Origin of the sequence: Oceanobacillus chungangensis, assembly GCF_003369565.1 — a bacterium.
In the GTDB taxonomy this organism is placed as follows: Bacteria; Bacillota; Bacilli; order Bacillales; family Amphibacillaceae; genus Oceanobacillus; species Oceanobacillus chungangensis.
Genome location: NZ_PIOD01000009.1, coordinates 1 through 45785 on the forward strand (window position 1 = coordinate 1; position 45785 = coordinate 45785).

Genomic DNA, 45785 nt, shown 5'->3' on the forward strand with positions numbered 1-45785 from the left:
TCGGAAATGTTTATTTTCACGAAATCGGGGTCTGAATCGGTAATGTTTATTATGGTTGCGGGATGTTAATTATTGTTAGACATAGTAGATTTAGGAGGTTAGGAGATAAGAAAAGGCAATTGTAATCCAATTATGCACAAAAAGTCTTAGTTTCCATAGGTCGAAATTTTAGAAATTACCTTTAAACTTCTTTGCAAAATATTTTAATATATTATAATAATTATAGGTTGGTCAGCAATTGGTAAAAAGTAAGTTAAATAGGGAGCAAAAAGGAGATAAGGTAAATGAAAGATATTCTAAAACATCCAACTATTTCTTCAATAATAGGTACCGTTGTTGGAACAGCGATTGCAACCCCAATAGTCGCATATATTAATAAAGTAAATGTTCTTGAAGCGTTTATATTAATTTTTAATTGGTTAAAGAATGTTCTTATAACACTCTTAGCATATCAGGTATCAATATGGATAATTCTCTTTGTATTATTTATATATCTTTTGTTTAAAAAGGTTCTAATACACAGCGGTAGTAGTATCGAGCATTCTAATTTAACGCACTATAGAAAAGATACCATTGATAACATTCTGTGGATTTTTGAATGGTACGAAGGATTTGACAGAAAGTTATCTTTAACTAATAGTTCACCACACCCTATTTGCCCCAACTGTATGAATGATCTTGTGGTATCAAGTAAATCATCTAATGGGTATTATTCTCCGCATCCGACATATCTGATATGTGATAACTGTGGTTTTTCACAGAAATTCGGGAATGATTTTGATGATTATAGAATAAAAGTCCAGAGAGAAATCATTCGAAGAGTAAGGACTGGTGAATGGAAAAAAACATTAACTAAAGAACAATCTTCCTAACTTCTCATGTAGGGAACGTTGGTATATGAATTAATAAAAGTTTAAGTTAAGACAATACCTTCGTTCCCCTTAAAAGACTACAAACTGTATATTACTCTTACTTCTCTATTTGCGAGCTGCTCTTTTAAACTTAGTTCTAATCTTACTTATTCATTGGATTTTAAATATTCCTCATCCGTATATACCTCGATGATATTTGAGTATGGAATTCTTTTATTTGGATGAATATATGAATAACTTTCCGTTAAGGTTTTGTCAAAGAATCCATAATGAATATTAGTTAAAGATTCATTAATCATCCTTTTTCTTTTTCTTATTTCTATTTCTTCTTTATCTAGGTATTTATATTCCGACTTGTTCATAAATGTCCAATCAGTGTAATCATTTATTGGTGCAGCGAACTTAACAACATAGCATTTATTATTTTTTGCCCAATCATACTCTAAATCAGGTAAGTTTAAGAACTCACCTAAGTTGTAAAGAAATTCGGGCCTTCTATTTACGTATCCACCATAATCTAAAACATTATCATTTGAGAAAAAACCGTTGATTTGATAATCCTCAAACAATTTATATATTATAAAATCTAGTGCTCTTTCCTTTTCATCATCAGAAAATCCACTATATTCCTTACTAATATCGTATACATCCTCCTTATGTTGTACAGTTTTTTGTTCTAAGTCAATTTTAATCTTATGTTCCTCTAAAAACTGATTAAACGGTGTATCCAAGGAAATAGTTTGCTGAAGGTTTAATAATCCATGCTTTTTTATCGAATTACAATTATCGTTATTGGTAGTAACATGAAGTGATACAAGCCATAAATCTTTTTCTAGTAATTGAAAATCATTAACATCAAATTCTTCTAAAAAGTGGTTAGCAAAGTAGTCCTCCCCATTAATCATAATAAAGTTTTCAATATCATTTACGTTTTGCTCGGTTAATTTGCTTAATGAATTTAAACTAGAATTATAGGTTGTAATATCATAAAAAATCTGTTTAGACATTCTTGAATCCCCTTTCAAATATGTTTAAATAATAACTAGACAATCTCGTTAATTGACTTATGTTATAACATAATCAATTCGGCATTTATAAACAGATCAAAGTAATAAAAAGTGATGATAAGTCTCTTCAAAAAAAGAAAGGCTCATCATCATTATAATTTTTTTTAATTTGAACTTCTATCAATTCTTGCTACTATCTACAGAATTTATTTTGTCCATGGTAGTACATCATAATTCCCTTCCCAATTTGGGAATTTCAATCTATTCACGTGTAAACCTGTATATCCTATCAAATATAATAATAGCATTTCAGTATAATACACTCCCAAATTCATAATTAAGTATTTATATTTAGATGAGAATTGTTCTATCTTTTGATTTCTTTTTGGGTGAGCAATATGGTTTCTATATTTAATTAGAAGGTTAGGGCCGTTTTCATAATTATTTCTAAAAATAGTATAATCACCTGTAAATCTTGTTTCTATATTCAACAACTCCAAGGTTTTTTGTAAATTTATTTGAAAGCTATTAATCTTATATTGTCTGGCACTAATAATTTTTGGTGTTTGCTGTGTGAGTAAAATATATGAGAGTTTCTCAAGTGCTATCTGTGAATTAATAGTTTTATTTTCTATAAATGTAGAATTTAAAGCCTCTACATACCAATGAATTATTTCTTTAATCGACTGTTTTAAGAATTCATCTTCAAACTTTTTCTCTAACAACAAAAAGAGTTCATTTATTGTACTACCTCGTTGTTTAGGAAACCAGTTAGGTATTTTTTTATAGGGGCTTATTAATGGAGTTGAAAAGTTTCTATGGATAATCTCATTCTTCCTTTTACCTATTTTTATAGGGATCCCTATGTGTCTACCTGAGCTTAGACTAAGCACCCATACTATTATTTCCTCAATCTTAGCTATCTCATCTTTATTAAATAGAGAACCATCTTCCTTCTTTATTTCGATAATGTGAGTTATATCAAATCCATTGGTATCCTCTAACATTTGAAATATCCTTTTATCTTTATAATCATGTCTCATGTGTAATTTAATTTTCCAGTCTCCAAAATTAATTCCAACTCCACCAGTAAAGTGAAATTTCCCATTAAATATTGAGTCACCTAAATATTTAAGATAATTTACAATATGTAGATAATAAGTATCTACCAGTTGATGATTATCAATATCTTTCAATTCGTAGAGAACTTGGCCTTTTATGTAATAATCATTTTGTACTAAATCTAAAGAAACCCTAGTAGAATACATACCATCAATACTCAACAACATATCATTACTATCCAATAATGATAAATTGAACCCTTCACATGTCCCTTCGAATCTAATGCAAGGCTTTGGGAAGAAGTTTAATTCTATTACACCGTTTAACTCATATTCATTTTTATCAACCTTTAATTTAAAGTTACCTTTATAAATGGAAATTGTACCTCTGTTTAAAAAATATGGTGAATCAATCGCTCTTATAGATTTCATGTGAACACCTCATTAAAGTTAAATTATACTAAATGTGAGAAATAGCCATGGTTAATTCAACAGTTAAACTGCTTTATCCTTTAATTGCTGTTTGCGTAATGGAACATCAATTACACCATAACGATTAGAAAGCGGAGTCATAGACTCATCCCCATACTTCTCTATACAGTTATTCCCTTTCATAGATTCTAGTTTCCATAATTGTCTCTCCTTAATATTAGGCATTAAATATAATAAAGCCACTCTTAGATATTGCAAAGCTCTAAGAAGTGACTTTTTCTCAATAGAATATTACACTGTACACAACTAACTACTATACTTAGTTCTATAATCTTTTATTTTTAAGACAACTTTTGATTGGCTGTTATCCATGAATAGGACTGGTTCAACACCACAAATTTCAGCTAACATTTTAGGTGTAAGATATAGATTATATTGCTCAGCTATCATTAACGGAATTTCATGCCCCTGCAAAATGTTTTCATCAATTAACAATTCTAAAGACTGCTTAAATGCAACTGGTAATGTTACTTTAGTATCTAAATCAAAGGGCTCAGGTTTTCTCCATTTTCTGTAGTGCATTTGTTTATACAATTTCGCTTGTTGGTCAACAGATATAATACTCAAGTCTTTTGCCCGTTTTATCATTGCTGCCATTGAGACATTCCATTTTCTTTTTAGATTATAGTACGTGTCTATTTCATCGACTATTTTTGATTTTAACTCTTCTCCAAATGATTCCTTTGGCAATAGTAATATTGAAGCAATTTTATTGGCTTCTTCTTCAATTATCTTATATTCATCCTTATCTAATTCTTGAGGATTTATATTTTGATGAAGAACCCAATGTCCTATTTCATGAGCAATACTAAACTGTTGTCTGTAAAATGATCCCGAGTCGCCTGTTGTTATTACAAAGTAACTGTTACCATTAATAGTGTTCATGCTACTAAAAGCATCAACTTTTTCTTCTTGATAGTTCATATTAATAACAGTGAAACCCATTAATTCTGCAACTTCAATAATATCGTGTATTGGCTCCAATCCTAAATTCATAGACTCTCGAATACTTAAAGCAATTTCTTCCGGATTATCTTTTCCTTCATAAACTTCTCTGTTCTGTAAAATAGGAAAATCTATATACTGTTCCAGAAAATCCCTTACAATAACTGAATATTTAAGAGCAATTGAAGCTGGTTCCTTAGATTTCTGAGTAGCTGTTAATCTTGACCTAAAAAATGTCCCTTCATTTTCAATTAAAAATTTATCTGTCGTATAGAAAAACTCTCTTGGATATCCTAGAATATTATTTAGTTGGAGTGATTTTTCAAAACTTGGCTCACTTTTTCCCTTTTCATATTTTGAAACCATTTGCTTAGTAACATTTAATTTTTCAGCTAGTTCTGTAATCGTCAACTTATTATAAAGTCTTGCTTCCTTTAGCCTTGTTCCATTAAATATCTTTTTCATACTACTATCTCCAAACTCAAATTATTACCCCTTTAACTTTACAATGCGTTTCTTTTCTTCTTTAGTATTATTAATGTTACTACTTTCACGTATAGCTGGTTCAACATTATCATCCTTCAATACCGAGTGATAATTAACATCAATAAGCTCAGAAAAATCTTCTTCCCATACCAGCTCATGTTTAGTATTAAAAGCAAATGCTTTAACAATAGAAACAAATGAGGTATCAAATGCAAACACAATGACTTTACTTGGATCCGTTTCCATCATATGTAGCATTTCTCTTGCTTGCATTTTCCAGTCATCCTTTTTCTCAACCTCTTCATTGTATACAGGAAGTGCCAATTGTTGACTTAAAGGCTTCAACTCATCAAGGTCTTGATTGAATAAATTAAGTAGTCTTAAATAATGATTGTGTTTGCCACGTCTAATTATTCTATTTAAGTTGGTTTTACTAAAGAATACATAAATTTCATTTTCTGGCCCCTGAATCAGAATTGCTTCCCACAATTTACCACGACCCAATTTTATATATTTCAAGCCGAAGTTTTTAGCCACTTTTAAAATATTGTTATACCGGTAATCCCACTTTTGAATAGCTCTACTATTCTGAGTTCCTTCTCCAGATTCATTATTAATAGATTGTAAGTATAATAAACGTGAATCAGAATCCGATGCCACTAAAGTATTTACAATTTCTTTAACAACCTCATTACCTAAATTAATCATCCCCATACCCCCCGTATAATTACTATTTTAGATTATTCGTTAAAAAAGTCAACTATAAAGTATAATATTTATGAAAAGTAAATTTTTAAGTATAATGTTATCATTAAATTGTAGTCAACCAAACTCCGATTGGGATTTTCAATACGATTACTTTGGAGACTAAATATACTTTTCTAATACCTTCATAATTAACTCTTTAATCTCCTTATTACTTCCGCCAAACCCAGCGTGCAATTGCACCTTATAAACAGTCAGCTCTTTATCTTGCTTAATCCTTTCCTCAATTGCCCATTTAATCTTTCTAATCCTAAATTCATTTATACCTTCTTTTACTTGTTCCAAGTAATGCTGTGTTCTTACTAACTTCTCATTATGAAACCATGACCCAAAACCTAACGTTTTTCTTATGCTCGACGAGGTCACTCTCATTGGTTTACCTTTTCTATGTAAAATAATTTCAACAGCATCTTTAGCAAGCCTCAAACATTCCTCATCTCTCTTATCCCAATCAATTGTTCCAGCTCTCTCTCTTCCTGTAGCAGATTTTGGAGTTACTTTGTCATACCAATCCCTATCATATTTATAGATCCATGTATAAAGCCCTTTTCCCTTCTCTTTCAATTCACTTCTATTTGCACCAGGATTATCTGCAATTAATTGTAACCACTTTTCTCTTCTCTGATGAATATCAAAACTTGGATTATGCTGGACTGAAACAGACTTCTTTCCGATTACCTCCCGATTGTGAAAAAGATCATCCAGATTAATACCTAAGAACTGCAAGAATAATAAATGTCTCAATGGACTCCTGTTCTTGTTGTTGTTTCGAACAAAAAGTCGAAGCCAATTAGATGGACTTTCTGGATTAACACCGCTCTGCATTAACTCTAAATATTGCTTAGGATAATATAGCAAGAAGCGTTCTTGAACATCCTTCATATATAAACTTCCATTCTTGGAGGCTAATCCTTTTTTTCTGAGTCTATCAATATAGTATTTAATAAAAAACTCTAATTTTCTCCTTGGATAGTTGCCTTTTAGCAAACGTTCTACATTATTGATGTAATGAATATTTAATTGTTTTACGTTATCTGAATAATTATCCTCCAATACACTTTCATTACAAACTTGTTCATCCGCACATATAAATTCAATCCCACTTCCGGTACTTAATACAGAGCTCTCCTTTAATAAAACTTTATGTTTAGAGCAATAAAGCACCCCTGAAATTTGATGATTTACCCTCCAGTAGCTTTCACCTAATACTTCGATATCCTCTTTATAACATAATGGACAATATCTTAGAAAATTGCATTTCCTTACTTTACTCCCTCCGAGACCAATTTGTTGTTCTATATTTAACTTTGACTCATCCCCTCCACCAGCCATCGTCTCATAAATTAATTCTGTCTTTTCTGGTGATAAAAAAGACGTATAAAATGGATACAGAGTATGTTTTTTAATAATCTCCCTAGTTGTTATATTTGATGTAGGTGGGAGACATGCAACACAGGAATCAATATATTGCGGAAAATAAGAGGAAGATACAACGACGTATCTTCCAAATAAATCATTTATCAATGCTCTTTTACTAACCATTCCGCACATTCTTCTATAACGTGCAATAACAGAATAAAACAGTTCATTTTCATACAATTGTGGAAGGAAATTGATCATAGTGTACCCACCTCAATCCATTTTGCAGCATCCTCTATGTAGTCATCTTCAAGAAGCACTTGATATGGTGTCTTATCCTGTTTTTCCCCTTCCTGAAGTAAATAACGTAAGTCATCTTCCTTATATTGCTTATGCTTTACTTTTGTAGTTGGTTTTTCAACCTTTTCAACTATTTTCACTTTATCATTACTTTTCTTCTTTATCGGCTCTTGCTTTTTATATTCATTGTTTTTTGATACAACTGGCTGCTCCAACTCTATTCTTCTGATATCTTCGTACTTTGCAATCTTGTGGGGATTCCCTGAGCGTATAGCATTCAACATGGGTTGAAGCAACCTAAACTTTTGTTTTGCAACTCTCTTAATTAGCTCTACAGATAATTCTTCTTTACCATTTTCTATCGCCTGCTGCTGCGAGTATACAAACAGCTTTATCATCAAGTCTGATATACCCTGTGTTTCTTCGTAAAACAACTTTTCAAATTCTTCGTTAAAAGGAACAAACTTTCTTGTCCATTGATATTTCCAAATCGACTCTAGTAAGAAAGTAAATTCATCCCCATATTTCATATTGTTATAAATGATTTCTGCATTACCTGTTAATCGCCTAGTCATTCGCAATTCTTTCCCAAAAAGATCATATGCTCCCGGAGTCCCAATTAAGCAAAGGTTAATTCCTGAGTTTATTAGATAGACAAAGAAGTTCATAATTTGATCTGCACCACGTTTTTTTATATTCTGTGTTTCGTCAATAATCAGGAGACCCAACCCTATATTGTGTGCTACCTGACCAATTAAGGGTAGCATGTGATCCACAGACATATTCCTAGAAACATATTTCTTATAATTATTTGTACCAAGGAGCTCATCTATTTTCATGAAAAATTGAAGGCACAAAGCCTTTAAACTAGAATTACTAGGAGCTTCTAGTTTAAGCCAAACCAGTTGGATTTGATTGTAATGTATGTTCTTATACTGATTATGTACAATTACTTGAGGAATATTAGAAAGCACTCGATTAATAGTGGTAGTCTTTCCAATACCTGAATAGCCAATAAATGTCCCACAACCAGCAGTAGTCCTGAAGTTATGTCTGCTATTTATTTCATAAGAACGATTGATTATTTCCTTTCCAGATTCATTAATATATTGTTTATAGTCCTTATCGAAAGGATTCCTCGCAAGATAACCTTGCATAATCAATGAATGAATCATATTCCACACTTCTATATGTACCGGTAAAGGCGTGAACAACTGGAAAAGGCGATTTACCATATAAATTCGATAAGCACTATCTACATTTCTTTCTTCTTTCTTGTAGATAGGTTTAACCATAAGTTTCTTAATGGTTGCTGCTTTATCCAATAATGGTGGCAATGCTTGGATTAATGGATTTTGATTAAATTCTTCAAGTGGAAATTCCTTATATTCTGCTTTAATTGCTTCCATTCCATTAGGTAGAAATATAGGATTACTCAATATCATCATCCCAATCTAATTGTTGTATAGCTCTGAACATACTGAGTTCATCATCTTGATCCTGAATGTCTTGTGATTCCACTATAGATTGAGTGTCCATCACCAAATCTTTCTTTTTCTTTCTTAATAATTCCCGTTGTAATTCTTTTTCCTGTCTTTGATTATCCCTTATTCCTCTTAACCGCTCAGCTTTACTTAAAGAGTCATCCTTTTCCATTTCAGTTTTCTTCTTTCCTTTACCAACAATCGTTTGAATATCGTCGTATAACTTCATCTTTTCCTGCAATTCTTTTTCCTTAGTCTTACTATCCAATGACTCTTCATATTTGATTATCTGTTTGATTTCATCAATACCTCTATGTTGGTACTTGGTCAAATGTTCAAGCAATGTTAATTTATGAAATTCACCATCTTCATTGATGGTGTAAATGTAGGATAAGTCACGTGGATCATACCAGATTTTTATTTTTTTGCTACCATTAATCCTTGCTGACTGGTACCAATTGTTTTTAAGTGAATAATCCGAAGCATAAAGCATCTTCTTAAATCTAACTCCACGGGATGTTATAGAAGCTGAAAAATCGGTTGGTAGTAAGTGCATTTTCACCGTTTGCTCTGGTAGGAATCGGAGTTGTCCCTTCATGTTCTTCACTCCATAATCCCATATTTTAGAAGGGATTTTTTCTATTCCCTGTTCAATCATCATTTCATCCAGTACATACCCACTAAGTACATGATGATTATTATGAAAAAGCACGCATTTTATAAGAATTCTAGTAAACTCATCTATAGATAAGTTCGCTTTTAATCTATATTCTTCGTCACCTCTTTCTTTTGCATTCTTGCCATTTTTGACAATCCCATCAGCAAATGGTTTTACTTTTATATTTAATTGTGCAAATGCTTGTTCTATGACTCCTTTGTAGTCAGCTCGGTAAGGAGGAGCATTCAGAATTGAGATTCCTAAACCAGCAATAGCATCTTCTACTTGTTTACCGTTTAACTCACCTCTATCTGCAAAGATTTTTTGTGGTACACAAGCCACGTCCCATTCATTCTTTTCTAGTGAGATACCATACTGTTTGCAATACTCTTCTTTAGGTAACATTGCATTAGCAAGTGCTACCATGGTACCCGTATAAGAGTTAAATGACTCAAAAGTAACATTCAGGCCCACAATTTTTCTTGAAAAAATATCTATTATGCAAATAACTGTTGGCCTTCCAACAATTAGATTACGATCAACTGAAGAAACTAAATATATATCAAATTGAGTAGAATCTATTTGCCATAATGTTCCTGGGCCTACTCCTGCATCTTGTGTTGAATTTCCAATGATCGTACGATGATTTTGGAAATAGTTTCTTGCTCCATTTCTATTAATTAATTCCTTCTTTGGATTATTAAACTTTTTATACCAATATAGGAACTGGGAATAAGTTGGAATTTTAGAAGGATCCTTAATCACTGTAACTTCATTACCATTACCATCAACATTTGTTTCTGTGAAAAAGTCTTTTATTATTAATTCATAAGTTACTTTTAATGAGTTCTGTCTTCCATTGTAGTAATAGCGATTCAAACCGATTTTGAAGTATTTCTTGATTTTATCATCCACATTTACACCCTCTTGAGCTCCAGACTTTCTTGGCCGCCCTCTCTTTTTATCGCCAGCAATTCTTTTCTTTCCTTTTGATCCACATAAATTAAATGCAGGAAGCAACCCATTACGTATCTTTCCTCCCTTCCAATAACTCACAAGATAACTTTTTACAGTGGAATAATTTATCTTATAGGATGTTTCAGCTAGTTTAATAGCATTTTCTCGATACCTGCTTTGGAATATCAAAACCTCAGAATCTACTTGTTGAAATACGAAATTCACAATATCCCAAGCACGATTTCTTCTTTCCTTTTCTGCGTCACTAAGTTCTTCTTCTACAACATTACGTATATATGGGTCATTTTCCAAAATAACTATTTTTTCAGTTTGGTAATTAGCAACTAATTCATCTTTCTTCATCGCAAATGGCCATCTAATTTTATTCATATCTATTGCATATATAATAGAAGAAAGTCGATCACAATATACAATTCGAATTGTTTTTCCATCAAGATATTGTAATAACAAATTCTCTTTTAGTTCCAACAAAATCAACCTCCTTACAGTATTAAATCTTTGACATTTGATGATAAATCTATCTTTTTTGTCATATCAACTGCTAGTTCCTTCTTTGCTATCAAATAACGAAAGAGAAACAAACCTGTACCCTTCTGTAATTCTTCCATTTTGTCAAACAATTTTAGTACCTCCCTTATTGGAAGTTCACCATTTTCTAAGAGCAACCTAAGCATTACTAATGAAAGCTCATCTTTATCTAACTCCCCTTCACTTCCCTCCAGCATAGTCTCTCTTATCCATTCAATATTTTTAGCTAATTGTCTAGGAAGTTGTTTCTCGGTTATTACCTTCCAATCAACCCCTTGTTGCTGCCAATACCTTCTTTCAATCTCCAGCTTTTCAAATGTTATTTTTCTATTAAGTTCGGTAGTATTTTTTATGGTTCTTGCTACATCCTGTTTCTCTCCATTAGCATCTTCTACAGTTAAGAGAAAGTTCGTGGTTAACACATACGGTTCTCCAGTGTCTTTATCAGTGAACTTATCAAACCGTAAATCTTCTTTATCATCAACTACCTCTTTAACATCTAATAGTGGAAAAGATTCTCTTATATCAATAACCCTCGAGTTAAATTCGAATAATAAAAAAGCTCTGTATTGATTATCAGAATGGAGGTGATGGATGCGTCTAGTTTTTAGTCCATAGATTCTTGAAACACGACCCTTTGAGCTGTAATTGTAAGTAAAATTCCAAGGGATATATTCCTTTCCACTCCCCTGACCTCTTCCTTCATTTAGAAACCTTTTGAGTTTTTCTTTAGTCCAAGTATTATTCGCCATTCATCTTTACATCCTTTATTTAAAGGGCAACAAAAAACCACAGCCTCTTAGTCATTTCATTTCCTGAAGTCAAAAACCCTCGTTTTTTTTCAGTACAGACTAAGAAATTGTGGTAATTTCTTCATTATTAAATTTTTGTTCATTCATTTTAGGACTCCCTTCTATCTGCTTAACCTTCCGATAAAATGATGTTCGGCTTATATCTAATTTATTGTAAGTAGCGACTGCTGTTTGTTTACCTACTTTCCAATGTTTGTACTCCCGCATAAAATTCTCATCTATTTGGATTGACGGTCTCCCGAATGTCACTCCTTTTTCTTTAGCAATTGCAATTCCTTCTAACTGACGTTGCTTAATACTATCACGTTCAAGTTCATATAAAGCTCCAAATATTGTACATATAAACTTGCCCTGTGGAGTAGAAGTATCAATGTTTTCCTTTAAACTGACAACCTCAATGCCTCTATCAGTTAAGTCATTAACAATCTCCAGGAAATCCTTTGTATTACGAGCCAACCTCGAAATAGATTCAATTATTAATACGTCTCCTTCCCGTATAAAGTTCAACATCTCCTGTAACTTTGGTCGATTCGTATCCTTCCCACTTAATTTATCCAAGAATATCTTTTCAACATTCTGTTCTTCCAAGGCTTTTATTTGCCTTGCTTCATTCTGACTCTGGGAAGAAATTCTACAATAACCTATTTTTATCATAATCCCCTCCTACCGAATGTGCGTTTGCAAATTTAATTATAAACCGTTTCAAAATGTATGTGAAGGGCCTGAAACATTCCAAAAGTAACAAAGTGAGGTTTTGGAACAATATTTTGCACATTCCCATAAAGTATACATAAGGAACAGTAGATTATAAGTTATTTAGAAACTTTATGTAGGAAAGAAATTTGCTTTACTAAAATAAAAGGCCACAGTTAGTTAGCCACCAAAATACATAAACGCTACCTTGATTTATACCAGTAGGCAATAAGGCAACATTTGAGTTTTTTTATTTTCCAACCAGAGGGATACCACTTATGAAAAGTTCCATCCTCATTTTTAATATCCGTAATAGGTCGTTATTTAACTAATTCAAGTTGATTAAATAATAGTTCAATATCCTGTGTTAATGATGCCATTTTTTCACCTTTATGTCTCTTTAATCTCTTTATCTTGTTTCAATTCTCACACATAAGCAAAAACACCTACACTTTAGTGAGTAGGTGTTTCATGCTTATCCTTACAAGGCTTTACCCTCTAGCTAGCAGGTCCTATAACCCAAACTAGCTATTCCCAGATTAATCATAGATATAATCCTTTGAAACTGGCATAATTCTTGCTTCTCCAAATAATGGATCATATTCTAAATATAATAGTTTTTTAATCTTTCTTCCTAGAATACTTTGGTATCTTATTTCTATAATAGAATGTAATTCTTTCACATTGTTTTCAAATGAAAATAAAAGATTAACTTTATTTGTTTCTTCAGAAATACCCAGATCAAATTCCGTAAAAATCATCCACGGTTCATTTTTTTTATTCCCGTTTTCATTGAATGTAAAATTAGAATAACTAACCTTATCATAAAAATTATCAATATTTTCCTCTTTAATTTGTTTTAAATCAGAAAGTCCTTCTACACTATCTAATTCATACCAAAATAATTCAACATTTACTGCGGGTCCTAACCCAATATTCTTTATACTTATAGTTTTATAATTAGAAATATGCTGTTGATGTAAGGACCATCCATGATTTATTAGATAACCATTTTCATCCCTTTCAACTGTTCTATCATATGTTCTTAATCTTTCTTTTTCATCTATCTCGCCAATAAATGGATTTACCGCAATAACTGGTTTGAATTGGTGCTGAGTTAAATCTTTATTGATTTTATTCAATTTATTATTTTGTAACAAAGCTAATGTACCTAACGATAAGGTTCCAAGGAATGTCAAAAATGCAATAAAGTAACTAATTATATCCCCCGCAGACCATACTGATTCAAAAAATGAGTTCACTGCAGGAATCTTAAATAAGATATGTATTATCAAAATTGGTAATAAGAAAATTACTAATATCAATAGCAAGACTTTCCCCTTTTTTACCCTTCTAAAATAACTTAATAAATTATCCTCCAATATTATCCCCCCTAAACTGTTGCAAATGTTCTATGTTCAATTAATTTAGAATTTCTCACGCTTCCATTGATTTTATCTTATTATACCATTGATAATATATGAATATTGCAAAATAACTCATATAAAAGGAAAGAGTAATATTCACAAAGTGACCCATAATAACCATAAATAGATATGTTGATTTAACAACATTCCTTTGTTTACAAAACTGGCTTTTGTAAAGTAATCATTTATATATACTCTTTATATTTTTCTCTGTAAATTTCTTTCGCTTCTTTTATAATTTTTTTTTGCAAAGGAAACGTAATGGAATATATAGCTAATAATAAAGACACTATACTAATGCTATTAGAGAAATTTACCCAATCTTGTCCCTTGGCCCAATCAGAAAATATTCCAAGAGTTTTTACATGATCACCTTCTGGATATTTAGTAAAAAACACCAGCCAATAAAAAATAAATAAGAAGTACGCAATAATATTTATCAAGCTAATATTGTAATATATTATTTGTTTATCAAAAGCAATATATTTTGATAGTTTTTTTCGAGCTATTGGATTTATTTGCTCTCTTTGCTCTACTTCGTTTATCTTTTCATATGGAAACATCTTCTTGAGTCCCCAGAAATATATGGCATTCATCACGTAGTAAACAAAAATTGCTAGTACATTTATATACGCTAATATTGTAATTATTAAAACGGAACTAACAATTATTGAGTTATCTATTAAAGAAACCAATAAAAGTAGCGAAAACGATAGCAACATCAGATACAACAATGCAATATACCCAAAAGGATACCTACGTTTCTTCTTTTTATTTGTACTAACAACTAAATAAATAGTAGTAAACAATATTGGTAATAAGAATAACGGAGAAATTAAATTATAAGAAAATAAAAAAATAATAGTAAATAATCCAGATAAAAAAGTAAATATAAACATTAGGGCTTCTTTGTTATTCAATTTTCCTAGCTCTGTTAATCTATACGCTCTCTTCATATGTACACCTTCTTCCCTCCAGCTCGATTTTTTCTCTCTTTCAACCCTTGAAAAAAGGAATAAAGACTATTCATCATTCGATTTCTTATAACCAAAAAGAATATTACCTATATCATTCCTTTTGTCTTTTGTTCTAAATTTCCTTTTCCACCATGAGTTTATTATCTTTGGATTTTCAATGTCCTTCTTCATTTCTTCTATTAAATCAAGATAAATTTCTCTTCCTTCATCAACTTCAAAATCTATACCCTTTTTCTCGCAAATTGAGAGTTTCTCTATAACTTTACTTGAACCATATAATATAACTAAATTTTTCATATAAAAGTAATTTCTATTAATCTCTCCCTTATCGTTGGCCATTAATCTCTGATAGTGTGACTTATTAAAATCAAGTAACGAATTTACAAAATCTGCATAATACTGTCCCTTTTTATCCGCAATTTTCATCAGAACTTCTTTATTTTTTGTAAGGATAGTATTAAGGTAAGCACCAAGTACCAACGTAAAAATTGAAACAATCCAAATATTATCGCCGCTCCAAGTAATTACTTCGTTCATAATCTTACTCCCTTTCTTCCTGCTTCCTTATTTAAAGACTTCAGCTTCCCTTTAGAAAACTAATTTTTTTACTTTTTTTGTCTACCATTTAGGGAAATATTTCTTACGGAATGGATTCCTACAACATAAGTATCCTTATCCGTTCATTATAACTTAGGTTCTCAGAAAAAGGGATATGTTCAATGGTTCTATAACTCTAAGTTATGTAGAAAGTTTTGGTGGAAAATCAAAAAAATTTACAACTAAAATTTAAGATAGGGTCAGAAAATCCCTCATCATAACTTTTAAAGTTAATTTTGTCCACCAAAAATATAAAATGCTCGTTTCATATTTTTGTGAAACGAGTAAATGAATTTACATTATATGAGTATACAAGATGGGAATTTTGGCAACTTGATAAGGCTACTATTTTTTTATAATATGATTTATGATTATCAACAAAACAAAAAACCACAAAATTAACTTGTGGTTTTTACTTTACTGCAGTTTCTCATGTGAATTTACGAAGATACAAAAAAATACCATCTCAATAACTATACAGTATGGTATTTAAAAAACTTCCTTAATTCCACTCCTCGAAAGTAAATATGCAGCAGTCTTCACTCTCGAAAATTTCATCAATTCTTGGTTTCTCATCAATACCATTTTTCTTTTGGTCTTGTTCGGCTAATTCTAACGCTATTTCCATAATTTCTTTAGGTGCTTCGTTAACCCTTGAAAACTCAAGTATTTCATCAAATCCAAAAATTCTTGTAATGAATTGTCTTGGTAAACCATTAATACCTGACCAATTTGTTACAAATCCTATTCCGTCTTTGTAAATAACAACTCCAGATTCATAACCATTTAACTCTTGTAAACACTTTACTTTTAACATATTTTTCTTCCTCCTAGGATTAAGTTTTTTTATTCATTTTTTGGTCTTACCTCCCTTTATGCTATAATTCTTTTACACATCGGGAAGTAAATCCACAACTCACTAGCTTTTGTACATCCATGATTGTTCTAATATATTCATGATAAAAATTCCTTTGTTTCACAACCATAATCAGTTATCTAAATTAAGTTTTTTGTGAAAAATACTGTCTAGTTGTCAAAGAACAATATTTTGTAACTTAACTAAAGAACTCATTCTAAGATGCTAAACTTTTGCTTAAATTCCCCATCCTTTTGGCAAGAACATTCCTGATGGATTCCATCAATCGAATACTTTCTTCAAACGAATCTTTAGAAATAATCTCCTTCATTAATGCAGTTTCCAACTTGCCTTCAAGACCACTCAATGCTTCTATTGCATGATTGAAAAACCGGAATTTTACTGGAACGTAAAGCTGATGAGCTTCTGCTATATTGGCAACCGTTGAAGTTGCACACGACCGCATGCCGTATAAAAGAGTCTTCTCCTGCCAAAACCCTCGATGTCTTGTAATCTCATAAATTCTTTCGACTAGCAATAAAGCATTCTCGTATGCTCCAAACTTTTTAACGTCAGGGGTATAAGGGTTAGGCAAATTCATCCCCAGGCCTTCATTGTCCCTCAAATGACACAAGGTTTTTGTTAATATAGAAACTACTTGGTTTGCTAAATTATCCAAATCATCATATTGACTTTGTGTAATATATTTTCGACCCAAAGATATTTGCAACCATGCAGATGTTTCCTTTGCCGAGCCAATGCTTATACTATATTGGTTAAATTTTTCTCCAATGTATCTCTGTTCGCCCATTGCAATTCTTTCTTTTATTGATGTAGAACTCCTCTCGATTTGATCGACAATGTGCTTCTTCTCAAAAGACGGGAAACTTTTGCATAGCTCATAGATTCTTTCCTCCAATTTCTTCGCCTGCTGATAACCAATAAATCTCTTAACATCTTTCACTTCGAGGAAATGTTGTTGCTGCTTTTTTGTTTTATCTTCTTGTTCGGATTTTTTTGAGCGAATTGTTTGATGAGGATAAACGATAGGCTGTCCATTGGAGGGGTGATTGTTGAGGTTTTCTTCGAGGTTGTCGTATATCTGGTTTGTTCTGTACTTGTTCAAATAATATTCAATCCCAACTTTTTCAAGGCCACTAATATCATCCATGTCTTTTAGTACCCATATCAATCCTTTCTCTGCAAGGTACTTCAAGTATGTCTCGATGTCAAAAATGCTATAGGAAACCCGTTCCCTTTCTTTCCGATAATCTTGCTGTATTGGTTCTACTACTTTATTCAATTTGAATCATCTCCGATTTTTAATGATAGAAAATGTATAACCTAAGTTGTCCTTGCTTACTAAGTGAATTTGAATTGACTTATTCTTGATACATTCATTGTACTCCCTCTCGTTACTACATATTGAAGTTTTAAAGTTCAAGCATGTCCAAGCTGTGACTTAGACATTTCACCTGAATAGGTAGACGTATAATATTCCTTTAAAACAAAATGGTTAAAAATATCATACCGTCTGCCTTCAAATGAAATTTAGTGAATCTGATAGATTTCTGGAAAATAGATTGAATGTGGTTCAATGAATTCTGTCAGTGCTTATTTAGGGTGACTGCTTTATGTGTTTGCAAAATGGTGTGGAACCAAGAGGAAATTAGTGGTGTTCCATTTTTCTACGCATCTACTGTTAACTTCGTTTCTATTTCATCGAATAATTGCTCTGAATATAACGGGAATGAGAAGAAGGTTAAATCTTTAGTGACATATTCATAGGAATTCTTATCCAGATAGGTATCTTCTTTTGTTTCGACAATGATTAAATCTAGCCTTTTCAATTCGCCAATACATCTATCAAACTCTTTTCTGGGTATGCCATATTTGCTTGGGTAAAAGACGAATCTGGAATTACCAAATATGTCCTTTTTCTTAGAGTTGATATATTTTTTTCCAGTTTGAAGCATCATTTCCAAAATCACAACATCATCTTGAATATGACTATTGATATTTGGATATTTTCGGGAAAATATTCGTTCCATTATCTTATTTAAAATACCCATGTTTGTTTGATACTTTTCTAGTTCTCTTATCTCCCAATCCGATTCTTCATATGTTACATTGAGCAATTCAACTAACTCTTTTCTTGTTTTCCAAAAACTATAATCAGAGTACACGTCAAGTTCTGTTTGAAGGGCACAAAAGATATCGACAATCGTATAACCAATTGCTATATTCATCGAGGATTTTCGTGTGAAATATCTATATTTTACGCCATCACTTCCAATCCAAGCCTGATTACCATCAAACATTTCACAGTCAAAGATTTCATCTTCTTCTTTATCTGTTAAGTTATAAAGTAATTTTTGTAACAAGTTTTCCCTTGTAACCTTATGGATAAATTCTTTATTTGTACTTACCCCTTTAAATTGGGAAGAAGCATCAAAACTTAGCTTCTTCCATTTTGCCTTTTTGTTTTCATTCATAAATTCTTTTTTAAGTTTATTTATTTCTTTTCCAGAAGCACTATTGTAGTATCTTCCGTTTTCCCATATCATAATTGACATTTTCATTACCTCCATTTAGTCTAATTTTGTTTGATTAATTTAATTCCTTTAAATTCGACTGCTCTTGTCTGTGACCCTTGGAATTTGGCAACACCTTCATTTGCAAATACACTTTCCACCTGTGAATAAAATTCACGTTGAGAAACTGCTGATATTTTGGCATCCAAACACGCCTTTTTATATTCATCATAAAGTCTCTTTCCAGATTCATTTGCTGCATTATTTATTGAGCAAAATTCATCTATGAACCAAAGGGTGCTGTTATTCCCTTTCTTGTATTCCTTCATCAAGTTATTTGCATCTTCGCTTTCAGTGAACACATAATTGTTGTCAATTAACCGTCTCAAGCCAATTAGGCCCCACTGAACAATGCCTTCTCGTTCTTCAAACATTTCATCTTTTAAACTGCGATTAATATTTTCATTGGAAACAACGTTTTGGAAGGGGATTAAGGTTAATCTTCGGTAGAACCCAGATGTTTGATCAACGTAATTCGATGGTAGTTTGTTTGCGGCGAAGAGTAGACGAGCAGTATTGTTAAAATCAAATCCTTTTTCATACTTATCGTCTGCGTGCATGCTATCTCCAGAGACCAATGCCTTAAATACGGCAGTATCTCTAATATTTCCTTGTGGAAGATCAGCGTAGGTATTCAGTAATTTCCCGAACAACTTTACTGTACGGAATTTTGCTCCTAAATCCTGAAAAGGGACGTTGGATACATAATCCCTACCGATAATTCTCTCAATGATTTCAATAAATGTTGATTTGCCTGTATTTCCCGGCCCGTACAATATAAAGGCTTTCTCGGCCTTCATTTCCGTAGTTAGCAAGTAACCAATCATTTCCTGCACGGTTTTAGCATCCTCTGTCGTTAATGAAGCCGCTATATATTCTTTGAATCTCGGACACTGTGCATCAACATTGAATTCAACATTTAATTGAAAGGCGGTTTTGTAGTTGGAAACATAAGGTCCAAAAGTGTTTGACTTTATGTCAAAAACACCATTTTTGAAATTTATCTTTCCTTTCATTCGAATGGAATCTGTCAGGCCATTATCTTTGGGGATTCTTTTCAGTAGAAGTTTTTTGGTATCTTCTATATCTTTATTTGTTAGATATTTAGGTGACATGTAATCTAGGATTTCAAGATCAATATCATCCATTTCAACTTTTTGAAAAATACCTGAACCTATTTCCCTGGCATAAACAATTGATTTACACATGAGCCAATATTTTTGCATCAACAGCGTGGATACAAGAACATTAGGTAGTAGCTTTAAACCTGTATTTGTTTTTTTATAGTGTTCTGGAAGCTGCTTTGAGTTCTCGTCTACTTGACAGTTCATTTTGAAATGATATTGTTTGACCTTTTCCAAACCTTTTGATTCAATCCATGGAGAATTAGGGATCCAAGTTGCAATTCCTTTTAATGGAACAATATGATCTCTGTTGAAATAGTTCACCCCGATATTTTTAAATTGCTGATTTCCATTTAAAAACCCTTTAACAACAATTATCAGGGAGTCTTCAACAATCTCTCCATAGAATTCCCCTTCGAGTATTTCAATGGCTTTTCTGGCTACTTCACTCAATTCACCATCTAAATTTTTTGCCTTTTGAATCTCAATAGCAATCAATGAGACTTCTTGCCGTAGAACTAGACCTGTTTCTGCATTTGCATATTCTGGAGCATTTTCCTTTAAATCAAGAGCGTCTTCAAAAGACATTAAGTTGGCTGGATCACTTTCATCTACTGATTGACCAATTGCAGGATTGTAGGCAGTAGTTATTTCTTCATCCCCTACACGCTCCGTTCTAGTACAAACCCAGATTGGAGTCTCTTTTAAATCTTGTAGTTGATCATAATTCATCGTTTTTTCTTCCATCATCATAATGGTATCCTCCTTATATTTTATAGCTCATCAGTACATTGCCATTAGGCAATATATTGATGAAAATATAATGGGGTTTCCCCCATTACTAAGGTTTTATATAAGGTTTCAACGTTTCCGAAAATTTGTCTACTATTATTATTTGGTCTTTCTCCCTTTCTATCGACCAATATTCATCTAGTATCGGTAGAGGGATCGACGTATTCGTATTATACAGTGCTTTAATGTTTATGTGCTCTAATGATGATTTAATATCTTCTTTTTGGAGGTTATACTTTTCCACCATTACTTTAATGTTGAAGAATAACTTGAATCCTTGATCTTCTAGTTCAATTAAATATAGCTCTTTTTCCAAAATTTCATTTAAACTTAGAACGTATCCTTCTGCCTTCTTTTCAAAATAACTTGGTTCAAAGTTTAGTGCTATCTCATACAGATCTACAATGATTTTTCCAATTAACTGTTTTTGTGCTTCAGACAAGTTGATAGTATCATTTTCCGTTGCAACAGCCAAATTCAGTTTATTCAAATCATTGGGGAGAACTATAGGCATAGAGCCTTTCATTGCTTTATTGTATATGTATCCCATATCAAGGCTTTCAAAAACTTCCTGCATGGAAAGGTCCAATGACTCAATGAGAACCATTACTATGCTTATACTTGGCTCTGTACGTTTACCATTCTCCAACCTATTAATATAACTTTCGCTAAGGCGGTGCCCACACTTTTCGGTCTGATCAGCTAACCTAACCAGAGACCAGTTTTTTGACTTTCTTTTCTCTAGAATAAGTTGACCTATACCATTACTTTTCTTTTCTTCCAAGAATCCACCTCCTTGGAACTAAATTGGCTAACCATAATCTTATTTTACCATCTCGTTGCCATTTGTCAATAACATTTGCGTTCTACCACTATTTTAATTGCTAAACAGACACGACGCTACTTAATTCATATCAACCAATATAGTCTTAACACCATTATTGATTAAGTTCAACCATATACGAGTGAAACGAGTGGTACATTCTATTAATACTTTTAAAAAACTTCATTCAAGGGATTTGAAAATTAAGATACCCATAATCATAATGTTGATATACTAGGTAAAGCTATAATCAAAGTTTCACTTCTATTGCACGCACATCATTAATTGTAGGTACTTTCCATTAAATCATTTGTATTTGCATTTGGATGAAGCACTTCCTCCCTAATACGAGTGAAACGAGTGTATCTGTTCATCTTTAATTTATCTCTTTTTATCTAACATTAACGTGTAGTATGTTCATTTATAGTAGAGATCCATCCTATTATAATGCAAATGCTACGTACTCATTTAACTATGAATCAATAGATATATATCTTACGAGTAGAACGAGTGCAATATTCTAATTAATATTTCCACATTCTAATAATGATGAACTACTTGTATGGTATCTTTATCTATACCCTATATAAAGTTGAGCATTTAACAGCAAAATATCCATGACTGAATTAATCCAATCAAATATAGTGGAATCATTTATAATTGCATACATTTCTTTTGTTAACCTTTACTCGTTATACTCGTTTATTTGAAAAGTGCTTCATACAATCAAGGGCTTTCCATTTACTGAAGCAATAAATGGTTTTTTTTCCAAAGAAGGATATATTTAAAACTGGAAGAAGAGTTGCCTTTAAACGCTCGTTTCACTCGTACAAAGAAATATGTTTGCGACTGACTAAATTAAGTAAATGTTCTTTTGTATAAAAGACTGGCACTCAACTATTAAGCATAGTGTTTTTGACATCAAGGGAATCTTTTTTCTTTCTGAAGAAGACCTATCACTTTATTAGAAAAACTTCCTCTAAGGAATTGATAAAAGATTTAAAAACGAAACCCCAAAAGAATTCATGTAAATTGTATAAAATGGATTAAAATAATGCACTCGTTTCACTCGTTTATCCTATTCTTGGGAAAAATACGCCTCTTGGCACAAAAAAAAGAGGTTAATTGCACAGATAGTGGTTCTGCAATTACAAGATTCCATTATTACATGTGACTGTTTGGATGATGCCTTTAACGTTATTTAAACTATTAATGGATATTGATTAAGGTATACCCCAATAAAGATCAAAAGGAAATGAACCAGTGAGCCAATTCTTCTATTGAGTCGGAATTAAAAGCTGGTTGAACTTCTATCTATAGATTAAAAGAACCTCTCAGACGGGAAAACAAATCGTTTTTCATAATTGGCTTACTTTCCTTTATAATGGAAAATAACAAAATACATATACGCTGAGGTGATATTAGATGAGCAGTAACCTTGATGATTTAATGCACTCTTTGAGCTTTAATAGGGCATATGAAAAATACACTATAGAACACAAAGAATCTACCAATCAACTTCTGCAAAACTTGCAGAATCAGCTAAAAGAAAGTTACCTAACTGGATATAATGACGGGCATCAAAATGGGGTTGAGGACGGTTTAATGGATGCCAAATTTAAAATGCTTGTAAAGTTGGCAGTTCATACTGACCTAGAAGACCAAGTCATATTAAAGGTTTTGGAGAAAGAAGACAATGAGAATTATATTGATGCCTTAAAACAGTTAAGGAAAAAACAGCAGGAACAGAAGTAGCTATGATAATTTGTATCATGAAAAAAAGAATCGGAATACTCCCGATTCTTCTCTTTTACCCTGTTCGGCGTTGACGTTTTACTAACTTACACCCAACGCCTTAAAGACTGCATCTATTGGGTCTGAATAAAATACCGGCTGCACCTTAACTAATAAATCAGGAGGAACAGTCTGTAAATCCATAACTGATGCTGCAGGTATTAATACTTTTTTAGCACCTGCATCTACGCATACTTGTAATGTGTTTGCAAATTCCTCCACTTTAGAAATAGTGCCACCGACAGTCATGTTACCTATGACGACTAAACTCTCCTGTGTTGGCTTTCCTAATGCACCAGAGCAAAGGCCAATCAATTCAGCAACGGCCAGTTCATTCGCTAAACCAATACCTTGTAAATCACTTATGTGCATGAGATAGTCTTTTGTTTTGGTGCTAATAGTATTACTAATACTTTTGCAATTAGCCGTAAAGAAGCGAAATGCAGTATCAAGGCTCTCTTTTGCTTCTCGTTTAGAACCAACACCTGATTTATCAAACTTACCTGTTCCACTAACAACTTGATTTTCGAGTTTATAAATACCAATCATTCCAGAATGACCATGTCCAGCAACATAAACATGCCCCGGCTTGCCCATACCTTCAGGAATTAATTTGCCTCCACCTTGTTCTGGCACTGATACGTAATGTTCCTCTAACGTTTCCTTATCAATATAAGAGAACATCACATCATAAAATTCCATACCTCCAATTTTCTTTAACTGTTCCTTCACACGTCTGCGACCCTCAAGTGCATACTCCAGCACCTCACTGACTTCTTCTTTTGTGAATTCCCCTTGTGGATAAAGGAGCTTCAACATTCCAGAAACAGTTCTCTTTACCGCATTCGTATCACGTTGGTTTAAATTATTACCTAGCTTGAAATAGCGATTAATTGCATCACTGAATGTACGTTTACGCATTTCACGGAAAAATTCTGCAAGATAATCAACAATAAATCCATATTTTTCAGTAATAATGTCCGGTCGCATTTTTGGAATCTCCCAACCAGGAAGGTAATAGTGCATCCGATCAAAGAATGCCGAATCATTTGCCATTTCTTCAGGGAATGGAGCAAATAAATGGGATGTTTTAATTAATGTATCCACACTCTGATTGATATTCCCGACAAATACCATGGAGGCAGAAGCATTTTTTTCTTCTTTTCCCCTAGCAAAAGAACCTGATGCCATGTAGTCCTTCATGATTTGAATGCCGTCTTTATCCTTAAAACGGATACCTGCAACTTCATCAAATGTGACACAGTCCCACATTCCAACAAGACCAACCTTTCTACTGGACATATTGTAGAAAAGATTTGCAACGGTTGTTTGTCCACCCGAAACGAGAATCGAATTCGGTGATAACTCCTTATAGACATGAGATTTCCCTGTACCACGAGGGCCAAGTTCACACATATTATAGTTATTTTCTACAAGGGGAACCAAACGTAGTAACAAATGCCACTTCACTCGCTCTTCAAGTTGAGTTGGTTCCATTCCTATTGAGCGAATTAAGACATCTATCCATTCGACTTTTGTGAAACTCTTTCTACCCTCAAATACCTCTTGAATATCCATATTAGGCATTTGAATCGGTTGTAAGCTACTAACATTAAAGGGATTAGAGTTACGTACCTCTTCATCATAAAAATAATCAATTTTAATCATACACCATATTCCACCAACCAGGAGTTTATCAAACTCTTTCACATAATTAGAGGAAATAGGGACTCCTTTTAGTCCAAGATTGGAGAATTCCGCCTCGTAAGTATCAATTCTCGGATTTAATGCCACTGTCACCTTGTCAATAACAGAATACTGACCATACTCTCGGATTCTTGATTTAATCTTTTCAGCCTCGTCAGGACGAACAAAATTTTCTGAAAGGATTTTTTTTACTCGTTCAACTCCTTCACGAATACTGTCCTCATCATCCGTCGCAGCATACATTCCAAGTAAATACTCTAGCACATATACAGGAACGTTCGCTCCCTCTTTAATGAGGTTTGTTAAATCTTTACGTACAACTCTTCCAGCAAAAACGTCATTTAGCTTTTTATCTAAATCAACAGCTAATCCTTCATTTATTCTTTCTTCCATTTACGGTCCCCCTCTCACTAAAAATCAAAGTCACTGATTATACCAAGATTGATGTTAAATGGTATTTTCTCCACTACGACACTTGTCTCCGTATCCCTAATAGTCAGGTAATACGGTTTATCTCGGTCATAAGAAATACTCTTCAATATAAACCTTAGTTTGAAAGTGCGATCAGCAGGATTATCAAACGGACGATCACCTATAATCGTTTCCTCGTTAGATATTACGTTCCCTTCGTCATCAGCCATATAGATGACAACAGTTCGAGGAGTTATCTTATCTTCCACTTTTTCGGTTTGGAAAAATTCAAGATTAAAAATGCTATTTGTTATCTTACGAGTCGTATTCGTAAGTTTAATATCCACTTTTTTAATCGCCTTGGCACCTTTTTGTCCAGTACGTTTGTTTCTAAATGACAGCAGTGGTACAACTACTTCCTGAAGACTTGCTCCACCATGGACAAAATTAATACCAGTTCCTTGCATTTTATACCGAAGTGTTGCTTTTGGAACATAAGCTGTTATTTGCTGTTCATTTCTAACAACGGACGATAGATTGATTGCTAACTGTCCAGAAACTTCTCGCTGTTCTTTTGACAGGATATAGCGTCGTTTCACTTCAATAGCATTCTTTGAGTCTTGTCCAATCTTATCGCTTTCTTCTAACGCATCCCGCTGGTATAGGAAGCCATGATCGGCAGTAATAAACACATTCGTTCCGCTCAAATCATCTCGGATTATTTTAACCAGGTCGTATAGCTGATCCAATGCTGTTTCTACTGCATTAAAGGTATAAACTTCGGTTGAAGCCTTATCGCCCATTGCATCAATGGTATCATGATAGATATAAATGAGCTTTTTACCCTTAAAGGTTTCTCTTCGCCCAGCTTTATTCATAGCAAGTACATCTTGAAAATGAACAGCTATGCTATCATCCACTTTTGATTCAATAATTTTTTTCCGATTCTCCACCCCAGAAGAATCTTTACCGTCAACAAACACTCTAGCATTCGTATCTATATATATATCTTTGTGAGGAAGCAGCGATGGCATTCCGAGTTTCGTAATAGACGGAACAACACCGAGAAGTGTTTCCACTTCACAAGTTCCCATAGTTTCCGAATTGAGCCGTTCATAAAGCTCAATGCCTATTTCATAACGCATAGCATCAGACACGACGACAAAAACTCGGTCGCCATTCCGTACTTTAGAATCAATAATAGAAGAATAAAAGTTTTGCTGGTTTTTCACACCAGGTAGTGACCAATCTTGTGTCATTTCGGATTCAACTGCTTGTGACCAATTAGTGCTCAACTCTCCCATGTACCAATTGGTATATAAATCTTCGACAAGTGTTTTCAACTTTTTCAATAAATCATGGTTACTTTCCTCATCATAAGCCACGTAAAACTTGCGGTAATATGTATCCATTAGATAATATTCTTTAACGTATGATTGATATAAATCAATTGCTCGACCTTGTGGAATACCTTGACGATGTTCTTGATAAAACTCTTGCATTTTAACAGTGTAGTAAAGTGCTTCATATATGGAAGCAAAGTTATCATAGTAATGCTTTACTCTTCTCAATTTAATAAGTCTAGTGTATTCCTCAAAATCTTCAAGTTGTGTAATAAGGCCATTAGCGATGTAAATGATAATTGCTCTGTCGATATACGGAAAAGTATCCGCTTGTTTAAATGTTTCAACTGGTAGATTATTGATAATATTAGGGAGTTGAATTTCCCGCTCAACCATTTCTGCATATTCATCGAAAATAACAAAATCTGTCTTGTGGTGCATCCAATGGTCGATAAACACCAGGGCATTCGATTTGTTTCGATTGGCAACAAAATCTTTCATGTCTTTTATATTATCCTCGCCTACCGTTTGGCTAAATGACGTTACCATTAAATGGATAAATAATGTTTTTAGGCTTTTCTCTTCACAATTATAACCATAGTGATTTACAACATAAGTCCAAAACACTTCTATATCAAAGAATTTTACAAGAAGGGATAAGTATTTGTTCTCCTTGTCATCTAGCGTATCCATTAACACAGCCTTTAAGACTGCTTCAAAATCTGGTGTTTTGATATTGCATAGGACACTCATGATTGCCAATTCTATTATTTCCTCTGAATAGGATTCAATATTTAATGCTGAGAACTTTTTAAAACGTTCTTTGTTATTAAAGAAACGTTCATACTTTTTAATAACCACCCTTAAAGATGGGTCAATATGTAACTCACTTAAAATAAGTGAAATCCGATCAGCATAGAATGTCTTAGAATAAAACACCGTATCCGCTAACCAGTTGTCTTCCACACCTATTTCCAAATTGGTATAAATCAAGTATGAAGATGTATAATCTTCTTCTTCAAGCAAATACTTAGTGTGAAATTGATTACAGTCAGTTAATGTAAGAACTTTTACACCATCTATATTGATTCGTTCAATGTCTTCGGTAAATTCATTATCCTTGTCCACCCAGAACACAATTTTTCGCTGCTCTCCTTCTTTTAATGGTTCATTAAATATATCTGTTAATGCAGACTCTATTTGGTTTATGTTCATCACATACACCTTCTTTCTATCTTTCATTATAGAACAATATTTTACTTTCTACCCTTTACAAATTGTTTAAAAAGCTACTTTCCTCTAAGAATAGAAGTACATTTGTATCCCTAAAAAAACTTAGTCAAACTTGTAAAGTCTATTATCTGGTTTTTCCTTATTTCTTCAACTTCATGTATTTCGAACTATTTTTCTAATTACCTCTTTTAAATCTTGTACTATATCTTGAGAGTTCGATATAATTTCTTCTTTCAACTTATATTTCTTTAGAGTTTCTGTATTGGCATTAAATTCTTTAAAAAAATCATTCAATGCCATGTACTCGGCAGGTGACATTTCTAACTCCTTCTTTATTGGGGGTAATTGGTATCTTACACCATTAATTTCCATATTTAATACAGAATAAAATACTGATACCAACTGTCCATAAATAGGGACAAAAATATTGTTCTTTTTATCAATACAAACTTCACTGTCGTACATTCCTTCAGAGTTTAAAAGGCTCACAATAGACTTATCAGATAAGAATCGACGTATAAATTCTATAGGTTCCGCTAAATGTTCTTCCTCCCATTCATTACCGTCAATGTCTGAATGATAACTAATCCCCTCAATTTTACTACCATATAGTTCCTCGTATGAGTTTTCAAATATATCTACAATTATGTTATGAGCAACAGAAACTATGTTTATACTGTTGTACTGATTTATTAGTGAATACAAAGAAGTACATTTTTTATTTAATTTCCTTCTATACCCATATTTATAATCGTTTACAATAGTTTCGGCCAAAAAAGGAGCTTCCAATTTTGTTGTTAATCCGTCATTCTTTAAGTAACTAATTGATTCTAATTCTTCAAGTAATGGCTGATAAAGTTCATTTTTTCTTTCTATTGTTAAAGCAGTTTTCTTTTTGCCCGTAATAAAGCCAAAAACAGCTCCAATTCCAAGTAAAATAACTCCAGTTAAAACATCAGTGAATACTGTATTCCATTCTATTAAATCCATTATTTCACACCCTTACTCTATAGCATGTAGGTTTTATGAGAAGAAAAGCAAATCCAAGATTGGATTCGCCTTTCATCAAAAAATTATAATTTTGCAACTAACCCCTTAAACTTTTCATAATTCACTTTTACTCCATCATCTAAGTCAATTTCAATTTGCATATCAGCCATGTGGTGCAATAACTCATCATACGCTTTGAGCTCGTCAATTTTCTTTTCAAGGGATTTCAGTTCTTTCTTGGCATTACTAATTTCTTTTGCTGTTGAGTCCCCTTCAATGATATTTAGCAAGTCTTTCTTTTCAGCATCTAAACGAATCTGATAGTCATGCAAGTAATCTGTCCGAATACGAGATAAAGTGGTTTTATCATAACGGTGCATGTATATGAGACAGTTAAAAGCCTTCTCCTTACCCGATGTAAACAACCAATAAATTGGCCTTTTACTATATGTCTTTACATGATCTTTGTAAAAATTATTCAAGAAATAACGACGTAACGTTTCTTTTGCAGTTTCATCATTCCTGCGACCAAGTGCATCTGCAACAAAGTCAAGGTTTTCAGAAAGTGTTCCCTCTCCGAATGTCGTTTTAACAAAGTCAACAAATCTAGTAACAATGTCATCTTCAAAATAAGATCCTGGAAGAATAGGAAGAATATTATCTTGATCTACTGGAAATGTCTTATACCGTGTAGGGTTAAACTTACCACCTGCATAAATAAGACCTTCTTCATCAAGAGAATAACGTCCAAACGAACATCCAATTCCATAGGAGATGAAACTCTTTATATCTCTTTCCAAATCAGACTTTCGGATTGCTATATCTTTGTCGTTTACTTCAGGTATTAGTTCATCCCGTAAATCATAATTGTTTATAAAGATACGATTTAATCCCTCTTCATTCGCTTTTTGTTGATTAAATTGTGATTCAGTATTCTGAACCCATTGTTCAAATGCTGATTTGATATTTAATGTAGGGCTTTCAATTAATGGATGTTTTCTGAACCCCCACGAAGTTTCAAAAGAGTCCCAATCCCCTTTTGACAAGAGGATGTTTTCTTGAACCTTCTCAAGAATTTTGCCTTTCTCTTTTATTATTAGTGGGATTTGAATTACATCCCCTACTTTAAAGTCAATAGTTGGAGAAATTATCTCTAAAAAAGTCTTTCCTACGATACTATTAATTAGAGCTAACACGTATAAAGAGCTTTCATAATCCTCGGAGAAGCCCTTCGCCCCTTTAGAGTCAAACAAAAAACCCTCCTCACAATATCTAACTGAAATATTTCCCATACTTAATGCTGACCATGTAATACCTTTTTTAAATGCAAAATCTCCATTATAATTATGAGATCGTATTCTACCAGTTCGTTTATCAATATTATTTTTAATCTCATTTCCGTCATCTTCCCAATTTACTATATACTCATTGTTACCATACCATTTCCTATAGCTTCCCCCTTTATTATAGGGAAACCATTTTCCCTTACTTTGTAACGCTTCTTCAGTACTTGTGGTATTAAAAGTGATTTCAGGAAAATTTACTTCATGCCATAACTTTAAAAACCTGTCGTTATCAGCAGTTGCCATCCCTTCTCTTGTAGTTAGTATTGAACCAACTGTAGTATATTTGAATGTTTTAAGCATATTTTCACTAGCCCAATAAGCAATAGGAATTGAGGGAATCCTAATAAAATCCTCCTTTTTTGCATAATATTTCCCAACACCACTAAAAAACCACTGTTCTTTTTTTTCTAAACTTTCTACAGCTCCCCTATCACTAAATAATCTTCTGTAAACGGCACTATAATTTTGTACATTAGAATTCAATATAACAAATGCAGTTGTTCCAAAATCAGATCCAAATACCCCTCGCCCAAAATGCAGCATATTCACAATAGTATTATGTGAAATTATATGTTCTCTTAACTTCTTGTAGCTTGCTAAAAACATCCATACTGGAATATTTATCATAGAAATTAATCCTTGACTTTTACAAAAGGATTGTGCTTTTTCCATAAAAACTGTACTCATATCTGATTTTACGTTTGGAAAATTACTTTTTAAATATCTTGAAAGTTTTTCACCCATACCATTACTTCCCATGTATGGGGGATTAGTACATACTACGTCATATTTCGTACTCATTAGCTTTGCTTGTAATAATATTCCAGGGAATTTATCTAAAATATTATCTTTTACTAATATCCCAAAAAGATCAGAATGTTCATCTACAAGCTCAAATAATCGTTTTTCTATTGTTGTAAGATCTAAAGGTTCTACATTGAGAATTGATCCATATTCTTTTGCATCCCAAAAAGTATCTCGCAAATAATTTAGAGTATTTTTTAAACTAAGTCGTATATTATTATCCTCTGTCCCATTGATTAAATAATCAATAACTTCATCTGATATCCAATTACTCTCTTGAATAGCATGGATGTTAAGTTTAATATTTTGTTTAAATACTCGACGTGACTTCTCTCTAGCTTTCATAAAAATAGCAAAAGAAGCTAATTGAGCAGCTCGGTCATCTACATCTAATCCATACAAATTATTTTCTAAAATTAATTTTGGAATTTCGCTCTCCATATATCCTTTTTCAAGGTACATTTCATAAAAGATATCAAAGGCATATACGAGTATATGTCCACTCCCACAACAAGGGTCAAGAAACTTTATTTCTTCAGGATTAGCACTCTGGTATCGAATTTCTTCCAGTTGGTTGAGAACACTATCCTCTTGTTCAGCGTCATCTAAATAATACTTCCATCCTGATCGTAGATTACTCTTAGGATTGCTCTCAAGCCAAATACGTCCCAATGAGTTCTCCACCATATATCGGACAATCCAATTTGGAGTAAATAACTGGGTCGCTGCAGGGAGTGTATCCTTTGTTATTTTTATATTCTTTTTCAGATTTGCAAAAACTTGATCCTTTTCTTCCGCAATATAATACTGATAAAGCCATCCGATAACTTCAATTTCCTTCCAATTATCGTCTGGAACAATCTCAGTGTTAGTCATATGACGAACAAAAGAATCAGTTGCAAGCAAACCTTCAGGAAATAGGATTTCGGTATAATCATCAATCTTCTCAAACATAAACGGCATATAACGATTTAAGTCATTACAATGCTTAATAATAAGGTATTTAAACAGTTCTTCTGAGTTATTGTTCATTTTCAACTCATAAACATATTCCTTATCCAAATCCAAGTCCAACGATAGTGCCTCTTTCATCATATCTGGCTCGGTACTGGCAGCATTAGTGGAAGAAAGCACTCTAATTTTCGTTGGTAAATAGTCGTTTACCTCCATAAAACGCAAGGCAGTAAATCGGTTAAACCATGTATAAGCAACTTCTTCCATGACTTGTCTGAAACCAATTTGGTTGATACGGTCTATTAATTTATTCCTTTGAATCTTTTCTTCCTTTGATAACTGTCTGCCATCAATAAAGATGGCATCCGAACTCTCAATATCTGCTTTTTTTATGTTGTCTTCAGTAATACCAATTTTCATAGCCTTTGCTTCGACCTTTTTCAATAACTCTCTTCTAGCACTCGTAGCAAAGGTCTTTAATGCCGATTTATTCATCCATTTCCACCCCAATTACTCGATAAACTCAATTTGTTTATTTTCTTTAATGATCTGTTTTAACTTACTTGACAGTGTATTGATATAGTTATCAACCTCACCTTCTGTTGTTAAGGTTTTAACAGTGACCAATTTTGATACTTTAACAGGCTGCTTTTGAATAACTGGAGCAACCGGATAAACAGCTTTACCACCAGTACGTTTTCTTTCTTCTTCAGCTTTTTTCCGTTGCCACTCTTTAATTTCTCTGTCAATATCTTTTTCCATTTTTTCTTTAAAGCTCGTACTTTGGGAAACTGTGGCATCCACTTTATAAATATCATTAAAAGCATCTATATTTTTATTAAGTTCTCGATAGTAATGCATTACCCGTTCTTTTGTTTCATTGGATACACCGTAATGCGATGTCAATGATGATAGGTAATCATTATCTTCTTTTAACTTTTTATGGGCATTTTCCTTTTTCTCTTTCAGTACGGAAATTATCTGTTCATCCATGGCGTTAATGAGTTCTGGAATATCTTTTATTTTTCTATAAGGAATTGGATCTTGGACAATCGAATGGAGCTTCTCTTTGACATTCTCTATCTCTCCCCCAAATAAATAAGCATTATTTTCTTCATACTTTTTCAGGGCAGCTAAAGCCTCATCAAAAATCTTTTTCTGGTCGGTGCCAAAGAAACTTTTTACATAGATAATATCTTCTTCCCAGTCAAGTAAGTCATCTTCTAATTCCTGTAACTTATTAAAGAACGATACATTGTCTAAACCATTATGAAATTGCTCAAAGTATTCCAACCCTTTATCAAGTAAGCTCATTCCAGGATATTTTCTACCTTCATAACGAGCTTTGTAATTCTTAATTTCGTTAATCTGTTTTTCAACAAGGATTCTTATGTCCCTAAGTAATCCGTCTTCATCATCAGCCAAATCTGTCTTATTAAATACATCTTTACAAATATTTTTAGCTGTGTTGATTAACTTTTCATCTACTTTTATCCGTTTTAGCACGATAGCCTTATCTGCATCCGCAGTTTTAGTAAATGCTGTAATAAGTGTATTTACATTTACTTCTGGTTCTAGATATTCCGCATTATAACGAATGCGTATACGTTGATCTATCAGTAACTGAGCTATCAACGCTGCTATATCAAGCGTTTTCCAGCCATAAGGTTTATCAGCAAAACGATGATATAAGATTTTTACTCGAACTTGTTTTTTTAGATCATCTTGTAAACTGATAAAATCTGATATTTCTCTCTTAGCCAATTCATTCGGGTTTACCTTCAACGTATCTTCCAATGACATTTGCTCATCGTTTGCAGCTAGAATCGAAATTAATTCCCGTTCATTTTCCAAATGCTCTTTCACATAGCCAAGTTTTGTATAGACATTATCAACTAGCACGGTAAAGGCAGCATTGATTTTTTCACGAACGGTTGACCCTTTAATATCAACTTTGTCTCCATTGATAAAGAAAGTACTATCTTTAATTGCCTCCTCCAAAAGCTCACGAACTCTTCTTCTGCGTTCACGGACTTCGGCTTGTTTGTTATTTAGGATATTTTGGATGTTTTCAGGCAGTTGTGTGATGTTCGTTTTTTTTCGGAATTCCTCAATCCGTAATGCTTCTCCAATTTCTTCGATATATGCTTCATTACCACCAAGTTTAATAATCATTTCCCCATTACCAGAAGTCATCATCATTAATTCCTGCTCGGATTTATGATAGTGATCCGATAACGGGGAAAGAATTTGTATTCCAATATTAGATATCTGGTTTCCATAGTTTTTCTCATCCATTTTCTGATTGTAGGTGAAGGCATATTCACTGGAATAACGGAAACGTTTTTCATCGTAAAGATCTAGGAAAATGTAGTTTGCTAACTCCCGCTTAACGATGTCTTCATCAATATTCAGAGATTTAATTTCCCGATTAATGTCTTGTTCATCATCCGTTAAAAAGATATAGTTATCCCCATTTTTCTGTATTAACGTTTGGGAGATGAGCTTTCTTAGAGAAACCTTAATTTTCTCTTTAAGTTGCAACTTATCCTCATCAATATGTGTCACCATTAGTGTTGCAATATTATCAAGATTTGCTGGTAACTCTTTTACATACTTAATCATGAATAGTACCTTTAATAGGTCGATGTTAAAGTCGTCATCTTTTAAAGCTGGATTCTCATAAGCTCCTTCTATTACCCTCGAAATTGATGGATTCAGGAATTCTTTAATCGTGTCATAAAAAACATAAAAAGGAATAAGTGTACCTTCTTCAGCATTTTTATACTGAAGACCAGCTTCTTTAAATGCCGACAACATGGAACGTTCCCCTTCAGATAAATGCTTACCAGAAGAACCATGTTTCCGTACTTGTTCAAACACATTTTGTAGGAGTTTGAACTGATATGGAATGAATGGATAAACATCGGCAAATTCCTGTTCATTTTCAAAGCCACGTAAATCTGCTGTACTTTCTCTAAAGCTAATTAAGTTCTTTAAGACAGCACTCTTTTCCGGGTAAAGAAGTTTCAATCTGTCATTCGCAAAATCCTTCTTTAGGAGAATCCTCTTTTTAATGACCTCATCAACAGAAATGGATGATAGCGATAGTCTGGTATCGAATCTCCCTTGGATACGGGAGAAGTCATCCCCTTTCACTTTAATGATGCTATCAATACTTTCTTGTGATGTAACCATAATCCAGACCTTTCCGTTACAGTGAGTTCCTAGATCTTCCGCTACTGTTTGTAAATTTAGCATCAGGTTACGGTTGTCCCCAATATATTGCCCAATCTCATCCACTAGGAAAATAAGGTGAAAGTTCTTGCCCTTTCCGTTAACATACTCGTTAACGTCTTTTGCAAACTTTTCAATGCTGATTTCAAAATTATTAACACCATTTTCAAACCAATTTCGTGCTGATTCTTCAGTCATATCAGTTACTTTAGTTAGAGCCCCAATGACAAAGTCAGCATCAAAATAGAAGCTGTTACGACGTTCTTCCCATGATTCACCTGCTAACGCCTTAAATTCCGTTTTAAACGCATTGTACACTCCCTGTTTATCCAGGTACTTTTCCATCTCAGCTACACCGGGTATATCCCCGTAATAGCCACGATGTTCATAAAAAACCTTCATGAAGACACGAAGAATCGCATCTTCCTTTGATTTATTATCGAGTGAACCCTTTGAATCAATATTAAACAGGATAGTTTCTGTTTCTACATCAGCAGTACGTTGCATATTCGCATAAACAATTGGATCCTGTACTTTATCTTGAAAGAAGTCAATCGCTTGTTTTCCATTTATCTCTTTATTTTCAAGTAAATAAGCGAGGATTTTTAAAAAGTGTGATTTACCAGAACCAAAGAATCCAGATATCCAAACTCCCATTTTGTCTGTTACACCATTTATACCTTTTTCATAATTCTCATAAAACTTGGAAAGATGTTTTTGCAATTCACGTGTAACAACATACTCGTCCAATTCCTGATAAATATTGTCTTCGTCTTGTTGGGCTACTTTTATGACCCCACGAATATCACGTTCAATATCTTTTTGAAACATATCCTTAATAATCATCTAAATTCCCCCTATCCCTTTTAATCAACTAATCGGAAAGCCCGGTAATAATTATCATCCTTAAATTTTCCAAACAACTGTAATGATTGTCCATCATATTTTCCCGGAAAGAACATGATAACCGGTACATTGTCCAACACTTCTTGTAAGTTATTTAGAATGTTATGAGAGCGAACAAATGGATAAACTTTTCCTATTCCAGTGAGAAACACCACATTATAGTCATCCATTGTTATTTTTTCCTTTATTTTTTCTAAAAACACTTCCGGTTTGGCAAATGTAGTCATTGCTCTAAACAATTGATCTTTCCCTTGACGCTCTTCCATTTCAAAAATACGATCAAAAATTCTTTTTTGCTTTGTTATGTCAATGAGCATCTTATACAAATCAAACTCGATTATTCTTCGATTCGATCCTTCATAACTAAACTGCCTTTTGATACGCTTAACGTAGTCTCTAATATACAACTCTTGATTAGGTTCGTAGTCAAACACATAAAAACTAATTTCATTTCCCAGACCACGACCTTCTATAAATTTATCTTCCTTAATTTTATCAGCTATTTTATCAGCTCTTGCTTTTAAGTTGCTCACCATATCACCTCCTACTCACCCATCGCACGTACATAACAAGCATCACCAATTTGAGTGAGATGATTCTTTATCTGTTCATCAATAATTAGCCTATTCAGCTCTTTACCTTTTCTCGTTCTTAGTATTCCACTTTCATACAATACTTGCATGTAAGCTCTTTTTAACTTTTCAATATTAGTGTCGCTCCAACCCGCTATCTTTTCACTTTGCTCTGACTTAGAGGTAAAGAAGAGGTTGATGTCTTTCTTTTCAATTAAATAATCATTATTATGTAGTTTTTCCCCTATTACCTCATCCATGAACTCATAGAACAGCAAATCTGTTTTTATGATGGCATATAGGTTCAGGACTTTTCCCGTTTCAATCGAGCCTTCCAGCATCAAGGCCGCAAGAGTCTCATCAATAGCTTCAGCCCTTTTCATAACGGAAGGTAGTGCTCTGTTGATTCTCCCTTGGTTATTAAATTGAAACAGATTTTCCTCTTTTACTTTTTGCCTAATTTCCTGTTTGGAAAGTCCAAACTGCTTTAACTTTATGACCTGCTTTAACTCAAAAAGTAAAAAGGATGCCCCATTTAAACTTGAAGAATATTCTAATTCTATTGTCATACAATCATACCTTTCGGACAAGACTTTTTACCTACTTTATTTCCAATACTTTTTCCACGACAGCTAAGCGTCTCTTCCCACATTGTTGCTGAACTACTTTTGTAAAATGATTGTCCTTTATTAGTTTTTCTTGATTATTTTCGTATAAGTTCTTAATTCCATTTATTAGCTCATTATCTTTTAACTCTTCCTGCCAATAAGAATCGACTAGCTTGTTCAAATCAATAGCTAAATCCCTCTGTGTACGATAAAACATTTTCAATTCCACAGGTTTCACCTCTTGCATAGTTCTTACATACTTATTATTTTAGTCTTATTCCACTAGGAACTCAATGGTAAAGGTATGATACTTTAAATACTAAATTATGAACTTAATACGATAAGATTATTTCTCATAAGAGTTTGGTTCATTGCTATAAAATGTCAAAAGAGATCAAACATTAAGTCAGTCTTCATAAAACTAGACTTCTTGTTGTCCTAATGATTCAAACACACATTCTTTTTGTGTATTCTCCACATAAAGACCGTATTAGAGCCTGATTGAGTACATTATATGGATCATTAACATCCATAATCACTTGAATAGTGTACCAGAAACGGGTCCAATCAAGTTCTAATGACAATTCAAATAGTAAAAAATGCCATTGAATAACACGGAATTCCGTGTTATTCAATGGCATTGCTCTTAATTTGTTATCCTCTTAAATTCTTCAATGTTCATTAAGACTTTTTCTAAATATGCCATGAGCTTCTCTGTATCCCAATCGAAACCACAAAGTAAGATAACTAGCCTACTGTTCAAAAGAGCTTGCCTTTTCCCAACTTCAATTCTGTATATGAACGATGGAGACAAATTTGTTCTATCCGCTAAGTCCTGGAGACTCATCCCATACTGTTTCCGTACTTTTCTAACGTATTCGCCAAAATTATTAAATGCCATATCTATTTCCTCAATATTGCTCATATCATTACCCCCAGTTTATTTTACTGGCATCACCAGTCCCATTTTTGTTATTGCTCAATATACTACTGAAGATAATGTCGAAATATAACTTTTTACTCGAACCACAATAAGTTATTAAACATTCATGAAAACAATAGTATAAAAGGAATTACAAACTACTAGGAAAACAGGAGAGTGATGTGTAATGCAGCAAGAGGAATTTCAAAAGATGGACCTAATTGAACGTGCAGAATATGTGAATAGTTTGTTAGCTGACGTGAAAGACCTGAAAAAGGTCGCCGAACAACACCAAATAAGCTATAGTACGTTTTGCAAGGAAATGCGTAGGGGTGGATACACCTTCAACCAGTCAAAGAAGCAATACGAGAAAACATTCTCTATACAGGAGTATAAGGAGATTGAAAAGCATATCAATACAGATGGAGAGCCCAGTGAAGTTACTCAGTTCATATCAGAACACATGGAAGAGCTTAAAAAGCTACTGATGGTCCATGCTGATCAGTTAGTCTTAAATCCGATTGTCTATGACCCAACCATCGAAACTATCACAAAATCAATGCAAATCAACTCCCAGGTGTATAAGGAATTTTCCAATCTATGCTCAACTAAGTTCAGACATCTGAAATTACGTGATATCATTTCCCAGTGCGTTCACGAATTTACAGAGAGCTACAAAGATAAGACCCCTCATCAATGATATTTGGGGTCTATTATTAACCGTTTATTATTCTTCCCAAGATGTTAGCAAATCAATGATCTCATTTTGCGTATGTCCATCCCAACCGTTTTGACCCCAATAAAAACACCTTTATCCACATAGACCATTCTCTAACAAAAGTTTAGCAGCCTGATAGAATCCAAAACAAGAAGCAATTTGTAAAGGGGTTCTCCCAAGCTGATCAGTTTCATTAACATCTACGTTTTGTTCAACAATCATATATCCCGCTTTGTGTAAAGAATCTTCCATTAATCATAACCTCCTATTAATACTGCTAAAACCCTTAGTCAGTCCTCTAATTTTCTATAAAAGACTGCAGAAATTCTTCAAAATCTTTATCTTCAAGGTAAAATAAGTCTATATAGGAAATTGGCAACTTATGTCCCTTAAAATCTATTTCAAACCCTTTCCGCTTTCCAAACCCATTATTTTTGGATGAGTATTCATGTTTCAATAAGTCCATTAATTGAAACAAACGCATATCTGGGTACGATTCCCATATTCCTTGTAGCAGATTCAGTATCACCTTTATTCTTTCTGGATTTCTTTTCATTTCATTCATTTTCTTACGTGCACTCCTCTCTAATTTATTTGATCCTTATTAATCTAAGATTACCTGGAGCATTTGAAACTCTTTCGGTTGATTCGGAGCTTTATGAGTTTTCAACCGATTATATCTTGACTTTGATTTTGGAAAGTAATAAAGGATTCCTTTTGAAAAGATGTAACATGCTCATTTAAAATAATCGAATTTTTATCAAGGGACTCATTAATTTGTCCGATCATTTCAACCAGGGTATTTTCTAGTCTGTCTTGTCTCTTTAGAATCTGGTTTGTAACTTCTTTTAAGACAACTGAATGCTCTTCAAGGGTGTCGAATCGATCTTGTAAAGTTTCCACATTTAATTCCATTTTATTGATCATCTTTTGTTCGATTTTCTCCAGTTTCGGAGAAATTACATGTATAGTTTTGCTCATTTTCTCATTTCCAGTTGCCTCCATCAATCCTTATTCTTGAATAAATTTTTATTATATTGGTCAAAATTAATGATAGCGATCTCATTTGGGTCTCTTCTACTATATGTAAAAGGTGAGAAGAACAAAATAAACTTTTCATAAACTTCAATAAGATTATCAACTACTTCAGGGATATTATCGAGATTAGATTGCATATAATAGCTAATTGCACGATTTCCATCACTAAATTGAATATCCCGGCTGATTTTTTCCCTTATTACATTGCTATGAGATTTAAAAACCTTGTACCAATTATTATAACTTTTACTAAAACAAATTTTTACAAATGCCTTTCCTGAATTATCATAAACTGTAGCATCATAATAAATTCCATCTCGTCCAGCAGCAATTCTTAATATCTTATTTAATAAAGATTCTTTTTCGGTATGGAAATTCAAATAATATGGGATTATCTCTCGCAATTTAGCCAAGAGGTATTTATTTCTATCTTCAAATCGTGAAAAATCATAAATTTCATCTCGCCCCTTATATGGTACAGCTAAATAAGATGTTGACAATGGTATGTATTTATCAACTAATAATAGAGGAGGAGAGCCAATTTGATTAATCATATCGAGTTTATTATATACTTCTAACTCATATCCTTGATTACAGTATTCAAGTACATCTAACACCATCGGGTTTATTTGAATCGCAAAAAAATCTATCTGCTTATCACGATTACTTTTTAGTAGTCGCTTTACCTTGTTTATATGATTTGGGTTAAATTCTGATGCCACCCATATTATGATACCTTCTTGGATATTCTCGATTAGTAGCTTTATTTTTTTCTCAAAGTGATTATATATATCAGATGGACCTATTTGATACTCAGCATAAATTTTAATGCCTCTTTCACGTGTGACTGCGGATAGGTCTATAGGCTTTCCGTTCTTATACTTGGATTTAAACATACGCAATTCACACTTAATAGAGGATTTGACAAATTCCTCGCCAATTACACTACTTAAAAATTCCGAAAATAACTTATTATGAATTTTTAAGTATGTCTCTTTTCTAGCTCCATTCTTGCTCACTTTATATTCCTCCTAAGTTATTAACAATGTTTACTATTTTGTTAACCGAGGTCTACATTTCATTTGGAATGTTTTAAATGGTAATACTGAATAATTTACATTTATCATTACTAATATAAAATCTAAAATTATTGATTAAATTCGATTCTGAAATAAATGCACTATATAAGAAGAAACGTGCATAACATTGTATAAGAATATCAGCTATGTACTACAGTATTCTTAAACGGAAGTCATACACGCCGTCTTCTTTGTCATCTATATCAATATTTACAGACAGACCATTATTTCACATGTCAAAAAACTTAACCAAATCACAATCCAATTGATTTTAAAAACTTTTCCTCTGGTACATTAAGAATTTTTGCCAATCTAGCAGCATCAAGTACGTTTAGCGAATTCCGTTTCTCATTAACTAGCCTTGAATAAAAAGACACATCAATCTCACCCAAATTAGCCAATTTATTCATACTCAACCCCGAACTAAAACGGTATTCCTCATAAAGCTCCATTAAATTTTTCATTACAATACAACTCCTTTTATTTTTTGAGGTTATTAATTAAGACCTTTTTGTGAACCTCTTGCAATTTAATATGAATAACTTAATTCCTTTCTATTCGCAGTTTCCCACGATTCCAAAAGTTACCAATTAATAATCTCTATTTTGAAGACTACTTTGAGATGATTGCCATATACTAAAAAATTTACCCATTTACCATTTACTATAGGAAACGGTATTTTTAAAATTATCGAGTCAATGGAGATTCAGAAAAACATATACGAAAAGCCTTATTTAATAATCACCTGAAAATTAAGCAGGTATAATATTAAACCAGTTCTAGTCCAAGTATTGTAGAAACATTGAACAAAAAGAAAAAGACTGAATTGAATCCAGCCCGAATTTGTATTGAATATACGATTTAATCATTGAGTAGGTAGTATTTTCCTGCTCTTTTTCCTCTCTTTCTACCGCTCATTTTATTAGCAAAACATTCCATTGACTATAATCAGTGGAAACTATTAATCCAATAGACCCGTTTCATGATTAAAAATAATGTAAGCAACTATTTATGAAGTTAATGCCTTATTTATATATTCCTGCCAATAGTCTTCATCACCATCAATTTCATGAAGCCAACAATACATTAATAATATTTCAAGTAATTGTTTTTTTCCTTTGATAAAAGGTTTATTGGAAATTCTTCTAAATAATGAGTTAATGTTGAATAAATTATTTTTTTGTTTATAGTCGTACTCATATTTCCGCCAACTATCCTTGCTTCTAATCCTATGCTTTGCATCCCATGTTTCCTCATTTTCAAAAAAGCGAGACACATAGTTTGAAGCAAAAGTCAGCAAATTTACTTGATATTTGTCCCACGTCTTATTAATCCACCCTTCTACTTCCTCTGATATATAGATATTTTCAAAATCCATTTTTGAATTGCTTTGATTTCGATGATGATCTTTGATAAAAAGGAAAAGCATTTCAGTTTGTTCTTTCAGAAAATGATTTTTCTTGATGAGGTGAGCATAACAATCATAAGAAATACTGCGAAACTCTTGGTCAGTGTTGTATAGATAAAATAAATCATCCTTTTTAAGATAACTAACAATGGAACGATTTAGTTGCTTGTCATAGTCATCATAAATTCCAACTAACCATTCTTGAATTTCGGATTCATAGTTCCGAAGGGAATTTTTATACTTTTCAAGTCGTTCTTCGTTTAACACTGTTTTTTCATCCATCTTTGAAATATCAAGGTATTGATTAAAATATTCGAATATATAGTTCATAAACGTTTGCATGTTTTGAGCTTTTGACTCAATATCAAATTCATTAATTCGGTCTTCCTTTTTTCTTTTTGATATGTACTCTTCAAGAGAAAGCATATTTATTCACATCCTAATTTATCTTCCTATAACCTTTCTATTTATTATACTAAATTCTCCTTCAAATCTTAATTCCTACCCCTTTTTCCATCTACTTTGTCCCCATCGAAAAATAACGATTCTCTGCCCTCTTTCCTCTCAGTCCACTCAACTTCTTCTCTTCCAAGGATCGACGCCCTTATCTATACATCTATTTTCTGTTATAAAATAATTACGTTCCTACTTGATAGAATACCGAATGAAAGACAGAGGACCCACTGGTTCGAAAAAGTAAGAAAAAATACTGAAAAAATGAATTGGGGAAGACTAGACCCTTAATGGTCAAGGGTTTGCTGATTTTGGCATAAAAAAACTCGAGGGTCTGCCGGAAAAGTACCGGAAAAACCCTCGGATTGGAAACATTAATTTTACTTAGGGTCATCTAGGAATCATAAAATTGTATCATAACCATGTTCATCAAAAAGTTTATCTAATCTCGTTATTAAGAATTGCTTAGCTTCATTTGTAATTTTAATATGGGCTTTTTGGTGATGCCTTTTTAATATTTGAGATATCGGTATTTCTGGTGATTTTATTGTACCTGGATAAACTTTGTGTTTTAAACCATTCACTAACTCTATTAACGAAATACCATTTTCTACTGGCATTTTTAAAAATTTACCATTAGTAAATTCAATATAATATGGATAACGGCCATTCCATTTTTTAAATTTAGGATTAGTTTCATCAATTACGTTTTCATCTTTATAAGCATAGGTAGTTGCATAACCTACTATCATTGGTGTATCATTACCAAATTTATCTTTGCTTAAAACTGCAATAAAAAGGTACTCACCATCTTGAACACTTCTTGGTCTTAACGGATAAAAAGTTCTATTAAGAAATTCATAATTATATTTTTTTCTAGTAACATATACTTCTTTATTGCTAATTCTATCATTACTATTACCCTCAAATTTTATCCTTGCACCGGTGAAGTTTTCTGCATCTATAAAATCTTTTGTATTAATATCCTCAAGAATGTCAAAATGTTCTTTGAAGTTATAACTTGGATTGCTTTGAATTGAGTTTTCATTCACATCTATAACTGCACCCCAACGCTTCTGATTGAACTCATTAGGATTTGACCCTTGTTTCATCTTCCCTCTTCCAGTAGTTGCCTTTGTTACAGCCTCTAACTCTTTTTTGACTAATTCATTTGTAATTCTATAGTCGCCTAATTCACAAATTTTATGTAAGCTACCCATAAAGTAATCTACACAATGTTTACTAAACTCAACTTCATTTTTTACTATTAGGCCTAACTCATGATTTTTAAAAAATCCACTTAAAGTAAAGTTAGCTGATCCCAAAATAATATTTTTCTCATCAAAAATATATAATTTAGAATGCAAGTGTTGAAGTGCAAACAACTCCGCACCTGCTTCAAGAAGTCTTTCGAGACCATTGATACTATTAGCACCTTGAATAAATTCCTCTCTATTGAATCGTGTAATAATTTTACATTCGACCTTATACTCCGATTCCTCTAACCATGTAGCTAAGCTATGAGCAGTTGGATAGCTTATAAACGGAGACATAATATAAATAGCTTCTGTTGTTCCTTCTAATAAATTGAAGAATTCTCCTCCAATATCTTTATGCAGCAACTGAATCCCCATAACATACCTCCCAATGAACCTCATATGTATATATCAAATTATTTCTATACCTATCAAAATTAGTTAGAAATCTATTCTTAGCATAACATAACCTTTTAGAATATTAGCAAATCAGAGCCTATACGAATGAATGATTCAGATATCAAATCGAAAGAATTCTTTTACCTCTTATCTCTTATCATTTTCTTCATACTACTATATGCCTCTGTTTCTTAGTTGGTATTTCCCCAAATCCTCCTCATCACCTTCGCCCCATGGCTTCACCCCCACTTTTACGCCTGAAGGAAATGCAACTAAGTTGGTACCCAAAACGCCCGATTTTTACCAGAAATCAGGTGTCTGGGTTGTATAGAACATTCCGACATTGTAACTAAGTTTTTCCCAGAATTGGGAGAAAAAGATCTAAGAAAAGACTGAAACAAAGTTGGGAAACACACTGAATAGAGATTGAAGATTCGTTGGATTGATAAGGTAGTAAAAGCAATTGGAATGGATATTGAACACTACCTGAAACCACTATTGCCAAGGGATGGAAGAGATACTGATCCCATACAAAAAGAACTGGACCCTCAATGGAATCCAGTTCTTTTTGTATTGATTTTTGGTTAAACAGACGTTTGATTGTTGGTTGGAAAACCATTGAGATACATACTGTTTCTGCCCGTTGTCCTCTCAGTTCTTTTCCGGCTTCGAAACCAACTAAGTTACATCAGGGAAAAACAAAGTTACGTTGGGAACAAGGGAGTTACAGGGAGACAATAAATATGTCAATACTTGCACTACTATTTCTACAGTTACACTCTTTGCCAGATTTCAATGCACGTCTACATTGTGCGTTACTTTCTTTCCTCTTATCTCTATTCCCCATAATATGGGTGGAATATTACAAACTGGACTAAATTTCTTTTATCTACTATGTGTAATTAAAAAAAACTCACTAAATCCACACCCACCTCAAACCCGCATTCCACCGTTTCAGTTAAAATAGAGTTTACCTA

At 32.9% G+C, this 45785-nt stretch carries 36 protein-coding genes; 3 read left to right on the forward strand and 33 right to left on the reverse strand.

The window, feature by feature from the left end:
* Window positions 1–284: 284 nt before the first annotated feature.
* Window positions 285–872: a hypothetical protein gene (locus CWR45_RS09275; RefSeq protein ID WP_115749595.1), complete on the forward strand. Its 588-nt coding sequence runs from the start codon at window positions 285–287 to the stop codon at window positions 870–872.
* Window positions 873–1018: 146 nt separating this feature from the next.
* Here the strand turns inward: CWR45_RS09275 and CWR45_RS09280 are convergent, their stop codons facing one another.
* The 17 genes from CWR45_RS09280 to CWR45_RS09360 all read right to left on the reverse strand — a co-directional run bounded on the left by CWR45_RS09280 (window position 1019) and on the right by CWR45_RS09360 (window position 21591).
* Window positions 1019–1879, reverse strand: coding sequence for a hypothetical protein (locus tag CWR45_RS09280; protein ID WP_115749596.1), 861 nt, complete (start codon window positions 1877–1879; stop codon window positions 1019–1021).
* A gap of 206 nt (window positions 1880–2085) precedes the next feature.
* Window positions 2086–3372 (reverse strand): YopA family protein, encoded by a 1287-nt coding sequence (locus CWR45_RS09285; protein WP_115749597.1) that lies wholly within the window; start codon window positions 3370–3372, stop codon window positions 2086–2088.
* A gap of 306 nt (window positions 3373–3678) precedes the next feature.
* On the reverse strand, window positions 3679–4842 hold the full coding sequence (locus CWR45_RS09290) for an XRE family transcriptional regulator (protein WP_115749598.1): 1164 nt from the start codon (window positions 4840–4842) through the stop codon (window positions 3679–3681).
* 24 nt (window positions 4843–4866) lie between these two features.
* The gene (locus CWR45_RS09295; protein ID WP_115749599.1) at window positions 4867–5571 is read right to left on the reverse strand and encodes a DUF5986 family protein; all 705 of its coding nucleotides are present in this window, start codon (window positions 5569–5571) and stop codon (window positions 4867–4869) included.
* Between the two features lie 159 nt (window positions 5572–5730).
* Window positions 5731–7248: a TnsD family Tn7-like transposition protein gene (locus CWR45_RS09300; protein WP_115749600.1), complete on the reverse strand. Its 1518-nt coding sequence runs from the start codon at window positions 7246–7248 to the stop codon at window positions 5731–5733.
* Window positions 7245–8726, reverse strand: a complete 1482-nt coding sequence (locus CWR45_RS09305; RefSeq protein ID WP_170138833.1) for an ATP-binding protein — start codon at window positions 8724–8726, stop codon at window positions 7245–7247. The genes CWR45_RS09300 and CWR45_RS09305 overlap by 4 nt, the downstream gene beginning before the upstream one ends.
* Window positions 8719–10875: a Mu transposase C-terminal domain-containing protein gene (locus CWR45_RS09310; RefSeq protein ID WP_115749602.1), complete on the reverse strand. Its 2157-nt coding sequence runs from the start codon at window positions 10873–10875 to the stop codon at window positions 8719–8721. The genes CWR45_RS09305 and CWR45_RS09310 overlap by 8 nt, the downstream gene beginning before the upstream one ends.
* Window positions 10876–10889: 14 nt before the next feature.
* Window positions 10890–11687, reverse strand: a complete 798-nt coding sequence (locus CWR45_RS09315) for a TnsA endonuclease N-terminal domain-containing protein (RefSeq protein WP_115749603.1) — start codon at window positions 11685–11687, stop codon at window positions 10890–10892.
* Window positions 11688–11786: 99 nt separating this feature from the next.
* Complete coding sequence (locus CWR45_RS09320) at window positions 11787–12401, reverse strand: recombinase family protein (RefSeq protein WP_115749604.1); 615 nt, start codon at window positions 12399–12401, stop codon at window positions 11787–11789.
* A 578-nt stretch (window positions 12402–12979) separates the two neighbouring features.
* Window positions 12980–13822, reverse strand: coding sequence for a hypothetical protein (locus CWR45_RS09325; protein ID WP_115749605.1), 843 nt, complete (start codon window positions 13820–13822; stop codon window positions 12980–12982).
* A 230-nt stretch (window positions 13823–14052) separates the two neighbouring features.
* Complete coding sequence (locus tag CWR45_RS09330; RefSeq protein ID WP_115749606.1) at window positions 14053–14823, reverse strand: hypothetical protein; 771 nt, start codon at window positions 14821–14823, stop codon at window positions 14053–14055.
* 66 nt (window positions 14824–14889) lie between these two features.
* Window positions 14890–15381, reverse strand: a complete 492-nt coding sequence (locus tag CWR45_RS09335; RefSeq protein ID WP_115749607.1) for a hypothetical protein — start codon at window positions 15379–15381, stop codon at window positions 14890–14892.
* A gap of 562 nt (window positions 15382–15943) precedes the next feature.
* Window positions 15944–16258, reverse strand: a complete 315-nt coding sequence (locus CWR45_RS09340; RefSeq protein ID WP_115749608.1) for a hypothetical protein — start codon at window positions 16256–16258, stop codon at window positions 15944–15946.
* Window positions 16259–16514: 256 nt separating this feature from the next.
* On the reverse strand, window positions 16515–17600 hold the full coding sequence (locus tag CWR45_RS09345; RefSeq protein WP_115749609.1) for a four helix bundle protein: 1086 nt from the start codon (window positions 17598–17600) through the stop codon (window positions 16515–16517).
* A 385-nt stretch (window positions 17601–17985) separates the two neighbouring features.
* Window positions 17986–18873, reverse strand: coding sequence for a hypothetical protein (locus CWR45_RS09350; protein ID WP_115749610.1), 888 nt, complete (start codon window positions 18871–18873; stop codon window positions 17986–17988).
* Between the two features lie 20 nt (window positions 18874–18893).
* Window positions 18894–20768, reverse strand: a complete 1875-nt coding sequence (locus tag CWR45_RS09355; protein WP_115749611.1) for a DNA primase family protein — start codon at window positions 20766–20768, stop codon at window positions 18894–18896.
* 88 nt (window positions 20769–20856) lie between these two features.
* Complete coding sequence (locus tag CWR45_RS09360) at window positions 20857–21591, reverse strand: helix-turn-helix domain-containing protein (protein ID WP_115749612.1); 735 nt, start codon at window positions 21589–21591, stop codon at window positions 20857–20859.
* 1464 nt (window positions 21592–23055) lie between these two features.
* Here CWR45_RS09360 and CWR45_RS09365 point away from each other — a divergent pair.
* Window positions 23056–23385, forward strand: a complete 330-nt coding sequence (locus CWR45_RS09365) for a hypothetical protein (RefSeq protein WP_115749613.1) — start codon at window positions 23056–23058, stop codon at window positions 23383–23385.
* A gap of 81 nt (window positions 23386–23466) precedes the next feature.
* Here the strand turns inward: CWR45_RS09365 and brxL are convergent, their stop codons facing one another.
* The 9 genes from brxL to CWR45_RS09410 form a co-directional block, all read right to left on the reverse strand.
* On the reverse strand, window positions 23467–25524 hold the full coding sequence (gene brxL, locus CWR45_RS09370; RefSeq protein ID WP_115749614.1) for a protease Lon-related BREX system protein BrxL: 2058 nt from the start codon (window positions 25522–25524) through the stop codon (window positions 23467–23469).
* Window positions 25525–25541: 17 nt separating this feature from the next.
* Window positions 25542–28100 carry a BREX-1 system phosphatase PglZ type A gene (gene pglZ / locus CWR45_RS09375; RefSeq protein ID WP_115749615.1) on the reverse strand — a complete coding sequence of 853 codons (2559 nt, stop codon included), beginning with the start codon at window positions 28098–28100 and terminating at the stop codon, window positions 25542–25544.
* Between the two features lie 171 nt (window positions 28101–28271).
* A complete protein-coding gene (locus CWR45_RS09380; protein WP_115749616.1) occupies window positions 28272–29108 on the reverse strand; it encodes a hypothetical protein in 837 nt (278 codons plus the stop codon).
* 83 nt (window positions 29109–29191) lie between these two features.
* Entirely contained in the window at window positions 29192–32707 is a 3516-nt protein-coding gene (pglX, locus tag CWR45_RS09385; RefSeq protein WP_115749617.1) for a BREX-1 system adenine-specific DNA-methyltransferase PglX, read from the reverse strand.
* Window positions 32708–32722: 15 nt separating this feature from the next.
* A complete protein-coding gene (brxC, locus tag CWR45_RS09390; protein WP_115749618.1) occupies window positions 32723–36295 on the reverse strand; it encodes a BREX system P-loop protein BrxC in 3573 nt (1190 codons plus the stop codon).
* A 20-nt stretch (window positions 36296–36315) separates the two neighbouring features.
* Window positions 36316–36888 (reverse strand): DUF1788 domain-containing protein, encoded by a 573-nt coding sequence (locus CWR45_RS09395; protein WP_115749619.1) that lies wholly within the window; start codon window positions 36886–36888, stop codon window positions 36316–36318.
* 11 nt (window positions 36889–36899) lie between these two features.
* Entirely contained in the window at window positions 36900–37496 is a 597-nt protein-coding gene (locus CWR45_RS09400; RefSeq protein WP_115749620.1) for a DUF1819 family protein, read from the reverse strand.
* Window positions 37497–37527: 31 nt separating this feature from the next.
* Window positions 37528–37764: a TIGR04540 family protein gene (locus tag CWR45_RS09405; RefSeq protein ID WP_245975397.1), complete on the reverse strand. Its 237-nt coding sequence runs from the start codon at window positions 37762–37764 to the stop codon at window positions 37528–37530.
* Between the two features lie 417 nt (window positions 37765–38181).
* Window positions 38182–38460, reverse strand: a complete 279-nt coding sequence (locus CWR45_RS09410) for a helix-turn-helix domain-containing protein (RefSeq protein WP_211315959.1) — start codon at window positions 38458–38460, stop codon at window positions 38182–38184.
* A 184-nt stretch (window positions 38461–38644) separates the two neighbouring features.
* On the opposite strand from CWR45_RS09410, the gene CWR45_RS09415 reads away from it, so the two are divergent.
* Window positions 38645–39157: a hypothetical protein gene (locus CWR45_RS09415; RefSeq protein ID WP_115749622.1), complete on the forward strand. Its 513-nt coding sequence runs from the start codon at window positions 38645–38647 to the stop codon at window positions 39155–39157.
* Window positions 39158–39268: 111 nt separating this feature from the next.
* On the opposite strand, the gene CWR45_RS09420 is transcribed toward CWR45_RS09415, so the two are convergent.
* The 7 genes from CWR45_RS09420 to CWR45_RS09450 all read right to left on the reverse strand — a co-directional run bounded on the left by CWR45_RS09420 (window position 39269) and on the right by CWR45_RS09450 (window position 44787).
* Complete coding sequence (locus tag CWR45_RS09420) at window positions 39269–39427, reverse strand: ankyrin repeat domain-containing protein (RefSeq protein ID WP_115749623.1); 159 nt, start codon at window positions 39425–39427, stop codon at window positions 39269–39271.
* Between the two features lie 46 nt (window positions 39428–39473).
* Window positions 39474–39740, reverse strand: a complete 267-nt coding sequence (locus CWR45_RS09425; protein WP_115749624.1) for a hypothetical protein — start codon at window positions 39738–39740, stop codon at window positions 39474–39476.
* Between the two features lie 101 nt (window positions 39741–39841).
* Window positions 39842–40156 (reverse strand): V-type ATPase 116kDa subunit family protein, encoded by a 315-nt coding sequence (locus tag CWR45_RS09430; protein ID WP_147294830.1) that lies wholly within the window; start codon window positions 40154–40156, stop codon window positions 39842–39844.
* 23 nt (window positions 40157–40179) lie between these two features.
* Window positions 40180–41232, reverse strand: a complete 1053-nt coding sequence (locus tag CWR45_RS09435) for a hypothetical protein (RefSeq protein WP_115749626.1) — start codon at window positions 41230–41232, stop codon at window positions 40180–40182.
* A gap of 314 nt (window positions 41233–41546) precedes the next feature.
* Window positions 41547–41756, reverse strand: coding sequence for a helix-turn-helix domain-containing protein (locus CWR45_RS09440; protein WP_115749627.1), 210 nt, complete (start codon window positions 41754–41756; stop codon window positions 41547–41549).
* Window positions 41757–42301: 545 nt separating this feature from the next.
* Window positions 42302–43126 carry a hypothetical protein gene (locus CWR45_RS09445; RefSeq protein WP_115749628.1) on the reverse strand — a complete coding sequence of 275 codons (825 nt, stop codon included), beginning with the start codon at window positions 43124–43126 and terminating at the stop codon, window positions 42302–42304.
* 428 nt (window positions 43127–43554) lie between these two features.
* On the reverse strand, window positions 43555–44787 hold the full coding sequence (locus CWR45_RS09450; RefSeq protein ID WP_170138834.1) for a phospholipase D family protein: 1233 nt from the start codon (window positions 44785–44787) through the stop codon (window positions 43555–43557).
* Window positions 44788–45785 lie beyond the last annotated feature (998 nt).

What these genes read in the sequence shown, in the direction of transcription:
- CWR45_RS09425 (WP_115749624.1), bottom strand. Translation starts at nt 39,740, where the DNA reads ATGAATGAAATGAAAAGAAATCCAGAAAGAATAAAGGTGATACTGAAT.
- brxL (WP_115749614.1), bottom strand. Translation starts at nt 25,524, where the DNA reads ATGGAAGAAAGAATAAATGAAGGATTAGCTGTTGATTTAGATAAAAAG.
- CWR45_RS09420 (WP_115749623.1), bottom strand. Translation starts at nt 39,427, where the DNA reads ATGGAAGATTCTTTACACAAAGCGGGATATATGATTGTTGAACAAAAC.
- CWR45_RS09410 (WP_211315959.1), bottom strand. Translation starts at nt 38,460, where the DNA reads ATGAGCAATATTGAGGAAATAGATATGGCATTTAATAATTTTGGCGAA.
- CWR45_RS09450 (WP_170138834.1), bottom strand. Translation starts at nt 44,787, where the DNA reads ATGGGGATTCAGTTGCTGCATAAAGATATTGGAGGAGAATTCTTCAAT.
- pglZ (WP_115749615.1), bottom strand. Translation starts at nt 28,100, where the DNA reads ATGAACATAAACCAAATAGAGTCTGCATTAACAGATATATTTAATGAA.
- CWR45_RS09445 (WP_115749628.1), bottom strand. Translation starts at nt 43,126, where the DNA reads ATGCTTTCTCTTGAAGAGTACATATCAAAAAGAAAAAAGGAAGACCGA.
- CWR45_RS09380 (WP_115749616.1), bottom strand. Translation starts at nt 29,108, where the DNA reads ATGGATTTAATAGAATGGAATACAGTATTCACTGATGTTTTAACTGGA.
- brxC (WP_115749618.1), bottom strand. Translation starts at nt 36,295, where the DNA reads ATGATTATTAAGGATATGTTTCAAAAAGATATTGAACGTGATATTCGT.
- CWR45_RS09400 (WP_115749620.1), bottom strand. Translation starts at nt 37,496, where the DNA reads ATGACAATAGAATTAGAATATTCTTCAAGTTTAAATGGGGCATCCTTT.
- CWR45_RS09275 (WP_115749595.1), top strand. Translation starts at nt 285, where the DNA reads ATGAAAGATATTCTAAAACATCCAACTATTTCTTCAATAATAGGTACC.
- CWR45_RS09315 (WP_115749603.1), bottom strand. Translation starts at nt 11,687, where the DNA reads ATGGCGAATAATACTTGGACTAAAGAAAAACTCAAAAGGTTTCTAAAT.
- CWR45_RS09350 (WP_115749610.1), bottom strand. Translation starts at nt 18,873, where the DNA reads ATGTCAATTATGATATGGGAAAACGGAAGATACTACAATAGTGCTTCT.
- CWR45_RS09280 (WP_115749596.1), bottom strand. Translation starts at nt 1,879, where the DNA reads ATGTCTAAACAGATTTTTTATGATATTACAACCTATAATTCTAGTTTA.
- CWR45_RS09285 (WP_115749597.1), bottom strand. Translation starts at nt 3,372, where the DNA reads ATGAAATCTATAAGAGCGATTGATTCACCATATTTTTTAAACAGAGGT.
- CWR45_RS09335 (WP_115749607.1), bottom strand. Translation starts at nt 15,381, where the DNA reads ATGAACGAAGTAATTACTTGGAGCGGCGATAATATTTGGATTGTTTCA.
- CWR45_RS09300 (WP_115749600.1), bottom strand. Translation starts at nt 7,248, where the DNA reads ATGATCAATTTCCTTCCACAATTGTATGAAAATGAACTGTTTTATTCT.
- CWR45_RS09430 (WP_147294830.1), bottom strand. Translation starts at nt 40,156, where the DNA reads ATGAGCAAAACTATACATGTAATTTCTCCGAAACTGGAGAAAATCGAA.
- CWR45_RS09290 (WP_115749598.1), bottom strand. Translation starts at nt 4,842, where the DNA reads ATGAAAAAGATATTTAATGGAACAAGGCTAAAGGAAGCAAGACTTTAT.
- pglX (WP_115749617.1), bottom strand. Translation starts at nt 32,707, where the DNA reads ATGAATAAATCGGCATTAAAGACCTTTGCTACGAGTGCTAGAAGAGAG.
- CWR45_RS09355 (WP_115749611.1), bottom strand. Translation starts at nt 20,768, where the DNA reads ATGATGATGGAAGAAAAAACGATGAATTATGATCAACTACAAGATTTA.
- CWR45_RS09365 (WP_115749613.1), top strand. Translation starts at nt 23,056, where the DNA reads ATGAGCAGTAACCTTGATGATTTAATGCACTCTTTGAGCTTTAATAGG.
- CWR45_RS09415 (WP_115749622.1), top strand. Translation starts at nt 38,645, where the DNA reads ATGCAGCAAGAGGAATTTCAAAAGATGGACCTAATTGAACGTGCAGAA.
- CWR45_RS09340 (WP_115749608.1), bottom strand. Translation starts at nt 16,258, where the DNA reads ATGTTAAAAGTAAAGTGTTTACAAGAGTTAAATGGTTATGAATCTGGA.
- CWR45_RS09440 (WP_115749627.1), bottom strand. Translation starts at nt 41,756, where the DNA reads ATGAAAAATTTAATGGAGCTTTATGAGGAATACCGTTTTAGTTCGGGG.
- CWR45_RS09330 (WP_115749606.1), bottom strand. Translation starts at nt 14,823, where the DNA reads ATGAAGAGAGCGTATAGATTAACAGAGCTAGGAAAATTGAATAACAAA.
- CWR45_RS09295 (WP_115749599.1), bottom strand. Translation starts at nt 5,571, where the DNA reads ATGATTAATTTAGGTAATGAGGTTGTTAAAGAAATTGTAAATACTTTA.
- CWR45_RS09320 (WP_115749604.1), bottom strand. Translation starts at nt 12,401, where the DNA reads ATGATAAAAATAGGTTATTGTAGAATTTCTTCCCAGAGTCAGAATGAA.